The following is a 46682-nucleotide window of genomic DNA, read 5'->3' as shown; positions in this document are numbered from 1 at the left end:
CCGTCGATGGCTGGTCCGGGCGGATGCCTGGGGTCGCACGATCTCGCAGCCGATCCTGGTCGGATCGGCAAGGGATCGGGTGGCCTCAGGCGCCGGCCGGGCCGGTCAGCGGCGGCAGCGAACCCGTGGAACAACTCATCTGAGCCCGGCGCACCGTTCCCATCCGTCCAAGACGCGCCTCGGCGACCGGGTCTAGGGTGAGCGCCATGTCCTCCGTCATCCCCACCTTCCGCTACCCCGACGCACGCGCCGGCATCGACTTCCTCTGCTCCGCGTTCGGCTTCACCGAGCATGCCGCCCACGAGCAGGACGGCATCATCGTCCACGCCGAGCTGCGCCTCGGCGACGACTGGGTCATGCTCGGCCAGGACCGCGACGACGGCGGGAAGTACCCGACCGGCCCGACCACGACGTACGTGATCATCGACGACCCCGACGCCCACTACGCGCGCGCCGTCGCCGCCGGCGCCGAGATCACCAGCGAGCTCACGAACCAGGACTACGGCTCCCGCGACTACGCCGCCAAGGACCCAGCGGGCAACGTCTGGTCCTTCGGCACCTACCGCCCCGCCTGACGCTCTGTTAAGGGGTCAGTCCCCTTAACAAAGCGAGCGCAATTGTTAAGGGGTCAGTCCCCTTAACAAAGCGAGCGGGGACCGTCCCCCGTCCAAACGGGTGGGGGACAGTCCCCTTCGTGCGTCGCCGGACGTGCGCTACCGTCTAATGCGGCCCTCGGGCCTCTGCATGCGCGACGATCGCTAGACAGCCGCCACGACCTCAGCGCCCGCCGACGCCTTCGCGTCGCGGTGCCGCGGCTGTCCTTCCGATCCGTCCCTCGTCGCTTCTCGGAAGGAGCACGGCATGCCGTCGACCCTCCTCGACGCCCACCGCATCACCCGCCACCACGGGGCCCGCACCGTCCTGCAGGACGTCGACGTGCGCGTCGACGCCGGCACGCGCCTGGCGCTCGTCGGACCCAACGGCTCGGGCAAGTCCACGCTGCTGCGCATCCTCGCGGGCAGCGAGCCGCCGGACGCCGGCACCGTCACGCGCCACGGCACGGTCGGCTACCTGCCGCAGCTCGCCGACGCGGCGCCCGGCGGCGCCGCGGCGACCGTCCGCGACACCATCCTCGCGCGCATCGGCGTGGCCGCGGCCACGCGCGCGGTCGACGTGCTCGAGGCCCGGCTGGCCGGCGGCGACCTCGAGGCGGTCGAGCCGCACGCCGCTGCGCTGGAGCGCTGGCTGGCGCTCGGCGGGGCGGACGCCCCGGCCCGCGTCGCGGCGGCCGCCGACGAGCTCGGCCTCTCCGCCACGCTGCTGGATCGCCCACTGCTCGCGCTCTCCGGCGGGCAGGCCGCCCGAGCCGGTCTCGCGGCCCTGCGCGCCGCGCGGTTCGACGTCGTCCTGCTCGACGAGCCCACCAACCACCTCGACGACGACGGCCTCGCCCGGCTCGCGGCGCTGCTCGACGCCCGGGCCGGCGGCGTGGTGCTGGTCTCCCACGACCGCGCCCTGCTGAGCGCGAGCGCGCACGAGCTCCTGGAGCTCGACGGCCGTACCGGCGCCGCGACGGCCTACGCCGGCGGCTGGGACGCCTACGAGCGCGAGCGCGACAACGCCCGCGCCCGTGCGCTCGCCGAGCACGAGCAGGCGCTCGAGCAGCGCGGCGCGCTGGAGGCGGCGGTCACCGCGACGCGCGCCCGCGCGCAGGCGTCGATCGGCAAGGTCCAGCACAACTCGCACGACGGCGACAAGCACACGAAGGAGTGGGTCCGCTCGCGGGCGCAGGGGATGCAGCGGCGCGCGGGGCGCGTCGAGACGCGCCTCGAGCGCATCGAGATCCCCGACCGGCCGTGGGAGGACGCGCCGCTGAAGCTGGCGCTGACCGCGGCGCAGCGGGGCGGCGCGCACGTGGTCGCGCTGGAAGGCGCGGTCCTGCGCCGCGGAACGTGGTCGCTCGGACCGCTGAATCTCAGCGTCGCCCACGGCGACCGCATCGCGCTCCGCGGCCCCAACGGCTCGGGCAAGTCCACCGTCCTGGACGCGCTGGCCGGGACGCTCGCTCCGGCCGCCGGCACCCGCCTCGCGGCACCGGGCGCGGTGATCGCCCGCCTCGGCCAGGCCCGCGACGCGCTCGCCGCCGACGTGCCGCTGAGCGCCGCGGTCCGGGCGCTCACCGGACAGGACGAGTCGGACGCCCGAACGGCGCTCGCCGCCTTCGGCCTGACCGCCGACCAGGCCCAGCGCAGCGCCGCCACGCTCTCGCCCGGCGAGCGCACCCGCGCGGAGCTGGCGGTCCTCGCGCAGCGCCGCGCGTCGTGCCTGCTGCTCGACGAGCCGACCAACCACCTCGACGTCGCATCGCTCGAGCTCCTGGAGCGCTCGCTCGCCGGGTGGCCCGGCGCGCTCGTGGTCGCCACCCACGACGCACGCCTGCGCGACGCGCTGGAGCTCACGACGGAGGTGGCGCTGTGACGCCGTGGGCGTCAGTCCTCGGGTGCGTGAGCGACGAACACCGCGACGCCCGCGTGGTGCAGCACGTACTGGCTGACGCTGCCGAACAGGGCGCCGATCCGGCCGAGGCCGCGCGCGCCGAGGACCACCGCGTCGTGGCGGCCCTCCTTGACCTGCGCGACGATCTCCGGCCCGGCGTGGCCGCGGCGCGTCACGGAGTCGAGCGGCTGCTCGTCGGGGACCGCGTCGATCGCCTTGCGCATCGTCCGCTCGGCGCCGCTGTCGGCCTCGAACTGCATCGCGATGGGGTCCACGGGCACGCCATAGGCCAGCGCGGCCGTGCTGTCGCTGACGTTCGGGATGACGGTCAGGATGGCCAGGCGTGCGTTGTCGCGCTCGGCCAGGGCGATCGCCACGGCGAGCGCCAGGTCCGAGTGGCGCGAGCCGTCGACGGCGACGATGACGCGGTGGAAGGTGGGGCGTTCGGGCATGGGCTCTCGTTGCTCTACCCCGCGACGCCGCTTGCTGCGCCCTAGGCTTGGCCCTGTGACGCCCGCCACACGACGCGTGCCGCGCCGGGACACCGCGTGACCGAGGAGACGGTCCGGCGGGCTGCGGCGGCCGACGACGCGTCCCGCGACGGCAGCCTCACCAGTGTCTTCGCGGCGCTGGCCGCCAACACGCTGATCGCCATCGCCAAGGGCGTCGCGGCGGCGCTGACGGGCTCCGCGGCGCTCTTCGCCGAGACGCTGCACACCATCGCCGACGCCGGCAACGAGGTCTTCCTCTACATCGCGATCCGCCGCAGCGCGCGCGATCCCGACGAGAGCCACCCGCTCGGCTACGGGCCGGAGCGCTACTACTGGGCGCTGCTGGCGGCCATCGGGATCTTCGTCGTCGGCGGCGCCGTGTCGATCTGGGAGGGCGTCAACGCGCTCTTTCACCCGCCCGAGCTCGAGGCGTTCTGGGTCGGCGTCGGCGTGCTCGCGTTCGCCATCGTCCTGGACGGCATCAGCCGCACCATCGCGGTCCGGGAGCTGCGCGGCCGCGCCACCCGTGCCGGCGTGCCGCTGCGCCAGTTCCTCGACGAGAGCTCCGATCCGACGATCACGACGGTCTACCTCGAGGACACCGTCGACGTCCTCGGCGCCACGCTCGCCCTCACCGCGCTGATCCTGCACAAGGTCACCGGCGTCGCGATCTTCGACCCGATCGCCACGGTGATCATCGGCCTCCTGCTCACGTACGTCGCCTATCGGCTCAGCGGGCGCAACCGGGCGCTGCTGACCAACCAGGCCGTCCCGGAGCGCTACGTCGCGGCGCTGCGCAAGCGGCTGCTCGCCCAGCCCGGCGTGACCGGCGTCGGCCGGATGGAGGCCGTGCACCTCGGGCCGGGGAGCATCCTCGCGGCCGCCGAGGTCGAGCTGCGCGCCTGCTTCACGGCGACCGACGTCGCCGAGACCCTGGCCGAGGTGCGGCGCAACGTCCAGGCCGAGGTCCCGGCCGTCGCGCGCCTGTATCTCACGCCGGTGGCGTAGCGCTGCGCGTTCTGAGATGGTCAGCCCATGTCCCGCGTGCTGGCGGCCTGCGCCGCCCTGGTCTCCCTGCTCGTGCTCGCCGCGCCCGCCGCGGCGGAGAAGGGCCTCTGGGACGGCGTCGCCGGCGTCCAGCACCTGCACTTCGCGACGAAGCCGATCCTCGTCAAGCCGGGACAGAACTCGATCGACAACATCATCGTGCCGCCCGCGCAGAAGCCGAAGGTCGACGGCTTCATCGTCCGCGCGCGGCCGGACCTGACGTACCTCGACGGCGAGGTCCCGCCGGTCGACGTCATCCACCTGCACCACGGCGTGTGGCTCAACGCGTCGGGGCAGTCGCCCGCGTCGCCGGCCGGGACGGTCCAGCCGATCTTCTTCGGCGGGGAGGAGAAGACGGTGTTCCGGATCCCGCGCGGCTACGGCTACGCCTACAAGAAGACCGACACGTGGATCCTCAACGAGATGATCCACAACAACACGCCGAACGCCACGAAGGTCCGGCTCGTGTGGGATCTCGACTTCATCCCGGCCTCGTCGGCGCTGGCGAAGTCCGTCAAGCCGGTCGTGCCGTTCTGGATGGACGTGCGCCGCGGCTGGGGCTATCCGGTGTTCGACGTCGCCCAGCACTCCGGCGGCGCCGACGGCCAGTTCACGTTCCCCGACGAGGAGGGGACGTCGCCCTACGGCGACGGCAACCGCCAGAACGAGTTCTCCATGCCCTACGACGCGACGGTCGTCGCCGCCGTGGGCCACCTGCATCCCGGGGGCCTGCGCGACGACATCACGGTGACCCGCGAAGGCGTGGGCCGCAAGCTGGTCTTCCGCTCGCAGGCCAAGTACTACGACCCGGCGGGACCCGTGTCCTGGGACGTCTCGCTGACGGCCTCCAAGCCGCGGTGGCGCGTGGGGCTGAAGGCCGGCGACCGGATCGCGATCAGCGCGACCTACGACGCGCGGCAGTCCTCGTGGTACGAGAACATGGGCATCGTCCTGCTGTTCGTCTCGCCCAACGAGCCCGGCGGCCCGGACCCGTTCGCGACCACGGTCGATCCGAACGGCGAGCTCACGCACGGCCACCTGCCCGAGAACGACAACCACGGCGGCACCGGCAAGGCCGTCTACCCGGATCCGCGCAAGGCGGCCAGCGGGCCGGCGACCACGCAGGTCAAGATCAAGGGCTTCCAGTTCCAGCCCGGCGACCTCGGCCTCCTCTACGAGCGCGACCGGATCCCGACGGTGCCGCAGGGCCAGAGCCTGTCGTTCCTCAACCAGGACGACCCGAACGTCGAGTGGCACTCGATCACGACCTGCCGCGCGCCGTGCAACAAGCCCACGGGGATCTCCTACCCGCTGGCCAACGGCCTGGCGGGGACGCAGTTCGACTCGGGTCAGCTGGGCTTTGGCCCGGTCGGCGCCTCGCCGGCGGCCAACCGCCTGACGTGGCAGACGCCGTCGACCCTCTCCAACGGCACCTACACCTACTTCTGCCGGATCCACCCGTTCATGCGCGGGGCGTTCCGGGTGCAGTAGGGAGGACCAGCCGCACCCTTACGAGGCGACCGCCACCGCGGGCTCGGCCGCGGTCCTGACGGGCGCCAGCTCGTAGGCGGCGGCGTCGAACCGGCGGGTCTCGCTCCAGAACCGGAACGTGAAGTCCGGCCAGATCGTCGTGTTGCGCCCCTCGGCGTCGAGGTACCAGCTGGCGCAGCCGCCGGAGTTCCAGACCGTACGGCCCATGCGGCTCTGCAGGCGGGCGTTGTAGGCCTCCAGCGCGTCCGCGCGGACCTCGACCGTGCCGGCGCCGCGCCGGCGCATCTGCGCCAGCGCGTCGAGCACGTAGTTGATCTGGGCCTCGATCATGAACACGATCGAGTTGTGGCCCAGGCCGACGTTCGGCCCGACGAGCAGGAACAGGTTCGGGAAGCCGGCGACGGCCGTGCCGCGGTAGGCCTGTGGCGAGCGGTGCCAGACGTCGGAGAGCTTCGTGCCGCCCCGGCCCGAGACGATGTTGGCCAGCGGGATGTCGGTGACGTAGAACCCGGTCGCGAAGATGATGGTGTCGACCTCGTGCAGCGCCCCGTCGGCGGTCACGTAGCCGTCGGGCCGCACCTCGGTGATCGCGTCGGTGACGAGCCGGACGTTGCCGGCGCCCAGCGCCGGATACCACTTGTTCGACGGCAGGATGCGCTTGCAGCCGATGGCGTAGTCGGGCGTCACCCGGCGGCGCAGGTCGGCATCGGGGACCTGGTCGGCGATGTGCTTGCGGGCGAGCTTCTCGACCACCTTCATGATCTGCGGGCGGTACACCAGGCCCGGCACCAGGAGCTCGCGGGCGAAGTAGACCGACGAGCGCACGAGGCGCTGCAGCGCCGGCACCTTGTTGTAGATGAAGCGCTCGGCGCGGGTGATCGGCCGGTCGCGGTGGGGGACCACCCACGGCGGCGTGCGCTGCACGACGTCGAGATGCTCGACGACCTCCTGGATCTCCGGCACGGCCTGGATGGCCGAGGCCCCGGTCCCGATGACGGCGACGCGCCGGCCGGTCAGGTCGTGGTCGTGGTTCCAGCGCGCGGTGTGGAAGACGGTGCCCTCGAAGGTCTCGAGGCCCGGCAGGTCGGGGATCGACGGCTCGCTCAGCGGGCCCGGCGCGGCGACGAGCAGGTCGGCGGTGTAGTCGCCCTTCGGCGTCGTCAGGCGCCAGACGCCGGCCTCGTCGTCCCAGTCGGCGGCGGTGACCGGCGACTCGAAGCGCACGCGGTCGTAGACCCCGAACTTCTCGGCGGTCGTGCGCAGGTAGTCGCGCAGCTCCGGCTGCTTGGGGTAGGTGCGCGACCAGTTCGGGTTCGGGGCGAACGAGAACGAGTAGAGGTGCGACGGGATGTCGCACTGGCAGCCGGGATAGGTGTTGGCCCACCACGTGCCGCCGACGTCGGCGGCACGCTCGAAGATCAGGAAGTCGTCGTCGCCCTGCTGGGCGAGGCGGATGGCGGTGCCCAGGCCGCCGAAGCCCGCGCCGATGATGCCCACGCGGACGTGGCGCGGGGCGGTGCCGTTCTGGTGCTGGGACGTCGGGGTCATCGGTGAGGCTCCAGGATCGCTCGTAGGAACACTGCTGTCTCGATGGTACAATATTGTCTCCATGAGCGTGCACGGCGAACCTCCGGTGCTCCGAGTCCTGCCGCGCGGCCGGCACGCGGCGCCGCGCGAGGTCGTCGCCGAGTCCCAGCGCGAGCGGCTGCTCGTCGCCATGGCCGACGCCACGGCGGACAAGGGCTACGCCCACGTCGCGGTCGCCGACGTCATCGAGCGCGCGGGCGTCTCGCGCCGCAGCTTCTACGAGCACTTCGCCAACAAGGAGGAGTGCTTCCTCGCCGCCTACGACGCGGGCGTCGGCGGTCTGCTGGAGGCGATCGCCGAGGCCGAGGCCGGGGCGGGGGAGGGGCTGCTCGCCGCCGCCCGCGCCGGAACCGCGGTCTACCTGCAGATCCTGGCCGACAACCCGGCCTTCGCCCGCACGTTCCTCATCGAGGTCCTGGGCGCGGGACCGGAGGCGCTGGCGCGGCGCGACGCCGTGCATGAGCGCTTTGCCCGGCGGCTGGCCGACGGCTACCGCGCGATCGCGGGCGATCTGCCCGAGCCGCCCGACTACATCTTCCGCGCCGCGGTCGGCGCGATCCACGAGCTCGTGACCGACCGGCTGCTCAAGCAGGGCGCCGAGACGCTGCCCGAGCTGCTCGGCCCGATCCTCGAGATCGAGCTGCGGCTGCTCAGCGCCGCGGCGCCGCATGCCCCCGACCATCCAAGGCAGGAGAGAGCGTGACCACCGACGCCGCTGCTCAGGACCGCACGCCGGTCCCGCGCGACCGCGCCGACGACTACACCCGCGACGCCGCGCGGCTGCGCCGCGAGTTCCTGGAGCAGCAGACCGGCGCGTCGCTGAACCACGTCGCGCAGTACTCGCTGGATCCCGCGACGCTGCCCGGCAACATCGAGCACTTCACCGGCGTGGCGCAGCTGCCGATCGGGATCGCCGGCCCGGCGATCGTGGCCGAGGAGTGGGTCACCGCCCACGACGCGTACGGGCGAAACCGGCCGTAGCGACCGCGCCCCGCCGCGCGCGTCAGCGCCGGCGTAGGACCACGAGCGGGATCTCCCGCTCGGTGCGATCCTGGTAGGTGCCGTAGGCGGGGTAGAGCTCCAGGAGCGCGGGCCAGAGGCGCGCGCGCTCGTCGGGGCTCGCGACCTGCGCGGTGACGGCGCGGCGCTCGCGGCCGATCTCGATCTCGGTCTCCGGGCGGTCGCGGAGGTTGTGGAACCAGGCGGGATGCCTGGGCGCCCCGCCGTAGGAGGCCACAATCACGACGTCCTCGCCGTCGGGGAGGTAGAGCAGCGGCGCCACGCGCTCCTCGCCCGACTTACGACCGACGTGGTGCAGCAGCAGCACCGGTGCCCGGTCGAAGGACCCGCCGATCCGCCCGCCCGACGCGCGGTACGTCCACGTGTTGATCGCGGTCAGCGCCGTCCACGCCCGGAAGGCCGGCGTGCCGGGCCTCGGCGGCAGCGACGCGGAGGAGAGTCGGCCGAAGACGCCGAAAGACCGTGGCATGGCGGACATCATCACTTCAGCACCGGCCCCACGCGCCGATCACTGAGCATATGCGTCACATCTGCAACCGCTGCCTGCGCCTGTGGCATCCCCGGCGCGACGAGCAGCGCTCCTCATGCCCCCGCTGCGGCGGGGCGCTGCGCCCGCATTAGCGGCGGCGCCGCCACGTCGAACGGCGTGACGATGGGCGCGAGCAGCCCGCTCGGACGGTAGGCGGCGGTCATGCCGAGAAGGACAGCACCTTGCCGAGCTGGCGTCCCTCGTAGACCCAGCGCACGCGGTAGCGGCCGTGACGGGCGTGGGGGAAGTTGGTGGTGAAGCGCACCGACGAGGAGTTGGCCCCGGTGGGGTTGGGACGCAACCCGAACGTCTTGCACCGCTCCTTGGCGCTCGGCGGCGTCACGCACACCCTGTAGCGGTTCTGGAGGTCGAAGCCCGCGATGTCGAAGTGGATCCGGCCGCTCTTGCTGAGCACGAACGTGCACCACCGGTTGGCGGTGGCGCACTGGAAGGGCAGCTTCGCCGCGGAGGCGTCGGCGGCCGGCAGCGAGACGAACGCCAGGGCGAGCGCCAGCGCCGCGACGCCCGCCCTCACCGCGTACCCCGCTGACCCACGACGCGTCCTGCTGCGTCGTAGCCGATCACCGCCGGGGGCCCCGTCGTCGCGAACCCGCCCGGGAACGGCGCGACGAACGTGCGGAACGTGCCGCGCATTCCGCTCCGGCGCACCACGTCGGGCGCCACGGGGATAGTGGCCACGCGCACGCTGCCGCCTCCCGGGACCACGACCTGAACGCTGCGTACGGTGGTGGCGGCGGTGCCGAAGACGAACCCGACGCCTTGGCGACGCGCGGTCATCAGCGTGAGCCCCGCGGCCGTCCGCGGCGACGCGCAGCCGCGCAAGCCCTGCCCGCTGTCGGTGGCGGTGTCGAACTGCAGGCATCGCTGCTCGCCGGTGCTGTCATAGCCGCCAAGGCGCCAGGTCACGCCGTGGCTGTTGCCCGCGGCCAGGCGCGCGGCGGGCGTGGTCGGCTGCGGCGCCAAGGGCGCGACGCGCTGCACGGGGTCGTCCCAGATGCTGCGCGTCCCCACCGCGGCCGGCACGAGCAGGAACGTCGCCGCGACGGCGATGCCCAGACGGCCCATCGGCAGCCGCCGGCGGCGGCGCGACTGCTCGCGCTCGGCCTCGGCCCGGCTGGTCGCCTCGCGCAGCTCCTCGCCCCACTGGCGCAGGCTCGGCAGATCATGAAGGTCAGGGTCGATCACATGAGCTCCTGGATGTCGCCGGTCTCGTCCTTGAGCCGGTCGGCGAGCGTCCGCATGCCGCGCGACACGCGTGCGCGCACGGCCTGCTCGTTGATGCCGAGGTGTTGTGCCATCTGCTCGTAGGACTGCTCTTCCAGGATGCGGAGGCGCAGCGCCTCCTGTTGTTCGTGGGACAGGTCCTCCAAATGTGACGCAACGCGCCGACGGAGGTCGGAGATCCCAGCCAGATCTTCGAGGCGCTCGAGCTCGGCATCGCTGAGGTGCGGCCGCTGGATGCCCAGGCGCTCCACCGCGCGCGCCTCCGCGCGATCGCGCCGGACGAAGTGGCTGACCTGGTGGCGCGCGATGCCGTAGAGCCACCCGACCGCCTCCTCCTGCGTGGCGCCGCGGAACTGCGCGCGGTGCATGTAGGCCTGGGCGAACGTCTCGGCGACCAGGTCGCCGGCGACGCCCGCATCCATCGTCTTGCGCGCCACGAAGACCGCCATCCCGGGGGCATGGGAGCGAAAGAGCGCGTCCAGGGACTCGCTGGTGATCGCGAAGCGTGGGGTTGCGGGACGGCGGCGAAGCACGGGACAGGGGGGCAGCGTCACAGATAGAGACGCTGGTGGCTCTTACTCGTCGGCAACAGCACCGATGGAGGAGTTTCGCATGGAAAGCATCGCGCATCGAGCGGCGGTCGTCGCCGCCTGCGCCTGTCTGGGTCTGGTCGCCCTCGGCACGGCGAGCGCTTCCGCGTACACGAACTCGTATTGCGGAGTGCTGAAGACGGCGTATTCGTGGTGCGGGGACGGGTCGAACCACAGCTACAACTACAACAGCGCCACCTACGCCGGCGCCGGCGACGTCTGGCTGTGCGAGCGCCTGCTGATCGCCGACTCGACGACGCAGCGGGCGACCCCATCGTGTGCATACAACGCCGTCGATGAGTCGTTCGCGTCCTTCCCGCAGCTCACCGAGGCTGAGATCCAGCATCAGACGGGATCCCAGCACACGATCTACGGGTACGCGACCGCATGAGCGGCCGGCGCACTCTGATCAAGGTCGCCAGCGTCCTCGCGACGGCGGCGTCCGTCGCCGGCGTGGCGGTCGCGGCGACCACGGGCGCCCCGCCGGCTCCGCCGCCGGCGGTGCCGCAGGACCGCTCGGCGCAGACCGTCACCGCGGCCGACGCGACGCAGGAGGCCACGATGGGCGTCCTGCGGCGGGCGGTCGGTCGCGGCGACACGCTGCCGCAGGCGGCGCGCGACCACGTGGCCCGTGGCGCGGGCCCGTCCCTGGGCGCCAACCCGGCGCTCGCGCGCCTCGCCCTCACGACGCCGTTGGGTGAGCAGCTGTACGTGGTGCCGGCCCGGGGCTGGGTCTGCCTGACGTCCAGCGAGGCGCGCGGCACCTGCACGCCCACCGATCGCGTCGCCGAGGGCTACGCGGTCAGCCTGCGCCCCATCCCGTCCGGCTTCCGCCTCTCGGGCCTGGTGCCCGACGGCGTGGACCGGGTCGAGGTGCGCGGCGACGGCCAGGTCGGCACGGCGGCGCCCGCGGGCAACGCCTGGCAGACCGACGTGGCCTTCGAGCCCAAGGCGGTCGCCTGGACGGGTCCGAACGGCGAGCGGGTGGTGCCGGTCTCCGCGCCGCCGCCGGCGCCGGTCGGCCCGGCCGCGCCGGAGACGGTGCTCGCGCCGCCTGCGGCCCCTTAGGAGTCGCCCGGGCCGGCCTGCCTGGCGGCCCGAGGCTTGGAGCGGCGACGTTCGTTCTTCAGGAGCGACGTCGCCGTCTCCTGGCCCACGTAGGGCAGGACGACCGAGAACAGCAGATCGGGCAGCAGCGCCGGAAGCTCGTCGCCGCGGCCTTGGAGCACGCGTGAGTAGACGACTTCGTAGATGCCGCCCACGAGCGTCTCCGCGGTCAGCTGCGGTGGCAGCTTGGACTTCGGCAGCTCGTCGGCCGCCGCCTTCTCGATCATCTGGGCGAACGCGGTCATCGTGCGGTTGCGCCGCTCGATCGCGCTGGGCCCGGCCGCCATGACCTCGACGATGCACATGTCGGCGAACGTGGGCTCGTCGGCGATGAAGCTCAGGAGCCCCGCGAGGCTCTCGCGCGCCTTGGCGACGAGGCCGTCGGCCTCCGCGTAGGCCGCGCCGACGCGCTCCAGCAGCTGCTGGGTCACCGCGTCGAAGGCCGCCAGATAGGCGTCCTCCTTGCCACTGAAGTTGTCGTAGAAGGTCCGTCGCGAGACGCCGGACGTGACGACGATGTCCTCGACGCTCATGGCCGCGTACCCCGCGGCGCTGCAGACGTCGGCCACTGCGGCGAGGATCCGCTCGCGCTGGTTGGAGACCACGAACTGGCGGGACAGCCCGTGTCGGCCCGCCGGGAGCTGATAGGGCTCGCGCTGGCGCTTCTTCCGTGAATCGGGCAAGGCGGACGGAAACATACATGTCTCGTCGGCCGTGGCGCGAGTCAGGGCGCGGGGACGCTCCGCTTGCTCGCCGTCTGCGTCACGCGCTGGTACTCGGCCTCGGCGATGTCGGGCCCCACGAACGGCAGCAGCGCGCTGTGCAGCAGGGACGGCAGGAGCGTCGGCAGCTCCTCGGTGCGATGCGTCGTCACGCGTGAGTAGATGACCTCGTAGATGCCGCCGACGATCGCCTCGATGGCGACCGGCGGGGCGGACCCCGTGGCGAGCGCGTCGCCCGGCGGGGGCATCAGGAGCTCCTGGAATGCGCGCATCGCGCGCGTGCGGCGCTCGAGCGCGCGCGGGCCGGCCGCAAGCGCCTCGACGACGCACACCCGGGCGAGCACCGGCTCGGCCGCCAGCAGGTTGAGGAAGGCCGCCAGACCGCGGCGGACGCGAGAGGTCCACGTCTCGCCGGAGGCGAAGGCGGTCGAGACGCCGCTGAGCAGCTGCTCGAGCACCAGGTCGTAGGACGCGAGGAACGCGTCCTCCTTGTTGGCGAAGTGGTCGTAGAACGTCCGGCGCGACACGCCCGCGATCGCGATGACGTCCTCGATCCGCATCGCGGCGTACCCGCCGCGGCTCGCCGCCTGCAGGACCCCGTCGAGGATGCGCTCGCGCTGGTTGGAGACCACGAAGGCCCGTGGGAGGCCGTGCCGACCCGCCGGAAGTTGGTGTGGTCCGCGGTTGTGGGTCGAACGGTGCTCCACGGGTCAAAACATACTGTTGTTTCTCACCTTGCGCCAGTGCTGCGCTCGGTTTCGGACCGGCCGTCTGGTCTCGGACCGACGGCGATCCGTGCGTCACAGGCGGCCGCCAGGCGGCTCTTAGCACTCGTGTGGGCGATCCGGCGGCCTGCTGCAGGGCGTCGGCAACCGAAACTGGGGGTCGGATGAGGATGCTGAGCGAGGTCCTGACCGGTGCGCGCACGTGCGTGCCAGACTGCGCGATCTGCGAGCGGCTGCGGGGATCCGCGGCCGCTGCGGTGCTGATGAACGAAGGGCGCGAGGTGACGCTGGCCGACTTGGCGGCGGCGGCCGGCATCGCGGCCTCGAAGGCCGAGGGCCATTGTCCCGAGGGCGCCGCGCGCGTCGTCGCCGACGCCTACCGCCGGGCCGCCGGCGAGCTGTTCGGTGAGTACGCGGCGTCGTTCCGCCTCGCCGACTCGTGGCCGGAGAAGCTGACGGCGTCGCTTCAGCGGCTGCTGCGCCGGCTGGCCGACGAGCCCGCCATGGCGCACCTGTGCTTCGTGACCCCGACCACGGGTGACGAGGAGCTCCGCGACATCCGCGAGACGTACCGCGGGCGCTACGTCCAGCTGCTGGAGGATGAGCAGCGCCAGGACGGGGCCGAGCCGCTTCCCGGGCTCCAGCTCGAGCTCATGGTCGGCGCGGTGTTCCGCACGATCAGCGGCCTCGTCTACGACGGGCGCGCCCCGGAGCTGCCGGCGCTGCTGGAGGACGTCGCGGGTGCGGCGCAGGTCTTCGAGCCCCGGGTGTCCGTCACGGCGTGACGGCTCCCCGGCGCTCGGCGGCGAGGAGCGTGCAGATGGCCGGCGCGAGGCGCGGAAGCGACGCGTGCCGGCCATCGATGAGCCGCCGCTGGACGATGCGGTGCACGGCTCCGAGGACGGCGTGTGCGACGTCGTCGGCGCGGAGCACGCCGACGGCCGGCCGCTCGGCCGGATCCTGATACCGCACGACCTCGGCGGCGAGCTGCGCCATGGTCGCCTCGTGCCGCGCGAGCCCCGCCGGACCGGCCGCCAGGATGTCGACGCAGAGGACGCGGGCGTGGGCCGGCCAGGCGGCGAAGTAGCGCAGCAGCTCGGTAAGCGCGGGCTGCAGTCCGGGGCCCGCCTCGGTGACGAGCTGCAGCGCGTCGTCGCGGATTGCGTCGTAGCTGGCGAGCAGGCACTCCTCGCGGTTGGCGAAGTGCTCGTAGAAGGTCCGGCGCGAGGCGCGGGCGGCGACGATCACGTCATCGACGGTGACGTCCAGGAAGCCGCTGATCGCCGCGCGCTGCGCCATGGCCGCCAGCAGCCGGCTGCGTGCGCACGGCGGCCACGAGTGGGGGACGGCGGCCGCTCCCTCGCGGAGGATGACCGGCCGGGTGAGCTCACTGAGATGGGGCACGACCGACCTTCCCTGATCGTCATGGCGCGCGACGCCCCGGGGACCGTCGAGTCCCCGGGGCGGGCGTGGCCCGGCCAGCGGCCGGGTGATGCTGCGCTGGCCCTACTTGCAGGCCACCGTGTCGGCGAACTCGACCGTCGCGCCGGTGCTCAGCGACGCGGTGACGCTGAACGGCCACTTCTTGTTGGCGGGGCAGGACGTCGTGGCCAGCCAGTCCTTCGCCTTGGCCTTGCCACCGGCGGTGACCGAAAGGTCGCGCACGGAGATCGGGACGCCGGCGACGATCTGGAGCGCCTTCGGGACCGTGAACGTCAGCTTGTAGGCGTACTTGCCGGTCTGCTTGGTGATGTTGCCGACGACCGTCTTCTGGACGCGCGCCGGGTTGGTCAGGATCGTCCAGAACAGCACCTTGTTGCCGCCGCCGTTGACGACGGTGATGTCCGGGTGCGTGATGACGGTGTCTGCGAACGCGTCACCGGTGCCCTTGCCCATGATGGAGTCCTTCGGGCACGCGGCGAGGCCGCCGTTGTTGAGCTTGGCCTCCGTGCACTTCGGATACTTGGCGCCGTTGTAGAGCGAGCCCTTCGGGAAGAACACCACGCCGGTCTGGAAGATCGGCTTCTCGAGGTCGCCGGGCGTCTCGAAGTGCATCTTGACGTTGAGCTTGACGCCCTGGGGCTTCTTCTTCGTCCCGGCCTTGTTCGGCGAGACCGTCGGCGTCACGGTCAGCGTCGTCTGTGGACTGTCCTGGGCGATTGTGGGGGCGACCTCGACCGCGACCAGGGCCAGGACTCCGATCGCCGGGATCAGGAACTTGCGCATCTTTACTCTCCTCGTTGGGACCGCGACTCCGGGCACCGTAACGCCTGGCGCGGTCGGCTGCAAACGACCATGTCTTCAATAGGAACACGGCGCGGAGCTCGACGGAGCGGTCCGAGGAGCATCGCAGGGAGCCGGTCATAACGCCAGCCCAACACATGCACGTTGCCCCCGAAAACGAGCACGTGTACATTCCGGCCATCCCCTCCGCGGCCCGCCATCCGTATCGGGCGCCGCGCCGGCTCGCCCTCGCCGCATTGGTCCTCGTCGCGGCGGCGCTGGCGTGGGTGCTCCTGCGCGACCCCCCTCATCGGTACCGGGTCGTGTTCCAGAACGCCGGCCAACTGGTCAAGGGCGACGTCGTGCGCATCGGCGGAACGCCGGTCGGCACCGTCAAGTCCGTCGACCTCAGCGACGACGACCAGGCCCAGGTCGACGTCACCGTCTCGGGCGACTACGGCCCGCTGCACGAGGGCACGACGGCGACGATCCGCGCGGAGGGCCTCACCGGCGTCGCGAGCCGCTACGTGGACCTGAGCCCGGCGTCGCAGACGCGCCCGAAGCTCGACGACGGCGGCCTGATCCGCAGTGACAAGACGACCTCGATCGTCGAGATCGACCAGCTGTTCAACACGCTCGAGCCCAAGACCCGCAAGGGGCTGCAGGGGTTCATCCAGGGCTCGGCGGACTGGTACGCCGGCCGCGAGCCGGCGGCCAACGCGTCCACGAAGGAGATCCCGAAGACGCTGGCCACGCTCAGCGCGCTGGCGGGGGAGATCACGAGCGACAGCGCCACCTTCGAGCAGTTCCTGACCGAGACGGGCGACGCGATGGGCGCCATCGCCGACCACCGCGACCAGCTGACCCAGCTCGTCAGCAACACGCGCCAGACGACCGCGGCGCTCGGCTCCGACACGGCGTCGCTGACCGCCGCGCTGGACAACGTGCCGGGGGCGCTGCAGAGCGGCTCGGACATGTTCGTCGCCCTGCGGCCCGCGATCAAGGACCTGCAGCACCTGACCGACGTGACCAAGCCCGCGACGAAGGATCTGCAGCGCTTCCTGCGCGAGCTCACGCCCGTGCTGCAGGAGGCGACGCCGACCTTCGGCCAGCTGCGCAAGATGTTCGCCCAGCCCGGCGGGGCCAACGACCTGCTCGACGCGCTCCGCGAGCTTCCCACGCTCGGCAGGCTGACCGACAAGGCGTTCCCCAACGCCGAGAAGGCGCTGAAGGACTCCACGCCGGTGTTCTCGTTCGCCCGGCCCTACGTGCCGGATCTCGTCTCGTGGGTCAAGAGCTTCGGCGGAGCGTCGGCCACCTACGACGCCAACGGCCACTACACACGAGCCGTGCCGGTGTTCAATGCCTTCACCTACCTCGAAGACGGCACCGGCCCGCGCCTCACGCCGCGCCCCGCCGGCGAGCGCGGCACCAACCCGACGCTCACCAGCGGCAACCTGCGCCGTTGCCCGGGCGCGGCGACGCCGGCGCCCTCGGACGGCTCGGCGCCGTTCGTCGACGACGGCGATCTCGCCGCCCCCGACTGCAACGCCGCCCAGCGCGTGAGGGCGACCGGATGAGGCGGGCGCGCTTCGTCGCCGCCGGCGCCGCCGCCTTCGCCACCGCCGCGGTCCTCGGCGCGGTCGGCGCGGGCGGCGACGACCCGGCCGGCGGCAAGTACCTCGTGCGGGCGGAGTTCGACAACGCGAGCTTCATCACCACCGGCGAGAACGTGAAGGTCTCGGGCGTGACCGTCGGAACGGTGCACGCGCTCGACGTCACCCCGGACCACCACGCGGTCCTGGTGCTCCAGATCGACGACCCGGCCTTCCGGCCGTTTCGCCGCGACGCCCACTGCCGCATCGGCGTGCAGTCGCTCATCGGCGAGCAGTTCGTGGAGTGCGAGCCGACCGAGGTGCGCGGCGGCGATCGCGCCGCGGCGGCCCCGCTGCCGCGGATCGACTCCGGCCCCGGCGAGGGCGAGTACCTGCTGCCCGTCAAGCAGAACTCCTCGCCCGTCGGCGCGGATCTGCTCAACGACATCATGCGCGTGCCCGAGCAGCAGCGCCTGCCGCTGATCATCAACGAGTTCGGCGCGGGGCTCTCGGGCAACGGCGAGTCGCTGCGGGCCGCGATCAAGCGTGCCAGCCCGGCGCTGCAGCAGGCCGACAAGCTCGTGGCGATCCTCGCCGAGCAGGACCAGACGCTGAGCCGCCTGGTCGCCGAGTCCGACGCCGTGCTCGGCCCGCTGGCCGACCACCGTCGCGACCTGACCGGCTTCCTGAAGCACGCCGGCCAGACCGCGACCGCGACCGCCCAGGAGGGCGACGCGCTCGAGGCCAACTTCGCCAAGTTCCCCGCCTTCCTGCGCGAGCTGGGCCCGGCCGCCGACCGCCTGGGCGAGCTCGCCGACCAGACCACGCCGACGATCCAGGCGCTCGCCGCGCAGGCGCCGGCGGTCAACGAGGCCACGGCGCGGCTCGGGCCGCTGGCCAAGCAGTCGACGCCGGCGCTGAAGACCCTCGGCGACGTGGCCGACCGCGGCCGCAAGACGTTCCCGCAGCTCGACGCGCTCGTGAGCCGCCTCGGCGAGCTCGGCCTCCCGCTGCGCCCGCTGTCGGCGGACCTCGCCGCGCTGTCGTCGAGCTTCGACAAGACGGGCGGCATCGAGAGCCTGATGCGGTTCATCTACTTCTACACGGGCACCGTCAACGGCGAGGACGCCTCAGGGCACTACACGCGCGCCGGCCTGGGGCCCAACGCGTGCGTGGACCGCGCGTTCGAACCCGGAGGCGGCTGCTCGGCCAACTACTCGCGCGACAGCGTGGCGAACGCGGCACGCGCGTCGAGCACCGGGTCGGCCTCGAAGGCCACCACCGCGAAGCCCGCCCCCGCACAGGGCACGACCGCAGGGTCCAGCACCACCAAGCTCCTCGACTACCTGCTCGGGCCATGAACCGCCGGCGCAACGTGTCCATCGCCGCGAACCCGATCCTCATCGGCAGCGTCACCGTGCTCGTGGTGATCGTCGCGGTGTTCCTGTCCTACAACGCCAACCAGGGGCTGCCGTTCGTCCCGACCTACAAGCTCGACGTCGTGCTGCCGAACGCCTCGGGACTGGTCAAGGGCAACGAGGTGCGCATGGGCGGCGACCGGGTCGGCGTCGTGCGCGAGATCCAGGCCTTCTCCCGGCGCGACGGGTCCACGAGCGCGCGGCTGAGCCTTGCGCTCGACGACACCAAGCACCACCTGCCGGTCGACACCAAGGTCCGGGTGCGCCCGAAGTCGGCCCTCGGCCTGAAGTACGTGGAGCTCACCGACGGCACCTCCCCCAAGACGGTCCCCGAGGGCGGCACGCTGGCCGTCCCGCAGAGCTCCGGCCGCCCGGTCGAGATCGACGACTTCTTCAACATGTTCGACACGCCCACGCGCGACGGGTCGACCGACAACCTGTTCGCGTTCGGCACCGGCTTCGCCGGCCGCGGCGGCGACCTCAACGCGGCGTTCCGCACGCTCGAGCCGCTCGTGACGCACCTCGAGCCCGGCGCCCGCAACCTGGCGGCGCCCAAGACGAAGTTCGCCCAGCTGTTCCCGGCGTTCGAGCAGGCCGCGGCCGAGGTCGCGCCCGTCGCCGAGACGCAGGGCCGGCTGTTCGCCAACCTGGACCGGACGTTCGGGGCGCTGGCCGGCAGCTCCGAGGCGCTGAAGGCCACCATCCGGGGCGGCCCGCGCGCGCTCGACGTCGCGACGCGGGAGCTGCCGGCGCAGGCCGGCTTCGAGCGCGAGAGCGCCGAGCTGTTCCGCCGCTTCCGGGCGCCGTTCACGTCGCTGGCGGCCGCGTCGCCGCACCTGGCCTCGGCGTTCCGTGCCGGCGCGCCGGCGCTGAAGGTCTCGCCACAGCTCAACGCTCGCGTGGTGTCGACGCTCAAGGCGCTGGAGGCCTTCGCGAGCGACCCGCGGGTGATCCCCGCGCTCCAGCGACTGACCCGCACGGCGAACCTCCTGGAGCCCACCATCGCGTTCGCCACGCCGGTGCAGACGAAGTGCAACGCGTTGACGCTGCTGTTCCGCAACCTCGGCAGCGCACTGTCGGAGAGCGATGCGGTCGGGTCGTTCCTGCGCTTCTCGCTGGTCGCCCCGCCGCAGCTGCCGGGCAGCGAGCTGGGTCCGTCGGCGACGCCGGCCAACGGCCCCCGGGGAAGCGGCAAGGTCGGGTCCCTCGAAGAGGACAGCTTCCTGCACAGCAACCCGTACCCGAACACAGCGGCGCCCGGCCAGACGCAGGAGTGCGAGTCCGGCAACGAGGCATACACGGCGAACCGGCAGGTCATCGGCAACGTCCCGGGCAACCAGGGCACGTACGTCGACCCGACGAAGCGGGTGCTGAAGTGAGGCGCAACCACAGCCTCGGGATGCCGCCGCTGCGGGCCGGCCTGCTGGCGATCCTGCTCCTCGTCGTCGCCGCGTACTTCGGCTTCACGAAGGCGATCCCGTTCCGCCATCACTACGAGATCCAGGCGGTCGTCAAGAGCTCCAACCTGCTCAAGCCGAACTCGCCGGTGCGCATCGCCGGCGTCAACGTCGGCAAGGTGGTCGAGGTCGGCCGTTACAAGAAGACCGACCTCGCGGTGGTCACGATGCGCATCGACGACCGCGGCCGGCCGGTGCACCGCGACGCGACGGCGAAGATCCGGCCGCGGCTGTTCCTGGAGGGCAACTTCTACGTCGACCTCCGGCCGGGCACGCCGGACGCGGGCGACCTCGCCGATCGCGGGCTGCTGCCGATCACGCAGACCTCCACGCCCGTGCAGCTCGACCAGGTCCTCACCGCGCTGCAGAGCGACACGCGCGGCTCGCTGCAGGAGGCGGTCAAGGGCTTCGGCCAGGCGCTCGACGAGAAGCCGACCGCCGCCGAGGACGCGCGGCAGGACCCGGGCGTGCGGGGGCTGACGGGTGCGCAGGCGCTGAACAAGACGCTGGCCACCAGCCCGGCGTCGCTGCGCGACACCGCGCGGGTCACCGGCGCCCTGCTCGGCCCCAAGCCGCACGACCTCTCGCGCACGATCCACGGGCTGGCGCGCACGATGACCGCGCTCGCCGACCGTCAGGGCGATCTCGCCGACCTCATCACCGAGTTCAACGCCACCATGTCGACCACGGCGGCGCATGCGGCGGACCTGCGGGCGGCGGTCGCCGAGCTGGGCCCGACGGCCAAGCACGCGCAGCTCGCCTTCACCAAGCTCGACGCATCCCTGCCGGCCACGCAGCGCTTCGCCCGGGACCTGAGCGCGAGCCTCCCCGAGCTGCCGGCGACGATCGCCGCCGCGCAGCCCTGGCTGCAGCAGGCGCAGAAGCTGCTGGCTCCCGACGAGCTGGGCGGGCTGCTCGACCAGCTCTCGCCGGCGACGGCAGACCTCGCCGCACTCGGGCACGCCACGCGCGTGTGGCTGCCGAAGATCGACGCGTTCAACCGCTGCATCACCGACGTGATCCTGCCGACGGGCAACCTGAAGGTCGACGACGGCGCGCTCTCGGCCAACACCGAGAACTACAAGGAGTTCTGGCACGGGATGGTCGGCATGGCCGGCGAGGGCCAGGCGTTCGACGGCAACGGGCCGTACCTGCGCCTGCAGGCGGGCGGTGGGCCGCAGATCATCAAGAGCGGCAAGACCAACTACTCGCAGGAGGGCTTCTTCTCCAAGCCGACCCTGCCCCCGCTCAGCACGCGCCCGGCCTACGGGAACAAGCTGCCGCCGCTGGACCGCTCCGTGCCGTGTGCGAAGAGCCCGGTGCCCGACGTCAACGGCCCGGCCTCGACCGGTCCCGCGGACGGCTCCAAGCCTGACGCGGCGGCACCGAGCGCCGCCGCGGTGGACAGCGGAGGCGGCGGCTGATGCGCGGCGTGCGCAAGCAGATGGCCAACGCGGTCTGGCTGGTGGCCATGATCGTCTCCGGGCTGCTCGTAGGCGGCTACATCCTCGGCCATCAGCGCCTGACGTGGCCGAGCTGGGCACCGCTCGTCGGCAAGGACTACTTCTACCTCAACGCCCGCTTCTCCGCGGCGCCGGGCGTCCTGCCGGGCCAGGGCAACGCGGTCACGATCTCCGGCGTGAAGGTCGGCGAGATCACCGGCGACACGCTGCAGGACGGCCAGGCGGTGCTGAAGCTGCGCCTGGACGGGCGCTACGGCCACGTGCGGCCGGACGCGACGATCCTGCTGCGCCCCAAGACCGCGCTGAAGGACATGGTCGCCGAGCTCGACCCCGGCACGGCGAAGGCGGGTCCGGAGCTCCGCGACGGCGCGACGCTCGGCGTCAAGGCCACGCTGCCCGACGTCAACTTCGACGAGATCCTCGCCGGCCTCGACGGCGACACCCGTGCTGCGCTCGTCGCGCTGCTCGGCAACGGCGCCACCGCCCTGGGCAAGGGCAACGGGCGCGAGCTGGCCAGCACGCTGCGCCGGTTCGAGCCGCTCTCGCGCCACGCCGCGCAGGCGTCGAAGCTGGTCGCCCATCGGCGCGTCCAGCTGCGGCGCCTGATGGGCAACCTGTCCAAGCTCTCGCAGGAGCTCGGCGCGCGCGATCGCGACCTCGGGCAGTTCGTCAGCTCCAGCGCCGCGGTGTTCCGGCACTTCAGCGCCCAGAACGACCACCTCGGCCAGACGCTCGCGCTGCTGCCGGGAGCGCTGCAGTCCAGCGACAAGGCCCTGGGCAAGCTCGACGACCTCGGCACCACGCTGCGCACCGGGCTGACGGCCCTGCGGCCCGGGGCGGCGTCGCTCGGACCGACGCTGAAGCAGACCCAGCCCTTCCTGAAGCAGACGGCGCCGGTGCTGCGTGACTCGCTGCGGCCGTTTGCCCGGGAGGCCCAGCCGACGGCGCGCAGGCTCGTGCCCGCCGCGCGCGACCTCGCCAAGGCGACGCCCGACCTCGACACGCTCACCACGACGCTCAACGCCCTGCTCGACGAGCTGGCGCACGACCCGCCGGGCAACGACGTCCACGGCCAGAGCTACCTGTTCAACGTGCCGTGGGCCAATCACAACACCAACTCGGCCATGGCGTCCCAGGACGGCATCGGGCCAGCGCGCCACAGCCTCGTGCTGTTCAGCTGCGGCGCGCTGCAGCTGCTCGACGTCTTCGCGGACCCCAAGAGAAACCCGACCCTCTCGACCGTCGTGGGCCTGCTCAACGCCCCGAAGTCCGACCAGTGCCCTCCACCTAAGTGATCAAGACCGTCCCCACCGCCGGCCGCATCGCCGTCATGGCGCTCTTCGCGCTGTCGAGCTTCGGCGCGTGCCTGTATCTCTGGATGGCCTTCGGCGGCTCGTCGCCGATGAAGCCGAAGGGCTACCGCGTGCAGGTGGCGTTCCCCGAGGCGACGGCGCTGGCCAACCAGTCCGACGTCCGGATCTCGGGCGTGTCGGTGGGCAAGGTCATCCGGCTCGAGCCCAACGCCCGTCGCGACCGCACGACGGCGACGATCGAGCTGCGCCCCAAGTACGCGCCGATCCCGCGCGACACGAAGGCGATCCTGCGCGTCAAGTCACTGCTGGGGGAGACGTTCGTCGAGCTGACGCCCGGCAACCGGCGCGGGCCCAGCGTGCCCGACAACGGGTCGCTCCACGACGCCGCGGTGTCGCCGACCGTCGAGATCGACGAGATCTTCTCGACCTTCGACGCAAAGACCCGCGCCGCGTTCCGCACGTGGATGCAGTCGCAGGCCGCCGCGGTGCAGGGCCGCGGGACCGACATCAACGCGTTCTTCGGACAGCTGCCCGGCTTCACGCAGAAGTTCGACGACCTCTTCACGACGCTGGACGCGCAGCAGGCGGCGACGAGCAAGGCCATCTCGACGACCGGCGAGGTCTTCGACGCGATCAGCCAGCGCGAAGGCGAGCTGCGCGGCCTGGTGACCGACTCCGAGCGCCTGTTCGCCACGACCGCGGCGCGCAACCGGCAGCTGGCCCAGATCTTCGAGAAGCTGCCGCGGTTCGAGCGCGAGAGCTCGGCGACGCTGCCCAAGCTCACGGCGTTCGGGCAGAAGGCCCAGCCGGTCGTCGAGCAGCTGCAGCCGGCCGCGACCCAGATGAAGCCGGCGTTCGCGGCGTTGGACCAGCTGGCACCCCAGTTCGACGGCTTCTTCGGCCAGCTCAAGGACGTGGTCAAGGCGTCGGAGGCCGGCCTGCCGGCCTTCGACCGGATCCTCGGCAACCTGCCGCCGCTCTTCGACGCGTTCCAGCCGTTCCTGCGCAACGCGAACCCGATGGTCGACTACATCGGCAAGAACAAGCGCGAGGTGACGTCGTTCTTCGCCAACACCGCGGCCGCCTCGGAGGCACGCGACTTCAACGAAGTGCTGCCGGGGGCCAAGGGCGCCGTGCACTACCTCCGCACGTCGCAGTCGCTGACGCCCGAGTCGCTGACCTTCTACCCGCGGCCGCTGGGCTCCTCGCGCCTGAACGCTTACCCGAAGCCCGGATCGCTGGACGAGCTGGCCAGCGGGCTGTCGATCCTCGGCAACGGCGACTGCGCCGGCCCGGAGCTCACGCCCCCGGCGGACGCCGATCCGCAGGAGCTGGCGCCCCTGGTCGCCCAGTTCGCCTTCCGCAGCGACGGCGCGCCCGTGGCGCGACCCGCGTGCAAGCCGCAGGGCGCCTACCCGGGCTTCTCGACTGCCGTGCCGCAGCTCCGCGCTGAGCGCTGAGCCGGCGGGCGCAAAATCGGTTGACATCGGTCCGCCCGTGTGGTGATATTCGAACTGAGAGACGAACTCGTGTCTGGACCGGCACGGGACGTCCTCTCCAGGTCCTCTCGCAGGGCGCGGCCACCATATAGGCGCGTGGGGCGCCACTCGGCTGCACTTGCGGGAGGGGGACATCACCGGGGAGCCTGCCCACCCCCGAGGGCAGGCTCCCCAGTGTCCCGCTGGCCGGAGCGCTGCGGGCAGGGCGCCGTGGTCGGAGCTGCGCGTCGAGCCAGGTGCGGAGGTCGGTGAGGACCTCGCTGCGCTCGGGCTCGGACTCGTCGAAGAGGCAGCGTAGCCGCGGCGGGGAGGGCACGGCTCGACATTCTTGTTATTGTCTATCAATCTTATGGTGAATGTCGAGCGCCCCGAGGACCTTCCTGCATGAGCCCCGTCGTCCTGCACTGGTTCCTGCCCACCAACGGCGACTCGCGCGCCGACCTCAGCCTCGGCAACGCCGTCGGTGTGAGCGGCTCGCGCGTGACGGAGAGCGGGGTGGAGCGCGCCCCCGACGTCGGCTACATCGGGCAGATCGCCCGCTCGGCCGAGCAGCTTGGCTTCCGCGGGGCGCTGACGCCGACCAGCAGCTGGTGCGAGGACGGCTGGGTCATCACCGCCGGCCTCACCCAGGTGACCGAGCGCTTCGAGTTCCTGGTGGCCTTCCGCCCGGGGCTGCAGTCGCCGACGCTCGCGGCGCAGATGGCCGCGACCTACCAGCGCATCTCGGGCGGGCGGCTGCTGCTCAACGTGGTCACCGGCGGCGACGACGCCGAGCAGCGCCGCTTCGGCGACCACCTCGAAAAGCGCGACCGGTACGCCCGGGCCGCCGAGTTCCTGCACGTCGTGCGCGAGCTGTGGACGGGCCTGCCCGTCGACCACCAGGGCGAGCACTACAAGATCGAAGGCGCGCAGCTGGTGGCGCCGCCGAAGTGGCCCGACATCTACCTCGGCGGGTCGTCGCCCGAGGCGATCGACGTCGCGGCGCGCCACGCCGACGTCTACCTCACGTGGGGCGAGCCGCCCGCGCAGGTCGCCGAGAAGCTCGACCGCGTCCGCGAGGCCGCGTCCGGCGTCGGCCGGGAGCTCCGCTTCGGCATCCGGCTGCACGCGATCGCGCGCGACACGTCCGAGGAGGCGTGGGCGGAGGCCGACCGCCTGCTGGCGGGGCTCGATCCGGAGGCGATCGCGCGGGCGCAGGAGGTACAGCGCGCGTCACAGTCCGAGGGGCAGCGGCGGATGACCGCGCTGCACGACGGACGCACCGACTCCCTGGAGATCTCGCCGAACCTGTGGGCCGGCGTCGGCCTGGTGCGCGGCGGTGCGGGCACGGCGCTGGTGGGCAGCCACGAGGAGGTGGCCGACCGCATCGCGGAATACCACGACCTGGGCATCGACGAGTTCATCCTCTCCGGCTATCCGCACCTGGAGGAGGCCTACCGCGTGGGCGAGGGCGTGATCCCGGTGCTGCGCCGGAGGGGTCTGCTCGACGCCTAGGGGTGCCGCGCCTCGAACACCGCGAAGCAGGGGCGGTCGTCCAGGTTGGAGCCGAAGCGCACGCCCGCGGCGCCGCGGTCGTGGGCGGTGCGCGTCGCGGGATCGTCGACGTCGGTCAGCGCGCCGTCCAGCGCGAGGGTGGCGGGGGCGAGCACGCGCAGTGCGGCAACGGGATGAACTCCAGCGGCGCCGCACGGTGGCCGAGCCGCCAGACGCGGGCGGGCGTGGCCGCCCGGCGACGCCAGCTCAGGCCGGACCCCCGGCGAACGCGCGTGCCGCGGGAACGACGAAGCGCAGGGCGTCGGGATCGCCGGCGCGGCGCACGACCGCGGCGGGCGCCTGGTCGTCGAGCCGCGTGTTGGAGCCGACCCACCAGGCCTTGGCGGTGGTGGGCCCGAAGGCCTCGCTGATCATCCTGGTGGCCTTGAACGCGTCGCGCAGGCGCATCTCGCGCTCGTCGCGCGGCCGGGTGCGCCCCGCGGCCCAGCGGCCGACCATCTTCGGATCGGCGACGCCCGCGACGTAGGCCGTGAGCTTCTGGCCCAGCTGCTGCTGGAGATAGCCCGCGATCTCGTCGATGCCCAGGCGTGTCGCCTCGTCGCTCACCTTCAGGGGGTCCAGCACCGCCATGACGGTTCCTCCTTGGTCGGTCACCCGGGAAGTCTACCGGAAAAGCAACCCGTACTTCAATGGCCGCCGGCGGGCCTCAGCTCTGCACGATTACGTTGGTGGCCTTGATCACCGCGGTGGCGGCCATCCCGGGGCGCAGGCCGAGGTCGTCGACCGCCTCACGCGACATGAGCGAGACGATGCGGTAGGGCCCGCACGCGAGATCGACCTGGGCCATCACGCCGTCGCGCTGGATCGCCACCACGACGCCGGACATGCGGTTGCGCGCGCTGGTGTGGTCGTGCGCGGAGCGCTCGCGCAGCAGGTTCGCGAGATCCTCCGCGCGCAGGTAGCGCTGGCCGCCGTGGCGTTCGAACGGGATGCGGCCGTCGCGCTCCCAGCGGCGCAGCGTGTCGACGCTGACGCCGAGGGCGGAGGCGGCGGCGCCGATGCGGACGAGGTTCTCCATCAGGGTGCAGACGCTACCGGTCGCCACGGCGGGCGCGCGGGCCTACATCGCGCGGCTGAGGGAAGGATCCGGCTCCGAGAGCGTCTTACGGACATGACGTTCTCTTCGAGCTCGAGCGCCGGAGGAGGCGGCGGCGGCGGTGCCTACGGCGGCGGGTCCTCCCAGCCGGCGACCAAGACGACCACCTCGGGCGCCGGCCACACCCGACTCCGCTCCCGCCGCCGTCTCCTCGGGCGCATGGGGGGCCGGCTTGCGGTGAGCTCGACGCCGTGACGACGCAGACCATCGCGGCTACAGTCGGGGAGATGCCCCAGGACGACCGGCTTCGTCCGCTCGATCCACAGCGTCTCGGCGATCACGTCGACCGGCTCTACCGCGCCGCGTTCGTCCTGTGCGGCAATCCCCACGACGCCGAGGATCTCGTGCAGGAGACCTACACCCGCGTGCTCGCGCGTCCGCGCTTGCTGCGTCACGACGACGACCTCGGCTACCTGCTGCGCGTGCTGCGCAACACGTTCGTCAACCGGCTGCGCAGCCAGCGCCGCCGGCCGGCGCCGCTCGAGCTCGACGACGAGCGCGACGGCCTGCCGCGCGCGACCGACCCGCGCCATCCCGAGGCCGCGCTGGAGGCCAGCGAGCTCCTCGCCGCGATCGCCCTGCTGCCCGGCGACCAGCGCGACGCCGTGGTCGCCGTCGACGTCGTCGGGCTGTCCTACCGTGAAGCCGCGCACGCGCTGCGCACCAAGGAGGCCACGCTCACCACCCGCGTGCACCGCGGCCGGGCCCGGCTGGTCCGGGGGCTGCAGGCGCCCGCCGCCGGCCCGATGAGGAAGCCATGATCGACCCACCCCTCACCCCCGACCAGGATCCGGACACCGACGCCGTCGGCCGGCGCATCCGCCAGGCCTCGCTGAGCATCGACGCGCCGCCGCGGCTGCGCGCCCGCGTGACCGAGCAGCGCGTGCGCGCCGGTCACCGATCGGGTGCGCGCGGCGTGCGGTGGTGGCGGCCCGCGGTCGCCGCCGGCCTCGCCGCCGCCGTGGCGCTCGTGCTCGTCGTCGCGGGTCTGACGGGTGGCGACGGCGGTGGGTCACCCTCGTTCGACGACGCCGCCCAGCTCGCGCTCGCGCGCCCGAACGCGCCCGCGCCGGCCGTGGACCCGGCCAACACGACGCGGGTGAGCGCGCAGCTCGGCGGGATCGACTTCCCCAACTACGCCTACGCGTGGCCGAAGTGGCGGACGGCGGGGACGCGGCAGGACCGCGTCGGCGGGCGCGAGGCGGTCACGGTCACCTATCGCGGCCCGAAGGGCGACGTCGGCTACACGATCGTCGATGGCAAGCCCCTGGACGAGCCGGCCGGCGCGCGGCACGTCACGGTCGGCGACGTGCGCCTGGCGGTGCTCCAGCGCGGTGCGACGACGTTCGTGACCTGGCGCCGTGCCGGCCACACGTGCGTGCTGGCCTCGCGCGCGCCGGGCGTCGAGGCGCAGCTCGTGCGCTTCGCGGCCTGGGCATGATCCCGGGGTGACCCAGGAACGCTCGACCGAGGTCGACACCTACATCTCGGAGCACCTCGTCGGCTCCGACGAGGGCCGAGGGTGACGCGACCGACGGCTACGCGGGGGCGACGACCTTGTCGATCGCCGACAGCACGCGCGGCGCCTGGAACGGCTTGGCGATGAAGTCCTTCGCGCCCGCCTTGACGGCCTCGAGCACCTTGGACTCCTGCGCCAGCGCCGAGCACATCACGACCTTCGCGCTGGGGTCGAAGGCCATGATCTCGCGCAGCGCGGTGAGGCCGTCCTTCTCGGGCATCGTGATGTCGAGCGTGGTCACGTCGGGCCGGAGCTCCTGGTAGCGGGCGAGCGCCTCGTTGCCGTTGACGCCCTCGCCGACGACCTCGTGGCCTCCGGTCTGGAGGACGTCGATCACCATGCGACGCATGAACGCCGCGTCGTCAACCACCAGGATGCGTGCCATCGTCCCCTTCGTGGTCGGCCACGGCGCGCGAAGCTGAACACGCCGGCCGCGCGCGGCGCTACGTGCGGGCGGCGGCGGCGGCGCGAGCCAGCAGCTCGGCGACCTGGGCGTCGCCGACGGGCTCGAAGTCGTCGAACCATGCGCCGACCGCGCGGAAGCGGCGAGGCAGCACCGGGCAGATCAGCGCGTCGGCCTCCACGTCGAGCTGCGCGCATGCGTCGCCGGAGCCGACCGGGACGGCGACCACGATCCGCGCGGCGCCGCGCTCGCGCAGCGCCGCCACCGCGGCGCGCATCGTGGCGCCGGTCGCCAGTCCGTCGTCGACGACCACGACCGTGCGACCCGCGACGGCGGCCGGCGGCCGGTCGCCGCGATAGCGCCGCTCGCGCCGGTGCAGCTCCGCGAGCTCTCGCTCGACGATCGCCTCGAGCGCCTCGGGCCGGACATCGGCGGTCGCGACGATCTCGGGATTGAGGACCTGCACGCCGCCCGAGGCGATCGCGCCGAAGGCGAGCTCCTCGCGGCCGGGCACGCCGAGCTTGCGAACCAGGAGGAGGTCGAGCTCGAGACCCAGCGCCGCGCCGATCTCGAACGCCACCGGCACGCCGCCGCGGGGCAGCGCCAGGACGATCGGCGTGCCGTCCCCGCCCGGCACGCGCAGCGCGTCGGCGACCAGCGGCGCGAGCCGGCGTCCCGCGTCGGCGCGGTCGGCGAAGGGCGGCATGTCCCACGACTGCCCGGTGAGGGGACCGTCGAAGCCCGATCGGCCGCCGGTCATCTACCGTCCCGCGCGATGCTGAACGTCGCTCCCGAAGTCGCAGAAGCCCTCGCCGCCGGGCGCGCCGTCGTCGCGCTGGAGTCCACCATCGTGTCGCACGGCCTGCCGCGTCCCGACAACGTCGCGATCGCCCGCCGGATCGAGACGGCGGTGCGGGACGGCGGGGCGGTCCCGGCGACGATCGCCCTGGTCGACGGCGAGGTGCGCGTCGGCCTCGACGACCCGGCGCTGGAGGCCATCGCCACGCGCGACGACGTCGTCAAGTGCAGCGCCCGCGACCTGCCGATCGCGGCAGCGCGCGGCGCGACCGGCGCCACGACGGTCGCGGCGACCGCGCACGTCGCGGCCCAGGCCGGGATCGAGCTCTTCGCGACGGGCGGCCTGGGCGGCGTGCACCGCGAGGCGCGCGACACGTGGGACGAGTCGGCCGACCTCGCCGCGCTGGCGCGCACGCGCATCTGCGTGGTCTGCGCGGGCGTGAAGTCGATCCTCGACATCCCCGCGACGCTGGAGCGCCTGGAGACGCTGGGCATCGGCGTGGCGGGCTACCGCACGGCGCGCTTCCCGGCCTTCTACCTCACCGACAGCGGCTACGAGCTGCCGTGGCGGCTGGACTCGCCGCAGGAGATCGCCGACGTGCTGGCCGCGCGGGGCGCGCTCGGCCTCGACGGCTCGGCGCTGGTGATCGCCAATCCGCTGCCCGAGCCGGAGCAGCTGGATCCCGACCTGCACGAGCGCGTGCTGCGCGCGTCGCTGGAGGCGGCGGCCGCCGAGGGCGTGCGCGGCCGCGACGTCACGCCGTTCCTGCTCGACCGCTTCCACGCGGGGACGGGCGGCGAGAGCCTGCGGGCAAACGTCGCGCTCGTGCTGGCCAACGCGCGCCTGGCCGGCGAGATCGCGGTCGCGCGGCAGGGATGACGCGACCGGCGATCGTCGTCGTCGGCGATCTCATGGTGGACGTCGTGGCCGCCGCGGCCGGGCCGCTGGCGCACGCGTCCGACACCGAGGCGCGGGTGCGCTGGACCGGCGGAGGCGCGGCGGCGAACGTCGCGGCGTGGCTGGCGGCGGCGGGCGCGCCGGTGGCGCTCGTGGCCAGGACCGGCGACGACGTCGCGGGCCGCAGCGCGGTGGCCGAGCTGGTCGACGCGGGCATCGACGTGCGTGTGGCCTTCGACGCCGAGCGGCCGACCGGGACGTGCGTCGTGGTCATCGGCGCCGACGGCGAGCGCACCATGCTGCCCGACCGCGGAGCGAATCTGGCGCTGGCGGTCGACGACCTCCCCGGCGACGTGTTCGCGGCGGGCGGGCACCTGCACCTGTCGGGCTACGTGCTCCTCCACGCGGGCCCCCGCGCCGCGGGACTCGCCGCGCTGGACCGGGCGCGCGCGGCGGGAATGACGATCTCGGTGGATCCGGCCTCGGCGGCGCCGCTGCGGGCGGCGGGCGTGGACCGCGTGCTCGGGTGGATCGGCCGCGTCGACCTGCTGCTGCCCAACGCCGACGAGGCCGCGGCGCTGACGGGCGAGGCCGACCCCGAGCGGGCCGCCCGGGCGCTGGCGACGCTGGCCGGCGCTCGGGAGGTCGTGGTGACGCTGGGCGTCGGCGGCGCGGTCTGGACCGACGGCTCAACGATCCTGCGCGCTCCGGCGCCGGCCGCCGACGTGGTCGACACCACCGGCGCCGGTGATGCGTTCGCGGGCGGCTGGCTGGCCGCGCGGCGCGCCGGCGCGGGGGTGCCGGCGGCGTTGGAGGCGGCGTGCGCGAGTGGGGCGCGGGCGGTGGCGGGGGTGGGGGCGCGGCCGTGATGGCGTTCCGCGCGGGCGGCGTCGTGGTGCAGGTCGGCGCGCGGATGTGATGGCGGTCCGCGCGGGCGGCGTGGTGCGGCGCGTGGTCCGGGATCACTGACGGGAGCGAGCGGGGCTGGGCGGCGCCGGCGCGGTCGGTCGTCCGCGGGCGCCGCTCCGGCGCCGTCGTGGGGCGGGCGTGATGGCGTTCCGCTCAGGCGGCGTCGTGGTGCGGCGCGTGGTCCGGATCACTGACCGGAGCGAGCGGGCGCGGTGGCGCCCGTGCCGCCGGTCGTCCGCGGGCGGGGGGCGGGAGGGTGGGGGACGAGCGGCACCTGGACGTTGAATGTCAACGTCCAGGTGCCGCTCGGGCTCGGCGACGAGACGGATGGCGATTGGACGTTGAGATTCAACGTCTAGTCGCCAGCGGTCGTCGAGGAACGACCGTTCATGCCCGAACGACCCGCCCCACGAGGGCCGACGGACGCCCCCGAGCGCCCGCGCCGCCAACGACGGCTCGCTCTTCTCAGTGATCCAGACCACGCGCCGCACCACCCAACGCGCCCGAACGGAGCGCCACGAACGCCCGCGCGCCGGAAGCGGCGGTGGCGCTGGAGGCTGCCGTGCGCAAGCGGTGCCGAGCGCGGCCGTGCTGGTGTCCCGCTCCGGCGCCGTCGTGGTGCGGCAGGTGGTCTGGGATCACTGACCGGAGCGAGCGGGCGCGGTGGCGCCGGCGCCGCCGGTCGTCCGCGGGCGCGGGGACGAGCGGCACCTGGACGTTGGATGTCAACGTCCAGGTGCCGCTCGCGCTCGGCCGCGAGACGGATGGCGGCTGCAGGTCGCTCTGCGACCCCAAGTCGCCGTCGGTCGTCGAAGTGCGGCCGTTCACGCCCGAACGACCCGCCCCACGAGGCTGGCGGACGCCCCCAGGCACCCGCGCCGGCGAGGCGGATGGCGTCTCGACGTTGAGGCTCAACGTCTATTCGCCATCGGCGGTCGACGAACCGTTCACGCCCGAACCACCCGCCCCACGAGGCCGGCGGACGACCCCGGGCGCCCGCGCCGCCAGCGACGACTCGCTCTCGTCAGTGATCCAGACCACGCGCCGCACCACCCAACGCGCCCGAACGGACCGCCACGAACGCCCGCACCACGCGCCACGAACGCCCGCGGCGCGCCCTCACTCCCCCCGCGGATCCCCACCACGCTCGCGCACCTCTTCCAGCACGCCGAGGATCTCACCCACGCGGCAGACCAGCAGGCGCTCCTCGTCGACCTCGATCCACGCCCCGGCTGAGGCGGGGAACACGACGTGGTCGCCGGGTGCGATGGGCATCCGGAAGCCGACGTGCTCCCACCAGTCCTGGCCCTGGCCGACCGCCAGGACGATGCCGTGCTGGGGTGGCGGCTCGTTGGAGCCCGAGGGGACCAGGAGGCCGGACTGCCGGAAGCGCTCGGGCTCGAGCTCCTTGATGACGACGCGATCGAAGAGGGGGCGCAGGAGATGCTTCATCGGGGCGCAGCGTACGAGACGCGGGCGCGGATCCACCGTCCGGCAAGATGGCGCGGTGCACAGGACCAGGGTCGCCGCCGCCGGGAGCGTCGCGTTCCTCCTCGCCGGGCCCGGCCTCGAGGCGGGCGTCGGACCATGGCTGCTCGTGCGGATCGCGGGCAGCGAGGTCGACGGCTGGCCGGCGGTGCTGCGCGTCGTCGGCGCGCTGCTGATCGTCGTGGGGCTCGCGGTGCTGCTCGACGTCTTCTTCCGCTTCGTGCGCGACGGCGCCGGCACGCCGTCGCCCGCGGCGCCCGCCCAGCGCCTGCTCGCGCGCGGCGCGTTCGCGCACCTGCGCCACCCGATGTACGTCGCGACGGCGACGGTGATCGTCGGCGAGGCGCTCGCCCTCGCCCAACCGGTGCTCCTGGCCGGCGCGCTCGCCTACCTGACCGCCATGGCGACGCTGAGCCACGCCGTCGAGGAGCCGCGGCTGGCCCGCCGGTTCGGCGCCGAGTACGACGCCTACCGGCGAGCCGTGCCGGGCTGGTGGCCGCGGCGCTAGGCGGCGGCCGGCTGCTCGAGGAACCCGAGCGCAGGCGGCCGTCGCCGGCCAGCGTGGCGAAGTCGTAGCCGATGGCGACCACGTCGCCGCCGACCGCCGGCTCGAGGTGCCAGACGAAGCGCACCTGGTCATGGTGGGCGTCCGGCGTGCCCGCGAGCACGAACCGGTGGCCGGGGAACTGCTGCTGAGCGGCGCCGATCATGGCGTCGATCTCGTCGGCGCCCGACCCCGACATCATGGGGTCGAGGTACGTGCCGCCGTCGGCGAACGCCTGGGTGACGAGCGCGCGCCGGCGCTCCGGCACGGCCTCGTTCCAGGCGGAGATGTAGGTGTTGACGAGCTGGGTGATGGGGTCGGTCATGGGACGGAGCGTGCCAGCGGCGCCGCGCTCGGTCGATGACCTCCGAGGTCAAGTCCGCGGCGCGGCGTCATCCATCAGCCTGCGGATGCGCTTGGCGCTGACCTGCCCGTGGACGCCGAGCGCCTGGGCGAAGTGGCTGACGCGCAGCTCCTGCAGCATCCAGGCGGCCTCGCGCAGGCCCGCGGGCACCGGGCGGCGAGCCGACACGTAGGCGTTGGTGCGCGCGCGCAGCTCGGCCTCGAGCTCGCGGACGCCGGCCATCCGATCGCGGTCGACGGGCACGACGTCGGGCAGGCGCTCCAGCCGCCGCTCGGCGGCGCGCAGGTAGCGCAGCACGTCGGGCAGGCGGGCCGCGCCGGACGCTGCGACGAACCCGGGGTAGACGAGCCCGCCGAGCTGCTCGGCGACGTCCTGGCGCGCCGGGCGCAGCGGCTCGGCCACGAGCGTCTCCATGCGGCGGTGCAGGTCGGCGCGAGCGCCGAGGACGGCCACGACGTCCTTCATGACGTTCGCGGCGCGCGTCGCGAGCTCGCCCGCGACGTGGTCGCGCAGCCGCGCAAACCCGGCTGCGTCCCACGCCGGGCCTCCCGCCTCGTCGATCAGCGCGTCCGCGGCCGCGACGGTCGCATCGTCGAGCACGGCCGCGAGGCTGCCGTGTGGCGCGGCCGCCAGCAGCAGCTGGGCCTGGTTGCCGAGCGTGCCCTGCACGTGGCGCGCGGGGGAGGGGATCGTCAGCAGCAGCAGGCGCCGCGTGCCGGCGCGCATCGCCTGCTCCTGGGCGGCGCGCGACTCGAGCATGCGCACGGCGACCGTCGCGCCCTCGTCGACGAGCGCCGGGTAGGCGCGCACCGCCTCGCCGGTGCCCGGCAGCGTGATCTCCCGGGGGAGATCGCCGATCGTCCACGCCGTGAGGCCCGCGTGCTCCAGGCCGGCGGTCGCCGCCGACAGCGCGGCGCGCAGCCGCGGCTTGACCTTCTCGCGCACCGCGGCGAGGTCGTGGCCGGAGGCCAGCACCGCGCCCGCCTCGTCCTCGACGGAGAACGTCACGCGCAGGTGCGCGGGCAGCCTGCCCGGATCCCACGCCGCGGCACCGATCGGCACGCCGCGCATGGCGGCCAGCTCCCGCCCCAGGACCTCCAGCAGCGGCCCGCTGCGCGGCCGCATGCGCTCGACGGCCAGCGCCGCGGTCTCCGGCACGGGCACGAGCGGGCGCCGCAGCTCCTTGGGCAAGCTGCGGATCAGCGTCGTGACGAGCTCCTCGCGAAACGCCGGCACGAGCCAGTCGAAGCCCGTCGCGCGCACGCTCGGCAGCAGGTCCAGCGGGATGTGCACGGTCACGCCGTCGTGCTCGGCGCCCGGCTCGAAGCGGTAGGTGAGCGGCAGGACCAGCTCGCCCTGGCGCCACGCGGCCGGGCGCCCCGCGCCGGCCAGCGCGCTCGCCGCCTGCGGTGCGACCAGCAGCTCGTGCGTGTAGGTCAGCAGCTCCGGGTCGGCGCGCCGCGCCTCCTTCCACCACCGGTCGAAGTGCTCGCCCGAGACGACGCTCTCCGGGATCCGCGCCGCGAGGAAGTCGTACAGCGCCTGGTCGTCGACCATGATGTCGCGGCGCCGCTCGCGCTGCTCGAGCGCGTCGATCTCCTCGAGCAGCTTGCCGTTGGCGGCGAAGAACGCGTGGCGCGTGTCCCAGTCGCGCTCGACCAGCGCGCGCCGGATGAACAGATCGCGCGCGAGATCGGGGTCGATCCGTGCGTAGGGCACCTTGCGCCCGGCGACGATCGGCAGGCCGTAGAGCGTCACGCGCTCGGTCGCCACGACCCCGCCGCGGCGCCGCTCCCAGCGCGGCTCGGAGTACGTGCGCTTCACCAGATGGCCGGCCAGCGGCTCGACCCACTCGGGCTGGATCCGCGCCGCGGTGCGGCCGAACAGCCGGGCGGTCTCGACCAGCTCGGAGACCATCACCCAGCTCGGCTGCTTCTTGGCCAGCACCGACCCGGGGAAGATGTTGAACCGCGCCCCGCGCGCGCCGAGGTACTCCCGCCGCGCCGTGTCCTTGACGCCGATGTGCGACAACAACCCCGACAGCAGGGCGACGTGGACGTGCTGCGGATCGCCCGGCTGCTGGTTGCGGGTGATGCCGAGCTCCTTGGCCGTCGAGCGCAGCTGCGCGACGAGGTCCTGCCATTCGCGGATGCGCAGGAAGTGGAGGTACTCGCCCTTCATGCGCTTGCGGAACTGGCTGCCCGACAGCTCGCGCTGCTGCTCGCGCACGTAGTTGTACAGGTTGAGGTAGGCCAGGAAGTCGGAGTGCTCGTCGGCGAAGCGCGCATGCAGCTGATCGGCGTGCGCGCGGTGCTCCACGGGCCGCTCGCGCGGATCCTGGATCGACAGCGCCGCGGCGATCACGATGACCTCGTCGACGCACGAGAGGCGGTCGGCCTCGAGGATCATGCGGGCCATGCGCGGGTCGACGGGCAGCCGTGCGAGCTTGCGCCCGACGCCGGTGAGCCGCTTGGCGGTCTCGGCCTTCGGGTCGATCGCGCCGAGCTCGTGCAGCAGGTTGACGCCGTCGCGCACCTGGCGCGGGTCGGGCGCGTCCAGGAACGGGAAGTCGGCGACCGTGCCGAGGTCCAGCGAGGCCATCTGGAGGATCACCGACGCGAGGTTGGTCCGCAGGATCTCGGGATCGGTGAACCGGGGGCGCTCGAGGAAGTCCTCGTCGGAGTACAGGCGGATGCAGATGCCGTCCGACGTCCGGCCGCAGCGGCCCTTGCGCTGGTCGGCCGAGGCCTGCGAGACCGGCTCGATCGGCAGCCGCTGGACCTTGAGGCGCGCGCTGTAGCGGCTCATGCGCGCGAAGCCGGGATCCACGACGTACTTGATGCCCGGCACGGTCAGCGAGGTCTCGGCGACGTTGGTGGCGAGGACGACGCGGCGGTCGCGATGACCTTGGAACACGCGCTGCTGCTCGGCGGCCGACAGCCGTGCGTAGAGCGGCAGGATCTCGACACCGTCGCGCAGGCGCCCGCGCAGCGCGTCGGCCGTGTCGCGGATCTCCCGCTCGCCGCTGAGGAACACCAGGACGTCGCCGTCGCGCGCTTCGTCCATCAGCTCCTCCACCGCGTCCCCGATCGCCTCGAGTTGATCGCGCTCGCCGGCCTCGGGGCGCTCGGGGTCGATCGTCGGGCGGTAACGGACCTCGACGGGGAACGTGCGGCCCGAGACCTCGACGACCGGTGCGTCGCCGAAGTGCCGGCTGAACTGGCCCGGGTCGATCGTCGCCGAGGTGATGATGAGCTTCAGGTCGGGCCGCCGCGGCAGCAGCCGCTGCAGGTAGCCGAGCAGGAAGTCGATGTTGAGGCTCCGCTCGTGGGCCTCGTCGATGATGATGGTGTCGTAGCGGCGCAGCAGCGGATCGCGCTGGACCTCGGCCAGCAGTAGGCCGTCGGTGACCAGGCGGACCAGCGTGTCCTCGCCCGAGCGGTCGTTGAAGCGCACGGAGTACCCGACGGCCTCGCCGAGGTCGACGCGGAGCTCGTCGGCGATGCGCTGCGCGACCGTGCGCGCGGCCAGCCGCCGCGGCTGCGTATGGGCGATCGCGCCCCGGACGCCGCGGCCCAGCTCCAGGCACATCTTCGGCAGCTGCGTCGTCTTGCCCGAGCCGGTCTCGCCCGCCACCACCACGACCTGGTTGTCGCGGATGGCCTCGAGCAGCTCGTCGCGGCGCGCGCTCACGGGCAGCGCGGGCGGGTACGTGATCTCCGGGACGGCGGCGCGGCGGCGGGCGACGCGCTGCTCGGCGGTCGCGAAGTCGCGGTCCAGGCGCGCGAGCGCCTGCTCGTCCTCGGGATGGCGGCGGGCCTTCTCGAGGCGCCGGCCCAGCCGGTGCTCGTCGAGCAGGGTCAGCTCGTCCAGGCGGGTTCTGAGCTGGGCGAGCGGCACTCCCCTTCAGGATAGGGGCGGCCGGTCGGCGCTTCAGGCCTTCGGAGCGCCTGGATCGACGCGCGGTGCGCGGGGTGCGAGCTCCTCCGGGTCGAACAGCCGGAACCACGCGCGGATGTGGCCGTCGACGACGCGGATCGCGGCGCCCGTGGTGTGGCCCTCGGCGCCGCCGCAGTCGCCGCCGACGCGCGAGGTCAGCCGGAAGCGCACCAACGTGTAATGGCCCGCAGCGGCGATGCGCGTGGGGAACGCGCCGCAGGTGAAGCCCGACGTGACCGCGAGCACGTCGATGCGCCGCCGCAGCGTGAGGACCGGCGTGCCGTTCTGGAAGCGCGCGGGCAGCGCGAAGGCCCGGGCCGCCGCGGTGAAGTGCCCGAGGCGCACGTCCCGCGCCCAGCGCTCGATCAGCTGCACCGCCGCGGGGTCGGCGGCGCGCGTCGGCTGCGTGGGCACCGCCTTGGGCGGCAGGACCGTGGGGTCGATCCCCAGGCCGCCGCGAGGAGCGGGCGGGGTGGCGCGCCTCGGCGTGGTGGCCGTCGTCGTGGGCTGCGGCGATCCGCCGCCGCACCCGGCCACCGCGGTCACGCCGGCGAGGACCAGGAGCAACGCAGCACGGCGAGCGCGCGTCATGGACACCATGATGGACCCTGGCGCTGCTACGGTCGCGCCAACATGAGCGAGGTGCTGAGCGCGCGTGCGCTGAACCGGGCGCTGCTGGCGCGGCAGGGACTGCTGGAGCGCACCGACCGCGCGCCGGTCGAGGTCGTCGAGCACCTCGTCGGGCTCCAGGCCCAGGACGTCAAGGCCCCGTACTACGGGCTCTGGACGCGCATCGCCGACTTCGACGCGGAGGCGCTCTCGGCGCTGCTGGCCGAGCGCCGCGCGGTGCGCGTGGCGCTCATGCGCGGGACGATCCACCTGGTCAGCGCGCGCGACGCGCTGGCGCTGCGGCCGGTGGTCCAGGAGATGATCACGCGCGCCACGCACGCCTCGTGGGGCCCGGGCCTGCGGGGCGCCGACCTCCAGGAGATCGAGGCCGCGGGCCGCGCCCTGGTCGAGGCGCGGCCGCGGACGTTCGCGCAGCTCGCGGAGCTGCTGGGCCCGCGGTGGCCGGAGGCCGACCCCAGGTCGCTGGCCCAGTTCGTGCGCGCGCTCGTCGCGCTCGTGCAGGTCCCGCCGCGCGGGCTGTGGGGTCGCAGCGGCCAGGCCGCGCATACGTCGGCCGAGCATTGGCTGGACGGCCTCGCCGTTCCCGAGCCGTCGGTGGCGCAGACCGTGCTGCGCTACCTCGGCGCGTTCGGGCCGGCCTCGGCGCTTGACGTGCAGAAGTGGTCGGGCCTGACGAAGCTCGGACCGGTGCTGGAGCGGCTGCGGCCACAGTTGGTGTCCTTCTCCGACGAGAGCGGCCGCGAGCTGTTCGACCTGCCCGGCGCGCCGCGGCCCGATCCCGACACGCCCGTGGCGGTCCGGCTCGTGGCGCCGTTCGACAACGTGCTGCTCTCGCACGTCGACACGACGCGGATCCTGCCGGCCGAGCATCGCGGGCGGGTGATGACCCAGAACGGGCTCGTCTCGGGCACGTACCTCGTCGACGGCTTCGTGCAGGGCGGCTGGAAGGTGACGGCGGCGCGCCGCAGCGCGACCCTGACCATCACGCCGTTCGGCCGCAAGGCCACCAAGAAGGTCGCGGCGGCGCTGGAGCGCGAGGGCGCGCGGCTGCTGGCCTTCGCGGCGCCGGGCGCGACGGAGCGGACCGTCGAGCTCAGCGCCGGCGGATGACCCGCGCGCCGCGCGACGGGATCATCGTGACGTTGCGGTGCACCGCACGCTCGGGCTCGGGATCGTCGGCTTCGAGGTCCAAACGCCGTGCCATCGTCTCCAGCACGACGCGCTGCTCGGCCATGGCCAGCGCGGCGCCGAGGCAGCGCCGGATGCCGCCGCCGAACGGGATCCAGGTGTAGGTCCCCGGCTTGTTGTCGTCCCAGCGCTCGGGACGGAAGGCGTAGGGGTCGGGGTAGACGTCCTCGCGGTGGTGGACGAGCAGGATGCTCATCGTCACCGGCGTGTCGGCCGGCACGGCGAACGCGCCCAGGCGCCACGGGACCTTCACGCGGCGGCCGATGATCGGGATGACCGGTCGCGAGCGCATCGACTCGAGGATGGTGGTCTCGACCGCGGCGGCCGACGCGTCGGCGTCCCCGAAGCGGACGGCGTCGCGCAGCCGCTCGTAGGCGGCGGGCGCGCGCACGAGCCGCTCCCAGGTCCAGGCCAGCTGGTTGGCGGTCGTCTCGTGGCCGGCCAGCACGAGCGTGAGCAGCTCGTCGCGCATCTCCTGGTCGGTGAGGGCCTCGCCGTCCTCGGTGCGCGCCTGCAGCAGCAGCGAGAGGATGTCGCGGCGCTCGCCGAGGTCGTCGGTCGCGCGGCGCTGCGCGATCACGCGGTAGGTCGGGCGGTCGAGCATCGCCAGGCCGACCTTGGCGATCCCGACCGGCTCGTCGCGACCGATGTTCATCAACTCGACGAGCTGCGCGGCGGGCAGCGTCGACGCGTTGATGAGGTTCTTGGTGGCGGTCCGCAGGCCGTGCTCGGGCGTGCCGCGCCGCGGGCGGCCCTCGATGCCGAAGATGCCGGCCATGATCACGTCGAGCGTGATCGCCTGCATGCGGGGCGCGAGGGCGAACGGGCGACCGACGGGCCAGCGGTCGATCTCGCGCTCGGCGGCGTCGGCGATCATCTGCGCGTAGCGCTCGATCGCCTCGCCGTGGAACGGCGGCAGCAGCAGCTTGCGCTGGCGCATGTGGCGCGGGCCGATCGCGGTCAGCACCGAGTTGGGGCCGACGATCGGCCGCAGCGGCGACTCGCCCGTCAGCGAGGGGGCCAGCTCGGGCTTGGCGGTGAACAGCGACTGGACGTGATCCGGGTGGCTGGTGATCACCGGGCTGTCGTCGACCGTGCCGCGCATCCGGAAGACCTCGCCGAGCTCGCGCCGCGCGCGGAAGACGAACTCGATCTGGCGCTGGTTGAAGCGCAGGATCTGGAGCGTGCGGGGGAGGGTGATCTCGGGCGGCCCTGGGAACGCCGCGGCCTCCGCGGGATCCAGCGGTCCGGCGGGCGACGGCGGGGCATCGCCGACGAGCTCGCGGGGTGTCAGAACGGGAGATAGGGCATTCATGACATCGATCAGGGTGTCATGAATCGGTGACACGAATGTGTGCGATTTGGCACGTAGCGCCCTCCGCGCGCGTACGACCCGTGCACGGTGACGTCCGCGGTGCGCCATCATCGTGGGCGATGGCCGGCCAGACCGACGTGCAATCCACCGAACCGCTCGACCTCGTCGAGGCGATGGGTGGCCGCCTGGGCGTCGTGGAGACGTCGGTTCCCGCGATCGCCTACGCGGCGGTCTACGGGTTCTTCGGCACGAACCCGGCCGCCATCGCGGCGGTCGCGCTGACGCTGGTGCTCACGATCGCGCGGCTGGTCAAGCGCGAGTCGCCGCGCCACGCGCTCACGGGGCTGATCGGCGTGGCGTTCGCTGCGTTCATCGCGGCGCGCAGCGGCAAGGCCGAGAACTTCTACCTGCCCGGGCTGCTGCTCAACGCCGCCTACGCGGCGGCGTTCCTCGTGTCGCTGGCGATCCGCAAGCCGCTGGTCGGGCTCGTCGCCGGGCAGATCCCCGGGACCCACGCCGACGACCGCGACGATCCCGTGCGGGCGCGGCGCTACGTCATGGCGACGTGGCTCTGGGCGATCCTCTTCCTGGCCCGCCTGGTCGTGCAGTTGCCGCTGTACCTCGCCGGCGCGGTCGTGGCCCTCGGCGTGGCGCGGACGGCGATGGGCCTGCCGCTCTTCGCGCTGGGCCTATGGCTCACCTGGCGGCTGGTGCGCGTCGATCCGGCGTCCCGGCCGGCGACGGCGCCCGCGGCGACCGGCAGCGCGGCGACCACGCCGCCCGACCCGCCCGAGCCGGCTTCGGCGGTGGGCTGAGCGGGGCGCGGTGATCGCGCGCAGCGGCTAGAGGTGCTGGCCGTCGTCGGTGGTCAGGGTGAGGATCGCCGGGTCCTTGGCAAAGGCGCTGTCGCCCTCGCGGGCGCGGATCTCGGGCGTCAGCCTCAAGGCTGCGGCGTCGGTCTCCCGTTCGTCGGCGACACCCGCGACCGCGCAATCGGTCCAGTGACGCGGCGCCGGCGTCCATCTGTCGTCGCTGCTGACCACTCCTGCGAACCGCAGGTCGTTGACGCCCTTGTGCACCTGCTTGGTTTCGGTGACGTCCGGTCCGATCCAGTTCCAGGCAGGCACCGGCGGGTAGCGGGCGGGGTCGAGGAGCATGGCCGTGTTGATGGCGGCGTTGCACGGCGAGATGTACAGCTGTGCCAGGAACGCTCGGCGCGCAACGAGCGTTGCCTGCATGCGCACGGCGATGCGTCCATCGCCGGTCCGGGTCGCCACGATGGTCAGCGAGCCGGAGCGCCAGGCAGCGGTTCCGTAGGTGCCCGTGTCGGTCGAGCCGGGATCCACGGTCTTGATCGTCTTCGTGACCGTTGTCTGGGCTGCTTGCGCGGCTGACAGCCCGAAGCCCGTGCCCAGCGCCGCGGTGGTAGCGCCCAACAGCACCGCGGACGAGAGGCTCCGACCGGTTTTCATACATTTCAGTGTGTGCATCGCGGCAAGACTAGACCCCTGAACGGTCAGAAGGCGCAACTTCATGACCCGGTCGCGATCGAAGACGGCGCTCCCGACCAGCTGGCCGGGAGTCATCGTGACGCGAGACAGGCGCGCCTGCGTGCGACTGGTGCGCGAGACCGCTGATGGCCGCGCGCTGCCGTCGCTGCGCCGCTGCGCCGGCGGTGGCTGAGCCACCGAGCGCCGAGGGCGTCGCACCCGCCCTCTAGGGTGGATCCGGCATGTCGTCCACCCCCGCCGATCCGACCCGTCGCCGCCGCGCGGCAGCTGCGGGTGGGCGGAGGCGTGAGCGGCTGTCGGCTGCTGAGGCGCGGCGTGTCGCGCTCGGTGCGCAGGGGTTCGCGGAGCCGCCGCTGGGCCGTGAGGTCGACGGCCGCGCGCTGCGCAGCCGCGTGCTCGACCGTGTCGGGCTGATCCAGATCGACTCGGTCAACGTGCTGCAGCGCGCGCACTACCTCCCGGCGTTCAGCCGGCTGGGGGAGTACGACGTCGCCCTGCTGGACAAGTTGTCGCACTACGCGCCGCGGCGGCTGTTCGAGTACTGGGGGCACGAGGCGTCGCTGATCCCCGTCGAGCTGCAGCCGCACCTGCGCTGGCGCATGCGCCGCGCGCACGACGACGCGTGGGGCGGCATGCGCCGCATCGCCCGCGACCGGCCCGACCTCGTCGCGGCCGTGCTCGAGGACATCCGCGACCGCGGGCCGCTGACCGCCGCCCAGCTCGCCCACCTCGACGAGCCGCGCGGACCCAAGGGGCCGTGGTGGGACTGGTCGGACGTCAAGCGCGCGCTGGAGTACCTGTTCTGGAGCGGTGAGGTCACGAGCGCGCGGCGCGTCCGCTTCGAGCGGCGCTACGACGTCCCCGAGCGCGTCCTGCCCGCGGCCGTGCTCGCCGCCCCGACGCCCGACGAGGACGAGGCCCAGCGCACGCTGCTGCGGACCGCAGCGCGCTCCCTGGGCATCGCCACCGAGCCCGACCTGCGCGACTACTTCCGGCTGCCGTCCGCGGAGTCCAAGCTCCGTGTCGCCGAGCTCGTCGAGGCCGGCGACCTGCAGCCGGTCGCCGTCGAGGGGTGGACGGCGCCCGCGTACCTCGCGCCAGGCGTCCGCGTTCCGCGCCGGGTCGATGCCCGTGCGCTGGTCGGCCCGTTCGACTCGCTGATCTGGGAGCGTCCGCGCGTGGAGCGCGTCTTCGGGTTCCGCTACCGCATCGAGATCTACGTGCCCAAGGAGCAGCGGGTGCACGGCTACTACGTGCTGCCGTTCCTGCTCGGCGACGAGCTCGTCGGGCGCGTCGACCTCAAGAGCGACCGCGCGGCGCGCGCGCTGCTCGTCCAGGCGGCCCACGCCGAGCCGGGCGCGCCGCCCGAGACCGCCGAGGCGCTTGCGATCGAGCTGCGGCGCCTCGCAGCGTGGCTGGACCTCGACGACGTCCTGGTCGCCGGATCCGGCGATCTCGCGCCGGCCGTCGCCGCGGCATTGCAGGCCTGAGCTACTGCGCGCCGTCCCGGGCGCCGGCGGTCGCCGCCGCGGGCTCGGGGGTGCGCGGCGGGCCCCAGGCGTCGGCCAGCAGGCGATAGGAGCGGAGCCGGGCGTCGAAGTCGTAGGCGTCGGTCGCCACGATCACCTCGTCGGCGCCGGTGCGCTCCAGCAGCGACTCCAGCCCGGCGCGCACGGTCTCGGGGCTGCCGACGACCGCCTCGCGCAGCTGCGAGTCGATGGAGGCCCGCTCCATCGGCGACCAGAACGCATCGATGTCGTCGAGGGGCGGCGCGGTCGGCCGGGGGTTGCCGCGGATCAGCCACGTGTGCTTCTGCTGCGTCGACGTGAAGAGCCGGCGCGCCTCCTCGTCGGTGTCGGCGACCACGACGTAGGCGCCGACCATCGCGTAGGGCTCGGGGAACATCTCCGACGGGCGGAAGCGCGCGCGGTACAGTTCGAAGGCGTCGAGCATGAGCTGCGGCGCGAAGTGCGCGGCGAACGCGAAGCCCAGGCCCTCCTGCGCGGCCAGCTGGGCGCTGAACGTGCTCGAGCCGAGGAGGAGGATCTGGAGGTCGGAGCCGGCGCCCGGGATCGCGGTGATGCGCTGCCCGGGCTGGGCGGGCGCCAGGAACGCCCGAAGCTCCTGCAGGTCGGTGGGGAAGCTCTGGCCGTTGTCCTGCGCGCGGCGCAGGGCGTAGGCGGTGTTGACGTCGGCGCCGGGCGCGCGCCCGAGGCCGAGGTCGATGCGGCCGGGGTAGAGCGCGGCGAGGGTGCCGAACTGCTCGGCGACGACCATCGGGGCGTGGTTGGGAAGCATCACGCCGCCGGAGCCGACGCGCATGCGCTCGGTCACGGCCGCGACCTGGCCGATGAGCACCGCGGTCGCCGCGCTGGCGATGCCCGGGATGTTGTGGTGCTCAGCGAGCCAGAAGCGGTGGTAGCCGAGGTCCTCGACCGTGCGGGCGAGCTGCAGCGTCTCCCGCAGCGCGTCGCCGACGGTGCCGCCGGCGCGGATGGGGGCAAGGTCGAGGACCGAGAGGGGAGCCGGGCGCGACGGGGTCATGGGGAAGGCCTCCGAAGGGAGTGTGCCGTCCGATGGTAGGCCGCGGGCGAACCGCTGCACCATGCCCGACCATCGCGCCCTATCGTCTGCATCGATGGCTGTCGATCTCGAGCTCACGCCCAAGACGAAGCGCCCGGTGGGGCAGCCGTGCTGCGAGCCCGTCGTCTACCCCGACGTTGACCGCGCGCAGGCCGTGCGAATCGCCGAGCTCGCGAAGGCGCTCGGCGACCCGATCCGCCTGCAGCTCGTCGACGTGCTGCGCAAGCACGCCGGCCAGGTGTGCGTGTGCGAGCTCGTCCCGCTGTTCGACGTCGCGCAGCCGACGCTCAGCCACCACCTCAAGAAGCTGCGCGACGCGGGCATCGTCGACAGCGAGAAGCGCGGCCTGTGGGCGTACTACTACGTGTTGCCCGAGGCGTTGGCTCCGCTGGCCGCCTGGCTGGACGTCTGAGCGTATTGACGAACGTCGATGGATTGGCGTAGGCTCGCTCCATCGACAAACGCCAATGGAGGCTCTGATGAACGACCTCGACCCGCACGCCGACGCCGGCGCCGCCCGGCGCCTGCGGGCGATCGTGCGGGACCGCTACGCCGCCAGCGCCCTCGCGGTGCGCGACGAGGGCCTGGGGTGCTGCGGCACGGGCGCCGCGACCGCCGATCCCGGCGCAGGCTGCTGCGGCCTCGCGATCATCCCCGACGACCAGGTCACCGCCTTCGGCGCGACCCTGTACGCCACCGCCGAGCGGGACGAGCTGCCCGACACGGCGCTCCTGGCGTCGCTGGGCTGCGGCAACCCGACCGCCGTCGCCGCGCTGCACGAGGGCGAGACGGTCCTCGACCTCGGCTCGGGCGGCGGCATCGACGTCCTGCTCTCCGCGCGCCGCGTCGGCCCGACGGGCAAGGCCTACGGGTTGGACATGACCGACGAGATGCTCGCGCTGGCCCGCGCCAACCAGGCCAAGGCCGGCGTCGACAACGTGGAGTGGCTGAAGGGCCACATCGAGGACGTCCCGCTGGCCGACGGCGTGGTCGACGTGGTCCTCTCCAACTGCGTCATCAACCTGTCGACCGACAAGCCGCGCGTGCTGCGCGAGGCCGCGCGCGTCCTGCGCCCCGGCGGGCGCTTCGCCGTCTCCGACGTCGTCGCCGACGGCGCCATGGACGCCGCGACGCGCTCCGACCTGGCGCAGTACGTCGGGTGCGTCGCCGGCGCGCTGACCCGCGAGGAGTACGCGCGCCTCCTCGCCGACGCCGGCTTCGGCGAGATCGAGATCCAGGAGAGCCACCGCGTCCACGAGCACGCGGCCGCGGCGATCGTGCGGGCGCGCAAGCCGGGCGGATCCGGGTAGAAGCGCGGGGTGGCCGGCGACAGCACGTGGTGGCGGCGCGGGGCGATCTACCAGATCTATCCCCGATCGTTCGCGGACGCCGACGGCGACGGGGTGGGCGACCTGCGCGGCATCGTCGAGCACCTCGACCACCTCAACGACGGCACGGAGCGCTCGCTGGGCGTCGAGGCGATCTGGCTTTCGCCGTTCTACCCCTCGCCGATGGCCGACTTCGGCTACGACGTCGCCGACTACTGCGACGTCGACCCGGCGTTCGGCACGCTCGCCGACTTCGAACGGCTCGTCGAGGAGGCGCACCGGCGCGGGATCAAGGTCGTCGTCGACCTCGTCCCCAACCACACCTCCGATCAGCACCCGTGGTTCCGTGACTCGCGCGCGGGCCGTGGGAGCCCGCGCCGCGACTGGTACGTCTGGCGCGACGGGCGTGACGGCGGCCGCCCGCCGAACGACTGGGCGTCGACGTTCCGGGCCGTCGGCCCTGCGTGGACCTACGATCCGGCCTCCGAGCAGTGGTACCTGCACTCGTTCCTGCCGCAGCAGCCCGACCTCAACTGGGACGAGCCGGCCGTGGAGGAGGCCATCCACGACGTGATGCGCTTCTGGCTGGAGCGCGGG

49 protein-coding genes (1 of these 49 cut by a window edge) are annotated in these 46682 nt (G+C 73.3%); 28 read left to right on the top strand and 21 right to left on the bottom strand.

What is annotated here, in order from left to right:
• Positions 1–206 precede the first annotated feature (206 nt).
• On the top strand, positions 207–575 hold the full coding sequence (locus VK501_RS27340; protein WP_324343215.1) for a VOC family protein: 369 nt from the start codon (positions 207–209) through the stop codon (positions 573–575).
• A 286-nt stretch (positions 576–861) separates the two neighbouring features.
• Positions 862–2478 (top strand): ATP-binding cassette domain-containing protein, encoded by a 1617-nt coding sequence (locus VK501_RS27335; protein WP_324343214.1) that lies wholly within the window; start codon positions 862–864, stop codon positions 2476–2478.
• Between the two features lie 11 nt (positions 2479–2489).
• Here VK501_RS27335 and VK501_RS27330 read toward each other — a convergent pair whose 3' ends face one another.
• Positions 2490–2948, bottom strand: a complete 459-nt coding sequence (locus VK501_RS27330; protein ID WP_324343213.1) for a universal stress protein — start codon at positions 2946–2948, stop codon at positions 2490–2492.
• A 96-nt stretch (positions 2949–3044) separates the two neighbouring features.
• Here VK501_RS27330 and VK501_RS27325 point away from each other — a divergent pair, with 96 nt between their 5' ends.
• Positions 3045–3995, top strand: a complete 951-nt coding sequence (locus tag VK501_RS27325) for a cation diffusion facilitator family transporter (RefSeq protein WP_324343212.1) — start codon at positions 3045–3047, stop codon at positions 3993–3995.
• Between the two features lie 27 nt (positions 3996–4022).
• On the top strand, positions 4023–5525 hold the full coding sequence (locus tag VK501_RS27320) for a hypothetical protein (RefSeq protein WP_324343211.1): 1503 nt from the start codon (positions 4023–4025) through the stop codon (positions 5523–5525).
• 18 nt (positions 5526–5543) lie between these two features.
• Here the strand turns inward: VK501_RS27320 and VK501_RS27315 are convergent, their stop codons facing one another.
• Positions 5544–7073, bottom strand: a complete 1530-nt coding sequence (locus VK501_RS27315) for an NAD(P)/FAD-dependent oxidoreductase (RefSeq protein ID WP_324343210.1) — start codon at positions 7071–7073, stop codon at positions 5544–5546.
• 61 nt (positions 7074–7134) lie between these two features.
• On the opposite strand from VK501_RS27315, the gene VK501_RS27310 reads away from it, so the two are divergent.
• The gene (locus VK501_RS27310) at positions 7135–7815 is read left to right on the top strand and encodes a TetR/AcrR family transcriptional regulator (protein WP_324343209.1); all 681 of its coding nucleotides are present in this window, start codon (positions 7135–7137) and stop codon (positions 7813–7815) included.
• Positions 7812–8093 (top strand): hypothetical protein, encoded by a 282-nt coding sequence (locus tag VK501_RS27305; RefSeq protein ID WP_324343208.1) that lies wholly within the window; start codon positions 7812–7814, stop codon positions 8091–8093. The genes VK501_RS27310 and VK501_RS27305 overlap by 4 nt, the downstream gene beginning before the upstream one ends.
• 22 nt (positions 8094–8115) lie before the next feature.
• Here VK501_RS27305 and VK501_RS27300 read toward each other — a convergent pair whose 3' ends face one another.
• From VK501_RS27300 to VK501_RS27285, 4 genes are all read right to left on the bottom strand, one after another.
• The gene (locus tag VK501_RS27300; RefSeq protein ID WP_324343207.1) at positions 8116–8601 is read right to left on the bottom strand and encodes a nitroreductase family deazaflavin-dependent oxidoreductase; all 486 of its coding nucleotides are present in this window, start codon (positions 8599–8601) and stop codon (positions 8116–8118) included.
• A 220-nt stretch (positions 8602–8821) separates the two neighbouring features.
• Positions 8822–9196, bottom strand: coding sequence for a hypothetical protein (locus VK501_RS27295; RefSeq protein WP_324343206.1), 375 nt, complete (start codon positions 9194–9196; stop codon positions 8822–8824).
• The gene (locus tag VK501_RS27290) at positions 9193–9867 is read right to left on the bottom strand and encodes a hypothetical protein (protein WP_324343205.1); all 675 of its coding nucleotides are present in this window, start codon (positions 9865–9867) and stop codon (positions 9193–9195) included. The genes VK501_RS27295 and VK501_RS27290 overlap by 4 nt, the downstream gene beginning before the upstream one ends.
• A complete protein-coding gene (locus tag VK501_RS27285) occupies positions 9864–10439 on the bottom strand; it encodes an RNA polymerase sigma factor (RefSeq protein WP_324343204.1) in 576 nt (191 codons plus the stop codon). The genes VK501_RS27290 and VK501_RS27285 overlap by 4 nt, the downstream gene beginning before the upstream one ends.
• Before the next feature lie 79 nt (positions 10440–10518).
• On the opposite strand from VK501_RS27285, the gene VK501_RS27280 reads away from it, so the two are divergent.
• Positions 10519–10887 carry a hypothetical protein gene (locus VK501_RS27280; RefSeq protein ID WP_324343203.1) on the top strand — a complete coding sequence of 123 codons (369 nt, stop codon included), beginning with the start codon at positions 10519–10521 and terminating at the stop codon, positions 10885–10887.
• Entirely contained in the window at positions 10884–11564 is a 681-nt protein-coding gene (locus tag VK501_RS27275) for a hypothetical protein (protein ID WP_324343202.1), read from the top strand. The genes VK501_RS27280 and VK501_RS27275 overlap by 4 nt, the downstream gene beginning before the upstream one ends.
• Here the strand turns inward: VK501_RS27275 and VK501_RS27270 are convergent.
• Complete coding sequence (locus VK501_RS27270; RefSeq protein WP_324343201.1) at positions 11561–12286, bottom strand: TetR/AcrR family transcriptional regulator; 726 nt, start codon at positions 12284–12286, stop codon at positions 11561–11563. The genes VK501_RS27275 and VK501_RS27270 overlap by 4 nt on opposite strands.
• 41 nt (positions 12287–12327) lie before the next feature.
• A complete protein-coding gene (locus VK501_RS27265) occupies positions 12328–13032 on the bottom strand; it encodes a TetR/AcrR family transcriptional regulator (protein ID WP_324343200.1) in 705 nt (234 codons plus the stop codon).
• Positions 13033–13214: 182 nt separating this feature from the next.
• Between VK501_RS27265 and VK501_RS27260 the strand changes: the two genes are divergently transcribed.
• Positions 13215–13835, top strand: coding sequence for a hypothetical protein (locus tag VK501_RS27260; RefSeq protein ID WP_324343199.1), 621 nt, complete (start codon positions 13215–13217; stop codon positions 13833–13835).
• Here the strand turns inward: VK501_RS27260 and VK501_RS27255 are convergent.
• Together VK501_RS27255 and VK501_RS27250 are read right to left on the bottom strand one after the other, a co-directional pair.
• A complete protein-coding gene (locus tag VK501_RS27255; RefSeq protein WP_324343198.1) occupies positions 13825–14454 on the bottom strand; it encodes a TetR/AcrR family transcriptional regulator in 630 nt (209 codons plus the stop codon). The two genes, VK501_RS27260 and VK501_RS27255, sit on opposite strands and share 11 nt — an antisense overlap.
• A 102-nt stretch (positions 14455–14556) precedes the next feature.
• Positions 14557–15276, bottom strand: a complete 720-nt coding sequence (locus VK501_RS27250) for a hypothetical protein (RefSeq protein ID WP_324343197.1) — start codon at positions 15274–15276, stop codon at positions 14557–14559.
• Between the two features lie 182 nt (positions 15277–15458).
• On the opposite strand from VK501_RS27250, the gene VK501_RS27245 reads away from it, so the two are divergent.
• The 7 genes from VK501_RS27245 (at position 15459) to VK501_RS27215 (ending at position 25512) form a co-directional block, all read left to right on the top strand.
• The gene (locus tag VK501_RS27245) at positions 15459–16853 is read left to right on the top strand and encodes an MlaD family protein (RefSeq protein ID WP_324343196.1); all 1395 of its coding nucleotides are present in this window, start codon (positions 15459–15461) and stop codon (positions 16851–16853) included.
• Positions 16850–18229, top strand: coding sequence for an MlaD family protein (locus VK501_RS27240; RefSeq protein ID WP_324343195.1), 1380 nt, complete (start codon positions 16850–16852; stop codon positions 18227–18229). Before VK501_RS27245 ends, VK501_RS27240 begins: the two co-directional genes overlap by 4 nt.
• Positions 18226–19665: an MlaD family protein gene (locus tag VK501_RS27235; RefSeq protein ID WP_324343194.1), complete on the top strand. Its 1440-nt coding sequence runs from the start codon at positions 18226–18228 to the stop codon at positions 19663–19665. The genes VK501_RS27240 and VK501_RS27235 overlap by 4 nt, the downstream gene beginning before the upstream one ends.
• The gene (locus tag VK501_RS27230; protein ID WP_324343193.1) at positions 19662–21167 is read left to right on the top strand and encodes an MlaD family protein; all 1506 of its coding nucleotides are present in this window, start codon (positions 19662–19664) and stop codon (positions 21165–21167) included. Before VK501_RS27235 ends, VK501_RS27230 begins: the two co-directional genes overlap by 4 nt.
• On the top strand, positions 21167–22501 hold the full coding sequence (locus VK501_RS27225) for an MlaD family protein (RefSeq protein ID WP_324343192.1): 1335 nt from the start codon (positions 21167–21169) through the stop codon (positions 22499–22501). The genes VK501_RS27230 and VK501_RS27225 overlap by 1 nt, the downstream gene beginning before the upstream one ends.
• Entirely contained in the window at positions 22498–23979 is a 1482-nt protein-coding gene (locus VK501_RS27220; RefSeq protein ID WP_324343191.1) for an MlaD family protein, read from the top strand. The genes VK501_RS27225 and VK501_RS27220 overlap by 4 nt, the downstream gene beginning before the upstream one ends.
• Positions 23980–24402: 423 nt before the next feature.
• A complete protein-coding gene (locus tag VK501_RS27215; RefSeq protein ID WP_324343190.1) occupies positions 24403–25512 on the top strand; it encodes an LLM class flavin-dependent oxidoreductase in 1110 nt (369 codons plus the stop codon).
• Here the strand turns inward: VK501_RS27215 and VK501_RS27210 are convergent.
• The 3 genes from VK501_RS27210 to VK501_RS27200 form a co-directional block, all read right to left on the bottom strand.
• Entirely contained in the window at positions 25509–25667 is a 159-nt protein-coding gene (locus tag VK501_RS27210; RefSeq protein ID WP_324343189.1) for a hypothetical protein, read from the bottom strand. The genes VK501_RS27215 and VK501_RS27210 overlap by 4 nt on opposite strands.
• Before the next feature lie 91 nt (positions 25668–25758).
• Positions 25759–26142 carry a hypothetical protein gene (locus VK501_RS27205; protein ID WP_324343188.1) on the bottom strand — a complete coding sequence of 128 codons (384 nt, stop codon included), beginning with the start codon at positions 26140–26142 and terminating at the stop codon, positions 25759–25761.
• 76 nt (positions 26143–26218) lie between these two features.
• Positions 26219–26590, bottom strand: coding sequence for a TOBE domain-containing protein (locus VK501_RS27200; protein ID WP_324343187.1), 372 nt, complete (start codon positions 26588–26590; stop codon positions 26219–26221).
• Between the two features lie 305 nt (positions 26591–26895).
• On the opposite strand from VK501_RS27200, the gene VK501_RS27195 reads away from it, so the two are divergent.
• Both VK501_RS27195 and VK501_RS27190 read left to right on the top strand, forming a co-directional pair.
• Positions 26896–27429, top strand: a complete 534-nt coding sequence (locus VK501_RS27195) for an RNA polymerase sigma factor (protein WP_324343186.1) — start codon at positions 26896–26898, stop codon at positions 27427–27429.
• Entirely contained in the window at positions 27426–28109 is a 684-nt protein-coding gene (locus VK501_RS27190) for a hypothetical protein (protein WP_324343185.1), read from the top strand. Before VK501_RS27195 ends, VK501_RS27190 begins: the two co-directional genes overlap by 4 nt.
• Before the next feature lie 97 nt (positions 28110–28206).
• On the opposite strand, the gene VK501_RS27185 is transcribed toward VK501_RS27190, so the two are convergent.
• Complete coding sequence (locus VK501_RS27185) at positions 28207–28572, bottom strand: response regulator (RefSeq protein WP_324343184.1); 366 nt, start codon at positions 28570–28572, stop codon at positions 28207–28209.
• Between the two features lie 58 nt (positions 28573–28630).
• The gene (locus tag VK501_RS27180; RefSeq protein ID WP_324343183.1) at positions 28631–29350 is read right to left on the bottom strand and encodes a phosphoribosyltransferase; all 720 of its coding nucleotides are present in this window, start codon (positions 29348–29350) and stop codon (positions 28631–28633) included.
• Positions 29351–29365: 15 nt separating this feature from the next.
• Between VK501_RS27180 and VK501_RS27175 the strand changes: the two genes are divergently transcribed.
• Together VK501_RS27175 and VK501_RS27170 are read left to right on the top strand one after the other, a co-directional pair.
• Positions 29366–30268 carry a pseudouridine-5'-phosphate glycosidase gene (locus VK501_RS27175; RefSeq protein ID WP_324343182.1) on the top strand — a complete coding sequence of 301 codons (903 nt, stop codon included), beginning with the start codon at positions 29366–29368 and terminating at the stop codon, positions 30266–30268.
• Positions 30265–31155: a carbohydrate kinase family protein gene (locus tag VK501_RS27170; RefSeq protein WP_324343181.1), complete on the top strand. Its 891-nt coding sequence runs from the start codon at positions 30265–30267 to the stop codon at positions 31153–31155. The genes VK501_RS27175 and VK501_RS27170 overlap by 4 nt, the downstream gene beginning before the upstream one ends.
• A gap of 1159 nt (positions 31156–32314) precedes the next feature.
• Here the strand turns inward: VK501_RS27170 and VK501_RS27165 are convergent.
• The gene (locus tag VK501_RS27165; RefSeq protein ID WP_324343180.1) at positions 32315–32647 is read right to left on the bottom strand and encodes a co-chaperone GroES; all 333 of its coding nucleotides are present in this window, start codon (positions 32645–32647) and stop codon (positions 32315–32317) included.
• 55 nt (positions 32648–32702) lie between these two features.
• Between VK501_RS27165 and VK501_RS27160 the strand changes: the two genes are divergently transcribed.
• Positions 32703–33191 carry an isoprenylcysteine carboxylmethyltransferase family protein gene (locus VK501_RS27160; protein WP_324343179.1) on the top strand — a complete coding sequence of 163 codons (489 nt, stop codon included), beginning with the start codon at positions 32703–32705 and terminating at the stop codon, positions 33189–33191.
• 200 nt (positions 33192–33391) lie between these two features.
• The gene (locus tag VK501_RS29010; RefSeq protein ID WP_414641207.1) at positions 33392–33520 is read left to right on the top strand and encodes a hypothetical protein; all 129 of its coding nucleotides are present in this window, start codon (positions 33392–33394) and stop codon (positions 33518–33520) included.
• Positions 33521–33600: 80 nt separating this feature from the next.
• Here VK501_RS29010 and hrpA read toward each other — a convergent pair whose 3' ends face one another.
• Together hrpA and VK501_RS27145 are read right to left on the bottom strand one after the other, a co-directional pair.
• The gene (gene hrpA / locus VK501_RS27150; RefSeq protein ID WP_324343178.1) at positions 33601–37491 is read right to left on the bottom strand and encodes an ATP-dependent RNA helicase HrpA; all 3891 of its coding nucleotides are present in this window, start codon (positions 37489–37491) and stop codon (positions 33601–33603) included.
• Positions 37492–37524: 33 nt separating this feature from the next.
• A complete protein-coding gene (locus VK501_RS27145) occupies positions 37525–38121 on the bottom strand; it encodes a hypothetical protein (protein ID WP_324343177.1) in 597 nt (198 codons plus the stop codon).
• A 42-nt stretch (positions 38122–38163) separates the two neighbouring features.
• On the opposite strand from VK501_RS27145, the gene VK501_RS27140 reads away from it, so the two are divergent.
• Positions 38164–39270, top strand: a complete 1107-nt coding sequence (locus VK501_RS27140; protein WP_324343176.1) for a winged helix DNA-binding domain-containing protein — start codon at positions 38164–38166, stop codon at positions 39268–39270.
• Here the strand turns inward: VK501_RS27140 and VK501_RS27135 are convergent.
• Positions 39254–40663 carry a cytochrome P450 gene (locus VK501_RS27135; RefSeq protein ID WP_324343175.1) on the bottom strand — a complete coding sequence of 470 codons (1410 nt, stop codon included), beginning with the start codon at positions 40661–40663 and terminating at the stop codon, positions 39254–39256. The two genes, VK501_RS27140 and VK501_RS27135, sit on opposite strands and share 17 nt — an antisense overlap.
• A gap of 119 nt (positions 40664–40782) precedes the next feature.
• Between VK501_RS27135 and VK501_RS27130 the strand changes: the two genes are divergently transcribed.
• Positions 40783–41478: a DUF3159 domain-containing protein gene (locus VK501_RS27130; protein WP_324343174.1), complete on the top strand. Its 696-nt coding sequence runs from the start codon at positions 40783–40785 to the stop codon at positions 41476–41478.
• Positions 41479–41505: 27 nt separating this feature from the next.
• On the opposite strand, the gene VK501_RS27125 is transcribed toward VK501_RS27130, so the two are convergent.
• Entirely contained in the window at positions 41506–42249 is a 744-nt protein-coding gene (locus tag VK501_RS27125; protein WP_324343173.1) for a hypothetical protein, read from the bottom strand.
• A gap of 146 nt (positions 42250–42395) precedes the next feature.
• Between VK501_RS27125 and VK501_RS27120 the strand changes: the two genes are divergently transcribed.
• Positions 42396–43664, top strand: a complete 1269-nt coding sequence (locus tag VK501_RS27120) for a winged helix-turn-helix domain-containing protein (RefSeq protein WP_324343172.1) — start codon at positions 42396–42398, stop codon at positions 43662–43664.
• A gap of 1 nt (position 43665) precedes the next feature.
• Here VK501_RS27120 and VK501_RS27115 read toward each other — a convergent pair whose 3' ends face one another.
• On the bottom strand, positions 43666–44718 hold the full coding sequence (locus VK501_RS27115) for an LLM class flavin-dependent oxidoreductase (protein WP_324343171.1): 1053 nt from the start codon (positions 44716–44718) through the stop codon (positions 43666–43668).
• Positions 44719–44812: 94 nt separating this feature from the next.
• Here VK501_RS27115 and VK501_RS27110 point away from each other — a divergent pair, with 94 nt between their 5' ends.
• The 3 genes from VK501_RS27110 to VK501_RS27100 all read left to right on the top strand — a co-directional run.
• Entirely contained in the window at positions 44813–45169 is a 357-nt protein-coding gene (locus tag VK501_RS27110) for a metalloregulator ArsR/SmtB family transcription factor (protein WP_324343170.1), read from the top strand.
• 67 nt (positions 45170–45236) lie between these two features.
• Positions 45237–46067, top strand: a complete 831-nt coding sequence (gene arsM, locus VK501_RS27105; RefSeq protein WP_324343169.1) for an arsenite methyltransferase — start codon at positions 45237–45239, stop codon at positions 46065–46067.
• 9 nt (positions 46068–46076) lie between these two features.
• Positions 46077–46682 carry the 5' portion of an alpha-amylase family glycosyl hydrolase gene (locus VK501_RS27100; protein ID WP_324343168.1) on the top strand. It continues 981 nt past the right edge of the window, so the window shows 606 of its 1587 coding nt (coding positions 1–606); the start codon lies at positions 46077–46079; the stop codon falls past the right edge of the window.

Source organism: Baekduia sp. (assembly GCF_035318805.1).
Taxonomy (GTDB): domain Bacteria; phylum Actinomycetota; class Thermoleophilia; order Solirubrobacterales; family Solirubrobacteraceae; genus Baekduia.
Note: the sequence above shows the minus strand (reverse complement) of the source record. Positions and strands in the feature narration are given on the sequence as shown.

Bases quoted from the DNA above. Each gene is read 5' to 3' on its own strand.
- VK501_RS27340 (WP_324343215.1), top strand. From the start codon at position 207: ATGTCCTCCGTCATCCCCACCTTCCGCTACCCCGACGCACGCGCCGGC.
- VK501_RS27335 (WP_324343214.1), top strand. From the start codon at position 862: ATGCCGTCGACCCTCCTCGACGCCCACCGCATCACCCGCCACCACGGG.
- VK501_RS27330 (WP_324343213.1), bottom strand. From the start codon at position 2,948: ATGCCCGAACGCCCCACCTTCCACCGCGTCATCGTCGCCGTCGACGGC.
- VK501_RS27320 (WP_324343211.1), top strand. From the start codon at position 4,023: ATGTCCCGCGTGCTGGCGGCCTGCGCCGCCCTGGTCTCCCTGCTCGTG.
- VK501_RS27315 (WP_324343210.1), bottom strand. From the start codon at position 7,073: ATGACCCCGACGTCCCAGCACCAGAACGGCACCGCCCCGCGCCACGTC.
- VK501_RS27310 (WP_324343209.1), top strand. From the start codon at position 7,135: ATGAGCGTGCACGGCGAACCTCCGGTGCTCCGAGTCCTGCCGCGCGGC.
- VK501_RS27300 (WP_324343207.1), bottom strand. From the start codon at position 8,601: ATGCCACGGTCTTTCGGCGTCTTCGGCCGACTCTCCTCCGCGTCGCTG.
- VK501_RS27280 (WP_324343203.1), top strand. From the start codon at position 10,519: ATGGAAAGCATCGCGCATCGAGCGGCGGTCGTCGCCGCCTGCGCCTGT.
- VK501_RS27275 (WP_324343202.1), top strand. From the start codon at position 10,884: ATGAGCGGCCGGCGCACTCTGATCAAGGTCGCCAGCGTCCTCGCGACG.
- VK501_RS27260 (WP_324343199.1), top strand. From the start codon at position 13,215: ATGAGGATGCTGAGCGAGGTCCTGACCGGTGCGCGCACGTGCGTGCCA.
- VK501_RS27250 (WP_324343197.1), bottom strand. From the start codon at position 15,276: ATGCGCAAGTTCCTGATCCCGGCGATCGGAGTCCTGGCCCTGGTCGCG.
- VK501_RS27240 (WP_324343195.1), top strand. From the start codon at position 16,850: ATGAGGCGGGCGCGCTTCGTCGCCGCCGGCGCCGCCGCCTTCGCCACC.
- VK501_RS27235 (WP_324343194.1), top strand. From the start codon at position 18,226: ATGAACCGCCGGCGCAACGTGTCCATCGCCGCGAACCCGATCCTCATC.
- VK501_RS27225 (WP_324343192.1), top strand. From the start codon at position 21,167: ATGCGCGGCGTGCGCAAGCAGATGGCCAACGCGGTCTGGCTGGTGGCC.
- VK501_RS27215 (WP_324343190.1), top strand. From the start codon at position 24,403: ATGAGCCCCGTCGTCCTGCACTGGTTCCTGCCCACCAACGGCGACTCG.
- VK501_RS27205 (WP_324343188.1), bottom strand. From the start codon at position 26,142: ATGGCGGTGCTGGACCCCCTGAAGGTGAGCGACGAGGCGACACGCCTG.
- VK501_RS27200 (WP_324343187.1), bottom strand. From the start codon at position 26,590: ATGGAGAACCTCGTCCGCATCGGCGCCGCCGCCTCCGCCCTCGGCGTC.
- VK501_RS27195 (WP_324343186.1), top strand. From the start codon at position 26,896: ATGCCCCAGGACGACCGGCTTCGTCCGCTCGATCCACAGCGTCTCGGC.
- VK501_RS27190 (WP_324343185.1), top strand. From the start codon at position 27,426: ATGATCGACCCACCCCTCACCCCCGACCAGGATCCGGACACCGACGCC.
- VK501_RS27185 (WP_324343184.1), bottom strand. From the start codon at position 28,572: ATGGCACGCATCCTGGTGGTTGACGACGCGGCGTTCATGCGTCGCATG.
- VK501_RS27180 (WP_324343183.1), bottom strand. From the start codon at position 29,350: ATGACCGGCGGCCGATCGGGCTTCGACGGTCCCCTCACCGGGCAGTCG.
- VK501_RS27175 (WP_324343182.1), top strand. From the start codon at position 29,366: ATGCTGAACGTCGCTCCCGAAGTCGCAGAAGCCCTCGCCGCCGGGCGC.
- VK501_RS27170 (WP_324343181.1), top strand. From the start codon at position 30,265: ATGACGCGACCGGCGATCGTCGTCGTCGGCGATCTCATGGTGGACGTC.
- VK501_RS27165 (WP_324343180.1), bottom strand. From the start codon at position 32,647: ATGAAGCATCTCCTGCGCCCCCTCTTCGATCGCGTCGTCATCAAGGAG.
- VK501_RS29010 (WP_414641207.1), top strand. From the start codon at position 33,392: ATGGCGTCGATCTCGTCGGCGCCCGACCCCGACATCATGGGGTCGAGG.
- VK501_RS27145 (WP_324343177.1), bottom strand. From the start codon at position 38,121: ATGACGCGCGCTCGCCGTGCTGCGTTGCTCCTGGTCCTCGCCGGCGTG.
- VK501_RS27140 (WP_324343176.1), top strand. From the start codon at position 38,164: ATGAGCGAGGTGCTGAGCGCGCGTGCGCTGAACCGGGCGCTGCTGGCG.
- VK501_RS27135 (WP_324343175.1), bottom strand. From the start codon at position 40,663: ATGAATGCCCTATCTCCCGTTCTGACACCCCGCGAGCTCGTCGGCGAT.
- VK501_RS27130 (WP_324343174.1), top strand. From the start codon at position 40,783: ATGGCCGGCCAGACCGACGTGCAATCCACCGAACCGCTCGACCTCGTC.
- VK501_RS27125 (WP_324343173.1), bottom strand. From the start codon at position 42,249: ATGACTCCCGGCCAGCTGGTCGGGAGCGCCGTCTTCGATCGCGACCGG.
- VK501_RS27120 (WP_324343172.1), top strand. From the start codon at position 42,396: ATGTCGTCCACCCCCGCCGATCCGACCCGTCGCCGCCGCGCGGCAGCT.
- VK501_RS27115 (WP_324343171.1), bottom strand. From the start codon at position 44,718: ATGACCCCGTCGCGCCCGGCTCCCCTCTCGGTCCTCGACCTTGCCCCC.
- VK501_RS27110 (WP_324343170.1), top strand. From the start codon at position 44,813: ATGGCTGTCGATCTCGAGCTCACGCCCAAGACGAAGCGCCCGGTGGGG.
- arsM (WP_324343169.1), top strand. From the start codon at position 45,237: ATGAACGACCTCGACCCGCACGCCGACGCCGGCGCCGCCCGGCGCCTG.